This window comes from Rathayibacter tritici (assembly GCF_002932875.1).
GTDB classification, from domain to species: domain Bacteria; phylum Actinomycetota; class Actinomycetes; order Actinomycetales; family Microbacteriaceae; genus Rathayibacter; species Rathayibacter tritici.
In genome coordinates, this window is sequence record NZ_PSWS01000068.1 from 1 (window position 1) to 42,098 (window position 42,098).

Genomic DNA, 42,098 nt, shown 5'->3' on the forward strand with positions numbered 1-42,098 from the left:
CTCACCCCTCCCCGTGACAATCTGCCATATCCGACAGATCAGCTCCGTCAATTGCTCCGCATCCAGGCCTGTAGTAGAGTCGTACCGCATCGGCTTCCCGTTCCGAAAATAGCGAGCTTTGGAACTTCTATTCTCCCGAATGGGAAGCCGATGCCTCGGAACGACACGCCCGAATCAGACCTTATGAATAACGCTCTCAGCGCCGCCTTTGATGAGAGAGTGAACGTGCTTTCGAAGCCATTCGCCCTCGTATCCGCGATCGAGAACCGCGGAAGAGAGGTAGCGCGCCGCTCGCTCGACGTGGAATTGTTCGCCACGTCGGCTGATTTCTGATCTCCAGTTACCGAAGTAGGCCTCCTCCGTGAAGGAGATGAGATGGTCCAGCTGACGGTGACGTTGCGAAGAGTACGCCAACCTTCCCTTGAGGATTTCGTCGATCTGCTGCCGAACCGCCAGCGATGCAAGTCCCGCATCACGGCCCAACCCGCTGAGGGTGCGGCGCGCGAAACGATCGATGGCGCCCTGGGCGACGACCTTCTCGGGCACCCACTTCAAGCAACCGGAGAATTCTCGAAGAGCGAGCAAGGAGCCTCCCTCCCACGAGCGGCGGTACCAGGGCGTCCACGGCTCGGTCAGCTCCAGAATGCGGTGCACGAAAAGGTTCCCGCGTTGCGTGTCACTCACCTGTCGCCCCTCGGTCGCGCCCCCTCCCCGTCGGGGCCAGCTCCGAGGGTACTGCGAGCACCAGCTGACAGGCTCCCGTCGGCGCTCGGCGGGGGGCCGCTGCCGCCCACTCCGCTCACCGCGAAACGCGCGCCGTCGGCAACACGCGGTCCCGTATCCTGGCAGCTACGTCCCCTCCCGAAAGGCACTGCTGGTGGAAATCCGTATTGGAATGGTCAACACCCCGCGCGAACTCAACTTCGAGTCGTCGATGTCCGTGACCGAGGTCGAGAAGACGGTGACCACCGCCCTCGAGGCCGGCACCGCTGTCCTGCGTCTGCGCGATGAGAAGGGGAAGATCTACATCGTCCCGACTGACACCATCGCCTTCGTGGAGGTCGGCTCCGAGGAGTCGCGCCGCGTCGGCTTCGTCGCCTAGCCCCTGCCCGCGAGTACGTCGTGGAGCTCCTCTTCATCACTCTGTTCGGGGTCGTGATCGGTCTCGCCGCGCGGTACGGGCTGCCGCATCGGCACCTGCACGGCTCGGTGCTCGTCCCGGCGCTGGGCGGCCTGGTCGCCGCGGTCATCTGGGTTGCGCTGACCTGGGCGGGCCTGCCGTGGGACGGCGGCCTGATCTGGGTCATCGCCCTCGTCGTGACCGCTGGGGCCGTCGTTCTGGCTGACCTCTCGCTCGGACGCCGCCGCGCCCGCCGCGACGAGGCGTCGCTGCAGGCGATGCTGTCGGGCCGTGTCGCTCCCTGATCGTGCTGAAGGGGCGGGAGTCCTCAGCTCCCGCGCCTTTGTCGTCCACGAGGTGCGACACGGCGTGATGATGATGTGCCAGTCTCCGGTCACAGCTCCCGCGGACGGTGACAAACACCGACAATCGTCGGACAATCATCTTCCCTGGGGGTAGAAATGCTGGCTGAACGTGGAAATGCCGTCACCGCCACCCGGCGCGCGGTGCTCGGCGCTGCCGCTGCAGGGCTGGCCGGAGCCGCGGTCGCTCCGGCCGCCGATGCCGCTGTCCCGACGGCACCGGACCTCGCCGTCACCCGTGTCGTGCCCGTGCGGAGCGCCGCGCTCTCCCTGACCGGAGCGCGACTGCCGCAGTCGACCTCTCTCTTCACGCCGATCCGCTCCGACGCCGACGCCGTCTACGTCGCCGACTCGATCCCCGAGCCGCAGTGGTGGACGATCACCGACCGGCATCCCCGCGCCCGCTCGGGGATCTGGCGCCTCCCGAAGAACGGATCAACGGCCTCCTTCACCGAGACCGCTGCCGCAGTCGAATTCGACGGCGTGAATCCCGGCCATCGCGGCGCGAGCGTGACCGTCACCGACGGGGGCCGTGTTCTCGTGCAGCCTCCGCTGCACAAGCTGGTGTCCCGAGGAGGGGCGGGCTGGCGGAATGCCCCGCTCGCCGTGGCCGCCTCACGGTCGTCGCACGACGTCTCCTCCTTCTTTGCCGTCCCCGCGCCCGCCGGCGCGCGGACCGGCGTCTCGTACTCGCGCTTCTTCCGCGACTCGGCGTCGGCGACCACTTACCTCCTCACCCGTGGCTCCGACTACCAGGCGCTCCTGTGGACCTGGGACGAGACAGCGCGGGTCCTGCGCCCGCTGCACCGCGAGGACACCCGCTACGACCCGGCGCAGCCCGACGGCTACGGTGTGCGGGACGGGCTCAGCGTGCATCCGACCACGGGCCTGCGCACCGGCGCGTACGGGCACGAACTCGCCTTCTCCCGCCCCGCCGGTGCGACCACGAGCACGATCTGGTGCGCGGCCGAGTTCCGGATCAACACGGACGCCGACCAGTCGGGCTTCCCGCGGCGCGACATCGCGCTTGCTCGCAGCGACGACCAGGGCCGCACCTGGCAGCATCCGCGAACCGGGGTCACCGCCGCACAGCTCTTCCGACCCTCGGTGCCGGCGCCCGCGAACGCGAACGTCCTGGTCGTCTTCGACGGGCCCGCCTACTCCGCGAGCGCTTCGGATGACGCCCGCCACGACAGCGTGGGTGCGCGCGTCGGCGTCGCGAGTGGCGGACGAGTGGTCGTCGTGGCGGCCTGGTCGAGGCGGCCCGCCGACTCCTCCGACACCGGCCTCGCCCTAGGCACCCCCGTGTCGACCGACTACCGCTCCCTCTGGGCCGCGGTCTGGGACCCAGCCACCAAGACCCTGGAGCGGACCTGCCTCTACAACCCCGGCTCGCGCCGCTCGGACGGCACCTGGACGTCGAATCATCACGCGGGCATGCCCTCCCTCGTGTACTCCCGCTCCGGCACCGTCGTGGTGGTCGCCTCCAGCCACGACGACCACGAGCACTGGCCGGGACGGGAAAACTGGGGGCTCGTCTCGGACGACGGCCGCCCGACCACTTTCCCTGCCGACGCGCGCCTGCATGTCTACGCGACCAGTGACGGGCGGAGTTGGACCGACTCCGCCGTCGCGGGTCCGTCGGGCCTGACCACCACCGGCACATCCGGCGCCTACCTCGACCCGGAGTGCCTCGACGGCGACGGACTGCTGCGCCTCTACCCCGCCTTCCCCAACGATCCCGCGCGTGCCGAGGTGTGGGAGCTGCCTGCGCCCTCCGTGCCGACGCTCTCGCGCCGCCTCGACCGCCCCGTTCTCACCGCACGCGCTCTCTCGGGAGGCGTCGCCGTCAGCTGGACGCCGCCCGCCTCCGACGCCGGCTCGTCGATCTCGCAGTTCGTCCTGCACGCGGCCGACGGCACCCGGGCCAACAGCGCCTCGCCTGCGGTCGCCGTGCTCGACGGCGCGACCCGCGGTTGGATCGACCGCAGCGCTCCTGCGGGGGCCCCGCGCAGCTACGTCGTCTTCGCCCGAAACGCGGCGGGCACCTCCCTCGCCTCGAACACCGCAACAGCGACGAGCGGTGCCGTCGACGTCGTGCGTCCCCCGGATCCCGCTCCGCAGTACTGGTTCCGCGCGAGCGACCTGCCGCTGCGCGCCGGTGACCGGGTCGCCTCTGTTCCGGCTGCTCCGGGCGCCCTCGTGCGCACGGCCGCCGTGCAGAGCGTCGCCACTCGACAGCCGCGGTTGATTGCGGACGGACCGGGCGGGCTGCCGGCGCTGCGGTTCGAGCGCGCGGCCGCGAGCGGCCTGCTCCTGCCCGCCCCGCTGCGCTTCGGCGGCACCACAACGGTGCTGATGGTCGCGCGCGTCCGCGACGAGGAGTGGTCGCACCTCGCGGCGGCAACCGATGCGGAGGGCATGCTCCTGGTGCGCGCGCCCTTCTCCCGGGTGTCCGCCGGTGCCCACGAGACTCGCTCGGCGGGAGCAGCGGCCGACGGCACGCAGGGTCTCGCGACGACCGACACCCGCCTCGAGGTCGTCCACCGAGTCGAGAGCTCGACGGGGATCGGCGCGTGGAAGGTGTATGTGTCGCAGTGGCGCGTCGATCCGTGGTCGAAGCTGCGTGTCAGCGGCCAGATCAACCGCTGCGGGAGCTCGCAGATCGAGCTCCCGGCGACGGCGGGAGCGATCCTCACCGGGGCGGACGAGCCCACGTCGGCGCAGATGACCATCGGCAGCGCCCGCGCCCGGACCGGGGACGTGCTCGCCAGCGCGGTCGACATCGCCGAAATCCTCCGCTTCGACGGGTCCATGCCACGAGAGCGGATCCAGGACGTAGTCCTGTACCTGCTCGCGCGGCATCGCCTCCCGTCGACGAACGTCGTCGAGTCGGAGCTGCGGCGCCGGTGGGATCGCGGGACGCCTCCCGACTGCCTCGACGTCGTCCGCACCGACGCGGCGATGGCCGGCGGATCCACGGCGGGAGCGCTCCAGCACGACTCCTGCTCGCGGCTACTCCCGACGGGCACCTACGTCCCGGCCTGAGCGCTCGGTCAGGCCGTCAGGCCCAGGGCGTCCATCCGCCGCGTGTGCGACGCGATCAACTCGGTGAAGACGGGCTCGATCCGTGATTCGTCGGAGTCGTGGTTGCCCGACCCCATCAGCGCGGATCGGGCAACCAGGAGGGTGTCGCCGACAAGACGGCGGCCCCAGACGGCGAGCCGAGAGCCCAGGCGCTCGTCGGCGGCGATCTCGCGGCGCAGGATAGCGACCACGTCCTCGGCGCCCGTATCGGCGCCGAGAGTCTGCGCGATGCGCGGCCCCACATCGGTGGGGAGCCCGCCAGTGAGGCGGATGAAGAAATCATCGAGCAGGCCGGCTGTGATGTAGGCCGAGAGCAGCGTCTCGTGCAGGTCGGCACCCCGGGTAAGGCGCTCGAAGGTGTCGATCGCGGGGCGGAAGGGAGCCATCGCCTCGCCGGGCTCGACGTCGCGGCGGCGCAACTCGGCGACGACCGCGTGGTGCTTGGCGAGCGCCGTACCCGCGGCGGAGGAGATCGCCTCCTTGTCGGCGAGGTCCTCGGTCTCGGCGACGGCGCGGGCCAGCACCTCGAACACGGCGAGCTGGAGGTAGGCGACCTGACCGAGGTAGGGCAGCACCTCGGGAGTGAGGTCGGCGAGGTCGACACGGTCGCGCTTCCGGGGCGACTCTCCGCGGGGCGTCAGGCGGGGCAGGTCGACCAGGGGACGTCGACGTCGGAACCAGGCAGCCATTTCTTCAGCATAGGGCGCCCGAGGAGTGCGGTTCCGGGGCCGACGCGGCAGGGAGCAGTAGACTCGCCGAGATGTCACCGGCGCTGGATCGGTGGCCCTGCGCCCGGAGTCGTACAGGGGCGTAGACCGTTCGACACGACAGGCGCTTCACTCCGTGACTTTCTCCGATCTCAACATCGACGACGACATCGTCGCCGCACTCGCGGCCCAGGGCATCCTGGAGCCTTTCCCTATCCAGGAGCAGACGATCCCCCTGGCCCTGCAGAAGCAGGACATTATCGGCCAGGCCAAGACCGGCACCGGCAAGACGTTCGGCTTCGGCCTCCCGCTCATCCAGGCCCTCGGCACTGAGCCGGAGCCGGGCGTCAAAGCTCTCATCGTCGTGCCGACGCGCGAGCTCGCCGTCCAGGTCACCGAAGACATCGAGCTGGCCGCCTCCAATCGGCCGACCAAGATCGTGTCGATTTACGGCGGGAAGGCCTACGAGGGCCAGATCGAGCAGCTGAAAGCCGGTGCGCAGATCGTCGTCGGCACCCCGGGGCGCCTGCTGGACCTGGCCGGGCAGCGCCTGCTCTCGCTCGCGAAGGTGCAGGTGATGGTCCTCGACGAGGCAGACAAGATGCTCGACCTCGGATTCCTCTCGGACATCGAGAAGCTGTTCGCGCAGACTCCGCCCACCCGCCACACCATGCTCTTCTCGGCGACGATGCCGGGGGCGATCGTCGCCCTCGCCCGCCGCTTCATGAACAAGCCCATTCACATCCGCGCGACGGACCCCGACGAGGGCATCACGCAGGCCAACATCAAGCACATCGTCTATCGGGCGCACTCGCTCGACAAGGACGAGGTCATCGCGCGCATCCTGCAGTCCGAGGGCCGCGGCAAGACCGTTATCTTCACCCGCACCAAGCGCGCCGCCGCCCGCATCGTCGAGGAGCTCAACGACCGCGGCTTCAACGCGGCGGCCGTGCACGGCGACCTCAACCAGGAGCAGCGCGAGCGCGCGATGGCGGCGTTCAAGGCCGGCAAGAAGGACATCCTGATCGCCACCGACGTCGCGGCGCGCGGCATCGACGTCAACGACGTCACCCACGTGATCAACCACACCATCCCGGATGACGACCAGACCTATCTGCACCGCGTCGGCCGCACCGGGCGCGCGGGAAAGACCGGTATCGCGGTCACCTTCGTCGACTGGGAAGACCTGCACAAGTGGGCCCTGATCAATCGGGCCCTCGAGTTCGGCCAGCCGGACCCGGTCGAGACCTACTCCTCGTCGCCGCATCTCTACACCGACCTCGACATCCCCGCGGGCACCCGGGGCCGACTCAAGCCGACTCCGATCCCCGCTGAGGCGAAGGCCGATGCCCGCCCCGAGCGCGGCGAGCGCCCCGAACGCGGCGACCGCCCGCCGCGCCGGCGCACCCGCTCCGACTCCGCTGACTCGACCGCCCCGCAGCAGACCGGCCCCGCCCCCTCGAGCGAGAGCAAGGAACACCACGACGGCAACAGCGAGCCGCGCCGCCGCACCCGCTCGCGTCGCCGTTCCCCCCGCCCCGACGGTCAGGCCTGAGCCGTAGCGCACCGAGCCCACCCCCTCGCGATTCGTCGCGTGGGGGTGGGCTTGTCCGCGGGTCAGCGGGCGGAGGAGCGGATCGCGTCGACAGCGGTGCGCGTGGTCGTGTTCTCGCCGAGGCGGTTCGGCTTGCCGGTGCCGTGGTAGTCGCTCGAGCCCGTGGTGACGAGGGAGTAGCGCGCAGCCAGCTCGCGCAGGCGCCGCTTGCCGGCGGCCGTGTTCTCTCGGTGCTCGACCTCGAGGCCGAAGAGGCCGGCGTCGACGAGCTGCGGGAGGATCGACTCCACCGCGATTCCACGCGCGCTCGCCGCGGGGTGGGCGATGACCGGGACGCCGCCCGCCGCTCGGACCAGGCGGACCGCGTCGAGCGGATCGGGGGCGTAGTGCGGCCGGTAGTAGCCGCCCCGCCAGTCGAGGATGCCCGCGAAGGCAGCGGAGCGGTCGGTCGCCAGGCCACGAGCGACGAGCGCGTCGGCGATGTGCGGCCGCCCGATCGTCGTCCCCGGACTGGTCTGGGCAAGCACATCGTCCCAGGTCAGGTCGTAGTCGGCGGCGATGGCGGTGACGATCGCCTCCGCGCGGTTCATGCGGGCCGAGCGAATGCGCGCGGTTTCGGCGACGAGGCCGGCGTCCGTCGGGTCGACGAGGTAGGCAAGTACGTGCACGCTGGCCCAGCCCACCCGCGAAGAGAGCTCCATGCCCGGAAGGAGGTCGATGCCCGCCTCCTCCGCGGCGGCGAGCGCCTCGGTCCACCCGCCGGTGCTGTCGTGGTCGGTGAGCGCCACTCCGGCGAGGCCTGCGGCGGCAGCAGCCCGCACCAGATCAGCGGGCGCCTCGGTGCCGTCCGAGACGACGGAGTGGGTGTGGAGGTCGTACCCGCCTCCGTCGACATGCATACCCCCCATCGTAGCCGCGCCGCCTGCGAGCCCTGCGATGCCCTGCATGCCCTGCACGCCCTGCACGCCCTAGTAACCTGAGCCGCGATGGGGACGAGACTGGTGAAAACCGCTGTGGCGGTGGTCGTGGCGATCGCGCTGCTGGTGCTCGCGGCTCCGAGCTTCTTCGGGATCGCCCGCGAGGCGCCGTTCGCCCAGCTGGTGCCGTTCCGGCTCGCGACCGGTCTGGCCGCCGTCGGGATCGCCGCCGTCTTGGTCGTGATCGCAGCGCTCGTCGCCCCGGTCCGCCGCCTCGCACTGGTCCTGGCCGCGCTGGCGGTCGTCTTCGCGGTTGTCCTCGCCGGCGTGCAGGGAGTGCGCGGCTACGACTCCGCTCCCCCGCGTGCCCACCGGCTGGCCGACCTGCGGCTCGCAAGTTGGAACGTCCTGCACGACGGCGTGCCGGTCGAGGCGATCGTCGCCCTGTCGCAAGAGAAGACGGTCGACGGGCTCGCCCTCCTCGAGGTGTCGCGGACGCGCGCGCAGGACGTCGTCGACGCGCTCGGTGCCGAAGGTGTGCCGATGACCCTGCATTACGCCGGGTCCGGCGGCGACGACGGCACCGCGCTGCTGCTCTCGCCCTCACTCGGCGCTTACAGCGTCGACACGTCCGCCGTCGTCACCGGAGTAACGCCCTCGCTGGTCGCGCGCCCCGACACCCCCGAGCGCCCCGTCCTCGCCGCCGTGCACACGATGGCGCCGGTCCCCTCCCGCCTCGCTGAATGGCGCAACGACCTGCTCTCGGTCGCCGCGCTCTGCTCCGCGGAGGAGGACGTCGTCGTCCTCGGCGACCTCAACTCCACCATCGACCACTGGGCGGGGCTGCCCGGCTCGGCGGCTCTGGGCGGCTGCCGGGACGCCGCAGCGCTGGCGGGCGGCGGCGCACTGGGCACCTGGCCCACGTCCGTCCCGACAGCGCTTGCCGCCCCGATCGATCACGTCCTCTTCTCCGGGCGCCGGGAGGTCTCGGGCTACCACGTGGTCGAGGACCGCGACGACGCCGGCAGCGATCACCGCCCCCTGGTCGTGCAGCTCTCGGTCCGCGGGCTGGTCAAGGATGCATCCTGATGCTCCTCCACAGGCCCTGACACCCGGTCGGCTTCCGCGGCGGCGGCCACGGCCGCCCCGCCGGGTAAGCGGAGGAGGACAATGGAGGGCATGACGAACACGGAGGAGCGGACCGCCGCTCAGACGCCCGACCCCGCCGCCGCTCCCCGCCCCCGCGCCACCGCGAACCGCTCCACGACCCCCGCCTCCGACCGCTTCCGCGACTTCATCGCCTCCGGCTGGGCCGAGCGGGAGGAGCCACTGCCCGCCCCGCGCGAGCAGGCGTCGTTCGCCGCCGCGCGCCGCAAGCGCCTCTCCGCCCTGTATTCCGGCGTCCGGGTGATCGTCCCCGCAGGGCGGCTCAAGCAGCGCGCGAATGACACCGACTACCCCTTCCGCGCGCACTCGGCCTTCACCTGGCTGACCGGCTGGGGCTCCGACTCCGAGCCGGGCGCCGTCCTCGTGCTCGAACCCGTCGAGTCCGGCCACAGCGCGACGCTCTACTTCCGCGAGCGCGCCGGCCGCGACTCCGACGAGTTCTACGCGAACCCCGAAATCGGTGAGTTCTGGATCGGGCCGCGTCCATCGCTGGCGCAGGTCGCGAGCGACCTCGGCTTCGCCGCGCGCGGGATCGACGAGCTCGACTCCGTCCTCGATGCCCAGGACGGCGTCCCGCTGGCCGTGCTGCGCGAGGCCGACCCCGCGGTGTCCGGCCGCCTTGACGCGGTCGATGCCGACGAGCGGGCCGACCGCGACGCCGCGCTGGAGCGCGACATCGCCGAGCTCCGCCTGGTGAAGGATGCCTACGAAATCGCCGAGCTGCGCGCCGCCGTCGATGCGACCGGCCGCGGCTTCGAGGACGTCCTCGCCGACCTGCCCCGCATTGTCGCCCACGAGCGCGGCGAGCGCCTGATCGAGGGCGTGTTCAACGGCCGCGCCCGCGCCGACGGCAATACGGTCGGCTACGACACCATCGCCGCCGCCGGTCCGCACGCCTGCATCCTGCACTGGACCCGAAACGACGGCCCGGTGCGCCCCGGGCAGCTGGTGCTACTGGACGCCGGGGTGGAGCAGGACAGCTACTACACGGCCGACATCACGCGCACCTTCCCGGTCGACGGCCAGTACACACCCGCGCAGCGCCAGGTGCACGAAACCGTACGCGAGGCCGCCGACGCCGCTTTCGCGATCGTCCGCCCCGGCATCCGCTTCCGCGAGGTGCACGCCGCGGCGATGGCGGTCATCGCCCGTCGCACCGCCGAGTGGGGCCTGTTGCCGGTCAGCGCCGAGGAGGCGCTCGAAGCCGACAACCAGCAGCACCGCCGCTACATGGTCCACGGCACCAGCCACCACCTCGGGCTCGACGTGCACGACTGCGCGCGGGCTCGGCGCGAGATGTACCTCGACGGCCTGGTTGAGGAGGGCATGGTCTTCACGATCGAGCCGGGCCTCTACTTCCAGCCCGACGACCTCACCGTTCCGGAGGAGCTGCGCGGCATCGGCGTCCGGATCGAGGACGACGTGCTCGTCACGGCCGACGGCGCCGAGAACCTCTCGGCCGGCATCCCGCGCTCGGCCGACGAGATCGAGGCGTGGATGGCGCGACTGGCCCGCTGAGCCGCCCGAGCGGGCGAGCCGCCGGCACGGGAAGCGACGTCTGCACAGAATCGGCTCTTTTTGCCGAGCAGACCTGCAGAGGAGAGAGGCGAAGACCTTGCCGCGCAACTGATCTTCACCGGCCAGTCTTCACGCTCGTCGGCGCCTCGGGTGTCCGCGCCCTCAGGCGGCGAGGCGCAACGCGAACTCCCCACGAGCGGCGGCCAGCGCCAGCCGGTCGAGCAGTGTCGCGAGCTGACCCGCGGGAGCGTCCGGATCCTCCGGATGCCACTGCACCCCGAGGAGGGGCGCGCGGCCGTGCTCGACAGCCTCGACCACCCCGTCCTCTGCGCGTGCCACGACCCGCAGGCCGGGAGCCAGCACGTCCACGGCCTGGTGGTGCGCGCTCTGCACCGCGAGCGCCTCAGCTCCGAAAAGCCCACCCAGTACGGACCCCGCCACGAGCCCGACCTCGTGCCGGTGCATGCGCTGGTGCGCGGGAGCGGCCGCGTTGACGTGCTTCGCCTCCGGACCCAGGTCCTGGATCAGCGTGCCGCCCAGGGCGACGTTCATGATCTGGAGTCCGCGGCAGATGCCGAGCAGGGGCGTGTGCCGTGCCAGCGCCCGGTGCACCACGGCGATCTGCGCGGCGTCGGCATACTCCGCATGGGGGCCCTCGGCCGGGTATCCGCGCTCGGCCCCGTACTGCTCAGGAGCGATGTCCTCGCCGCCCGCGAGCACCAGCGCGTCCGCCCCCGCCGTGCGGGCCAGCAACTCCGCCGTGCCCAGCTCCTCGGCCGCGAAGCGCTCGGCGCGCCAACCCCGCTCGCGGGCGAGGGTCAGGATGCGGCCGTTCAGGATCTGCACGTAGGCGTGGTACTCCTCGCGGCCCGGCCGCGCGCGGGCGACCTCGACGATGGCGAGCGAGCGAGTCATGACTCCATCTTGGGGAGGGTGCCGCCGCCGGTCGAACCCCGGCGTCACGCGGTGTCACACTCCGGCCGTACGATCACGGAGTGACCCCGCCGAGCCCGTCCCTTCCGGAGCGTCTCCAGCACGCACGCGCCGAGGTCTCCGTCCTCGCGGGCACGACTCCGGAGCGCCGCGTCCGGCCGCTGCGCGAGGCGACCGAACTCGTGGCTCGGGGCGACACCGCCGATCCCGCCGCCCTGCTCGATGCCGTCGACTCGCTGATCGGACTGGTGACCCGCGCCGAGGTGCAGCTCAGTACGGTCGAGCGCTCGGTGCGCGACGACCTGGACCGGGCCGCGACACTCTCCGACCTGCGCACCTCCGCGCAGCTCGCCTCCGCCGCCGACGTCGCGACCGCCTGCGCAACGGCGCAGTCCCTCCTCCTCGATGCCGACGAGGCCCGGTCGGCCGGCGCCCGCCACGATCCTGCCGCGCTGCTGGTCCTGCTGCTCGACGCCGACTCCGCCCTCGACGCCGTCGTGGCCGGCTACCGGAAGCCGCGCGCCCAGGCCGAGCGTCAGCTCCTCCTGCTCGATGCGGCGCGTACCGCGGCCCGGCTAGGCGCGGAGTCGGTGCTGCTCCTGGCCCGGGTCCACGGTGGTCGCGTGAGCGCGGCGCCGCGGATTCTGGCGGAGGAGACGCTCGCCCAGCTCGACGCCGTCGCTCGGCGCGCCGCAGCGGATCCGAGCGGGGCTCTGCTCGACGCCCGATCCGCGGCGGACCGCGCCTGCTCCGCGCTCGATGAGACGCTGATCGACCTGGACGGCGCGCCCCCGTCGCCGCGCCCCTCGGCCGTGCCAGGAGGCCTACCTGCCGCGTGAACGCGGGGGCGCCCGGCCCCGGCGCTCATGCCATAGTGAGATGCATGGCCTCCTTCCTCGTCGTCCCCCAGTGGCAGGGCTCGGCATCGACGCGCGCGATGCGCCTCGTCGACGGAGCTGAGGCGATCAGGGGCGATCTACCCTCCTCCGCCACCACCGCCCTCGAGGTGCCCACCGAGGCGGGCGACGCGCAGGACACCGGCGTCCGCCGCTACGCCTCGATCGCGACCGTCGCCGAGCGGGTGCGGGAGGCTCTCGCCGGTCGCACCGAGCCCGTGATCACGATCGGCGGCGACTGCGGCGTCGAGTTCGCGGCGATCGGGCACGCCGTCCGCACTGCTGCGGGCCCGGTCGCGCTGGTGTGGCTCGACGCGCATCCGGATGCACACACGCCCGACTCTTCCAGCAGCGGTGCGTTCTGCGGCATGGTCCTCGCGGCGGCGCTGGGCCGTGGCGTGGGCGTGCTGAGCGCCGGCGCCGACGAGCGGGTGGCAGACGAGAACGTCGTCCTCGCCGGAGTACGCTCCGCTGACGAGGGAGAGCTCGAGCCCCTGGTCGAGCGCGGCGCCGCGGTGATCGCCGCCGACGCCCTCGGCCCCGAGTCGTTGGTCGCTGCCGTCGAGGCCACGGGTGCCGCCTCCGTGTACGTGCACGTCGATCTGGATGTGCTCGACCCCGCTGATCTCGCCGGCCTGTTCGACCCGGTGCCCTTCGGAGTCCCCGCCTCCCGGCTCGTGGCGAGCCTGGACGCTCTGCGGGCCCGCTTCCCGCTCGCGGGCGCCGGAGTCACCTCCTTCGCTCCGTCCTCACCGGCCGCGGCCGAGGACGACCTACCCACGATCCTCCGCCTGCTCGGCGCTCTGTCCCGCGGGGCCTGAGAGACGGCTGCCCATCGACGCGCAAGCCCCGGCGCGTGTCGGTGGCACCCGGCAAGATGGTCGGACGCGACCGAGCGGAGGAACGATGAGCGACGAGAGACCGCGCGTGCGCACGGAACACCGCGGGGCCGTGCTCGCGATCGTGCTCGACCGGCCGGAGAAGCGCAACGCCGCCGACCTGAGGCTGCTCGCCGAGCTGGCCGCCGCTTACGGCGAACTCGACCGCGATCCGCAGCTGCGGGCAGGCGTGCTCCTCGCCGAGGGCGAGCACTTCACGGCCGGGCTCGATCTCGCCGACATCGGACCACGCCTGGGCACCGGAGGGCTCGACTTCGTGCCAGAGGGTGGTCTCGACCCGTGGGGGCTGCGCACCCGCCCGGTGAGCAAGCCGGTCGTCGTCGGGCTCCAGGGCACCTGCCTCACTCTCGGCATCGAGCTCGCCCTCGCGAGCGATGTCGTCCTCGCCGAGCGGTCCACCCGATTCGGACAGATCGAGGTCACCCGCGGCATCCTGCCCTTCGGCGGAGCGACGCTGCGGTTCCCGCGTGCGGTCGGCTGGGGCGACGCGATGCGCTGGATCCTCACCGGCGACCTCTTCGACGCCGAGGAGGCCCACCGCATCGGCCTCGTGCAGGAGGTGGTCCCCGACGGCACCGTCGCTGACGCCGCCTCCGCCCTCGCGGCACGGATCGCCGCACAGGCGCCGCTCGCTGTGCAGGCGGCGCTTGCGAACGCACGGCTCGCGGTCTCCGCCTCCGACGCCGAGGCCGCTGCTGCACTCCCCGGTGCGCTCGCCCGTCTCGCCGCGTCCGAGGACGCCCGCATCGGCGCCGAGGCGTTCCTCCGCCGCACGAGTGCGGACTTCACCGGCCGATGAGCGAGGAAAGCACCGCCGTCACTGCGCCCGGCAGTTCCTCGCTGGACGCACAGCGGGCGCGGGCGGCGCAGCAGCTCGAGATCCGGCTCCGCTACGGCGACCAGGTGTGGGAGCTGCGCGAAGTCGACCACTTCGCCGTGTTCTCGCGCCGCAGTACCGCGCGCCGCGCCGGACGCGTTCTCGTGGCCTACGGCTATCAGATCGCTCTCTCACGGCTGCGCCTGCGTCAGGTCCTCGTCGCCAGCCACTACGCCGCGGTAGACGAGGAGTCGACCACCGCGTTCCTCCGCCAGGTGATCGACGCGGTCGAGAGCCACGGCGGGCGCTACGACGGTTGGCGCGCCGAGATCGTGCCGGCGCATTGAGCGCCGCGCATTCACCCATCGCGGGGCTGGAGGCCTCCGAGACCCTCAGGGAGACAGCATGAGTAGCACGACGACCGACGAGTTCGACGTCATCGTGATCGGAGCGGGCCCGGTCGGCGAGAACCTCGCGGACCGGGCGGTGCAGGGCGGGCTCACCGCCGCTGTCGTCGAGAGCGAGTTGGTGGGCGGCGAATGCTCCTACTGGGCGTGCATGCCCTCGAAGGCGCTGCTACGCCCGCCGATGGCCCTGCGTGCCGCACGCGATCTGCCCGGCGCCGCGGAGGCCGTCAGCGGAGGCGTCGACGTCGCCGCGCTCCTGGCTCGCCGCGACTCCTTCACCAGCCATTTCGACGACCACGGCCAGGTGCAGTGGCTCGAGGGGGCGGGCATCGAACTCGTCCGCGGGCACGGCCGCTTGAGTGGCGAGCGCGAGGTGACCGTCACCGGACCCGACGGCGAGGTGCGCGTGCTCCGCGCTCGCTCCGCCGTCGCTGTCGCGACCGGCACCACCGCCGTCGTCCCCGACATCCCGGGCCTGCGCGCCGCTTCCCCGTGGACGAGCCGCGAGGCCACCTCGGCCGAGGAGGTGCCGCCGCGACTCGTCGTGATCGGAGGCGGAGTCGTCGCCACGGAGATGGCGACGGCTTACGCGGGCATGGGCTCCTCCGTCACCCTGGTCGCGCGCAGCGGGCTCCTCGCGCCATTCGAGCCGTTCGCCGGCGAGCTCGTGGGCGATGCGCTCCGGGGACTCGGCGTCGACCTCCGCCTCGGCGACTCGCCTTCCTCGGTCGAACGCCGCTCCGACGGCACCGTCGCAGTGACCCTCGAAGGCGGTGACGTGATCGAGGCCGACCAGGTCCTCGCCGCGACCGGGCGCGCCCCGCACACCCGCGACATCGGCCTCGAGACGGTCGGGCTCGAGCCCGGCTCGTCGTTGACCGTCGACGACACGATGCTCGTGCTCGCCGCCGACGGCACTCCCCTCAGCGGCGACCGTCCGTGGCTCTACGGAGTCGGCGACGTCAACCGCCGCGCTCTACTCACCCACCAGGGCAAGTACCAGGCCCGCGCGGCCGGCGACGTGATCGTCGCCCGCAGCACGGGCGCGGAGGTGCAGGATGCACCCTGGGGTGCGCATGTCGCGACCGCCGACCACGAGGCCGTGCCGCAGGTCGTCTTCACCGACCCGGAGGTCGCCTCCATCGGCCTCACCGCCGAAGCGGCGGAGAAGGCCGGCTACCGTACCCGCGTCGTCGACTACGAGATCGGCTCCGTCGCCGGTGCCGCACTCGCCGCGGACGGCTACACGGGCACGGCGCGGATGGTCGTCGACGAGGACCGGAAGGTCGTGCTCGGTGTCACCTTCGTCGGCAAGGAGGTCGGCGAGCTGATCCACTCCGCGACCATCGCCGTGGTCGGTGAGGTGCCGCTCTCGCGCCTCTGGCACGCGGTGCCGTCCTACCCCACGATCAGCGAGGTCTGGCTTCGGCTGCTTGAAACCTACGGACGCGACAGCGCGTGAGCGCCCTCCGTCGGACCGTCGCGAACATCGCCCTGGACCCGGCGATCACTCGGCCGGGCTACCTCTTCGCCTGCGCGGTCGGGCTCGTCTGGGGCGCCCTGTGGAGCACGGGACCGATCCGGCGCAGCCACGGCCTCGTCGTCTTCACCGGGCTGCCCTCGTGGGCATTCGGCCGCGGCGGGTCCTGCGTCGGCACCAGTTACCTCACGGGGACGAATGTCTCCGAGCAGGTCCTCGAGCACGAGGCCGTGCACAAGGAGCAGTGGCAGCTGTATGGGATGTGGTTCCCGTTCGTGTACACCGTGGCGGGCCGTGATCCGCTGCGCAATCGATTCGAGATCGAGGCAGGCCTCGAGAAGGGCGGGTATCTCCGTGGTCACTGACATGACGGGGCGCGTCGTCGTCCTCACCGGTGCAAGCTCCGGCATCGGCCGGGTCGCGGCAGGGGCTCTGGCCTCAGCCGGCGCCCGGGTGGCGGTGGTCGGTCGCAATCCCGAGCGCACCCGCGCGGTCGCCACCGAGGTGGGCGGTGATCCCTTCCTCGCCGACTTCGACCGGCTCGACGACGTCCGCGCGCTGGCCGACGGGATACTCGACCGGTACGAGCGGATCGATGTGCTCGCGAACAATGCCGGCGGACTCGTCTCGCGCCGCGCCGAGACGGTCGATGGCCACGAGCGCACGGTCCAGAGCAACCATCTGGCGCCCTTCCTGCTCACTCGCTTGCTGCTCCCGCGAATGATCGAGACCTCGCGGGAGCGTGCGGGCGTGCGGATCGTGTCGACAGCGAGCCTGGCGAACCGCTTCGGCCGGCTGAAGCTCGACGACCTCGACAACCGTCGCGGCCCGTGGTTCGGCGGCTGGCGCGCCTACGGCACGTCGAAGCTGGTGACGATCCTGTTCATCCGGGAGCTGGCGGAGCGCCTGCTGACGACGTCGGTCGACGCGTACTCGTTTCACCCGGGCGTCGTCTCGACGGGGTTCGGCGCTGACAGCACGATGATGAAGCTGATGACCAGTCTCTCCGTCGGCTCCTTCGGCATCTCCGCCGAGGCGGGTGCGGTGCCCCTGATCACTCTCGCCTCCGAGCCCGACGTCGGCGCCGCCAGCGGCACCTACTTCGACCAGCTCACCCCTCACGGCTCCCTGAACCCTCAGGCCCGCGATCGCGCCCTCGCTCACGACCTGTGGACCCTCTCCAGCCGCCTGGTCGGTGTCTCCCCCACCCTTTAACTTCCCCGCGCCACCGCGCACCCGTGTCCAAGGACCTGGCCCTCCGCACGGCCTACTCGACCGCATGATCCCCCCGACCCGGTCGCGCCCCTGGCGCGCCGCCCCTCCCTCCGAGACCCCGGAGCGCCGCAGGGCGCCGTTCTGCAAGGCGGAGAAGGAAGCGATACCGGCGGCGCCCGCCGACAACCCCTCCCTCCGAGACCCCGGAGCGCCGCAGGGCGCCGTTCTGCAAGGCGGAGAAGGAAGCGATACCGGCGGTATCGCGCCCGCCGACAACGCCGCAGAACGGCGCCCTGCGGCGCTCCGGCTGTTTAGGATTCGGGGCGGCCGAGGCGCCAATAACCCATAAACGCCACCCGCTTCCGGTCGACTCCGAGTTCGGTGACCAGGCAGCGACGGATGAGCTTGACCGCGCCCGCTTCGCCGGCGATCCAGGCGTACAGACCCGGGTCGCTGCTCTCTTCGGGGACTTCCCAGAGGATCTCGTGGTCGACGTCGATGTCGCTGACGTCGACTCCGCGGTGGTGGGCGGTGAGGAAGCGGGTCGCCCAGGTGCGGACGGCGTCGCCGAGCGCTGCGCCGGGGGCCTCTGCCTCCGGGCGGATGATCCACGTCACGCGCATGCCGGCGGGGTGGTGGAGCGGGAGTCGGTCGAGTGCTGTGGGAACTTCGAGGAAAGCGGCTCCGGTGGCGTCGTCGTCGAGGCTCTCGAGGATCGCGGCGATGGCGGGGACGGCTGTCTCGTCTCCGGCCAGTAGGAGGGAGGTGGCGGCACCGGGGTGGAATTCGACTCCTCCGCCGGGCAGGTCGGAGCGGCTGTCGGGCGCGATAATAACGATCTGGTCGCCGGCGCGGGCGGATTCCACCCAGGCCGAGGCGGGTCCGGTGTCGCCGTGCGCGGCGAAGTCAACGTCGACCTCGGCGAGGTCGGGGCGGACGGCACGGATCGTGTAGGTGCGGAGTGGGTTCCTGAGCTCGTCGGGGAGGGAACGCCAGCGGCCGTACCAGTCGGGGTCGAGCCTGTCGGGTCCGTCCGGGTCCGAGACGGAGGCGAGGAAGGCGGGGGCGTCGGATGCGGCGGTGGGGACGACAAGCTTGATCCGCTGGTCGGGGCCGGTGCAGCCGACCCGGTCGAGGTCGGCTCCGGTGAGGGTCACTCTGATGAAGTGCGGGGCGATCCGGGTCGCCGCGGCGACGGTCGCGAGGTACGGCCGGTAGGCCGGGCGGGTGGGGGCTGCGGTCGTCGGAGGCACCGCCTCAGTCTCGCACAGAAGGTAAGCCTTGCCTCACCCAGGAACGGACCCGGCGATTGATGATCACTGTCTGGCGTGCTCGGAGGAGGACTGCAGGCGCGCCTCAACGTCGGTCGCGAGCTGGGTGAGGACCGGGCCGTTCCCGCCGATCCAGGCGCAGAAGTCGTGCCGGTCGTCGGCCCAGGGGTAGTCGCCGTCGATGACCGACATCTCGCCGACCCACGCCCGCACCGCGCGGTCGAGTGCGACTCCGCGGCGACAGCGCTCACCCGTGCCGGGGGCGCCCGAGCGCTCGGAGCGGCCGAGCCAGGTCACGCAGACCCGACCGGGGGCCGAGAGCGGTGGCAGCCCGCGTGCATCATCGACCTCCACGAAGACCTGGCCGCGGGCGGTGGCAGGGAGCGTATCGAGAATTCTCTGAATCCACGGCACGACGGTCTCGTCACCCGCGATCAGGAACTGCTTCACGTCGACCGGCGCGGAGCCGTCGCGGTCCTCGAACATGCACATCGCCGTCAAGTATAGGCAAGGCTTACCTCAGCGACCAGAGCTGGATCCTGACCATCCGTCGGGAGCGGGAACTGCCGCGTCACCACTGCGGCGGGTGCCGCCGCTGCCAGCGCGCCTGCCGCTCAAGCTGCGCGCCGATCGCGAGCAGCGTCGACTCGCCGCCCGGCCGCCCGATCAGCTGGATTCCCAGTGGCAGCCCCTCCTCCGTCGCGCTCAGCGGCAGCGTGATCGCAGGGAGACCGCTCACATTCACGAACGACGTGTACGGCGTGTAGAGGCACTGCTGCTCGAAGTTGCGCTTGGGGTCCTCGAGGTCGTACCAGCCGACGGGGCGCGGGGTCATCGCCATCGACGGAGTCAGGACGGCATCGAACCCCGAGAACGCGGCGATCACCGCGCGCTCGTAGCCCGAGAGCCAGGAGGCGGCCTCGACGATGTCACGGGCGGAGCGGCGCCGCCCCTCCTCCACCAGCCAGCGGGTCAACGGCTCCAGGAGATCGAGGTCAGCACCCTCGACAGGCAGGGTCGCGGCTCCGCTCTGCCACAGCATCCGGAAGGCGGCCGGGTACTCGGCGCTCGGAGGCAGCGACGCCTCCTCGAGCCCGTGGCCGAGGGCGGCCAGCGCGGCGATCCCCTCGTCCAGAGCCGCGCGCGCCTCCGGGGCCAGGCGGATCTCGTAGGCGTCGTCCCACGGCGAATCGGTCAGCACGCCGATTTGGAAGCGGCCCTCCCCGCGCACCGCGGCGCCGAGGAAGGAGCCCTCGCCGTCCCCGGGAGCGCTGAGCGACCAGCGCTGCGGGAGGCGGCCGTTCTGCCGCTCCAGCATCCCCTCCAGCAGGAGGCCCGCGTCGGCGACGGAGCGAGTGATCGGCCCGGCGACGCTCAGACCGCCGACCCCGCCGATCCCCGAGAGCGCGGCGACGCGGCCCCGGGAGGGCTTCAGGCCCACGAGGCCGCACGCCGCGGCGGGAATGCGGATCGACCCGCCGCCGTCCGAGGCCGGAGCGAACGGGAGCAGCCCCGCCGCGACGGCGACCGCCGCGCCTCCGCTGGATCCGCCGGCACCCAGCCGCGTGTCCCACGGCGTGACGGCGGGCGGCCCGATCCGCGTCTCGGTGTAGGCAGGCATCCCGAACTCGGGCGCCGCGGTCTTACCGAGGCTGACCGCTCCCGCCGCGTCGAGCACCTCGACGATCTCGTCGGAGACGGTGGGGACGTGGTGCTCACGCAGGCGGGATCCGAAGGCCGTCCGCACTCCCGCGCGCCGCCAGAGGTCCTTATCGCCACTCGGGAGTCCCCAGAGCGGAGCCGTGCCGGGCGATGAGCCGAGCGCCGCGGCTCGCTCCCGGGCCCGGTCGGCGGTCACCGTGGCGAAAGCGCCGAGCTCGCCGTTCCAGCGCTCGATGCGGCCGAGATAGTGTTCGGCAAGCTCGACGGGAGTGATCTCGCCGCGCTGAAGCCAGTCCCACTGCTCCTGGGCGCTGAGGTGGTGGAGTTCGACCATGGAACGACCCTATTCCGCCGCTCCGGGGAGCCAGCGGAAGAGGGTCGTGGGGTCAGGCCGCGCGGCTGCCGCTCTCGCGCGCCTCCTCGAGGCCCTTGCGGGCGCCGTCGGGCACCACGGTGTCGCGATCCACGCGGGCGCCGGTCGCGATCACGGCCGAGCGTCCGATCCGGGAGTAGCTCCCGATCCGCGCCCCGGGTCCGATGATCGCCTCGGGTCCGACGTGCACGTTCGCACCGATGAAGGCGCTGTGCCCGATCATTGCGTCGCGGTCGACCCAGCTGCCTGCACCGATCCAGGCGCGCTCGCCCACGGTCGCACCGGGTTCCACGTAGGCGCCGGTCTCCACGTACGCGGTCGCCGAGACGCGCGAGCCGGGAGCGACCATGCCGCGTCCGTTCGCGTGGCGGCGGTAGACAATCTCCTCGTCGCTGCCGCGCCCCCCTCGACCCTTGTTCATCCCTGTTCCTGCCATCTGCCTTCGGCCCCTCCGAGCTGTTCGGTGGACGGGGCGCCGAGCCCCGTCCCGTCTTCGGGAGATAACAGCTGCGGGCATCGCCGCATTCCCCGTTCGGGGGGGGCGCTGGCATGCGGAGGAGCGCGGCCGGCGGCCGCAGCACGCTGCTGGCAACGAGACGGGCCGGCCCGAGCGTGCGCGAGGTGTCACTCCACCGCGTCGGCGACCGCCGTGACGACCGCGCGGAACCGCTCCGGCGCCTCCCGGATGCGCCGCCGCAGAAGCACTCCGGTGAGCGCCGACGAGGCCGCCCCCGCGGCCAGCTCGCACTCGACCCGCGACCCCTCCTCGTCGGCGAGCACCCGCCACTGCTCAACCCCGAGCACGGGGAGGCGGCGCTCGAGCCCGCTCCCCCGGCGCTCGTACGCGCCATCGACGGCGAGGACGTCGGCGAGCGCGGCGAGCACCGGCGCTGGCTCGGCATGGAGGACGGAGGCGAGGGCGAGGAGGCTGCGCACGGCGGCAGTCTCGCACGCCCGGGCATCACGACCGGGCGTCGAGGACCCGCCGCAGCCAGTCGAACGACGCCTTCGGGACCCGGTCACGGCTGCGCGCGTCGACGGCGACGAGCCCGTGCGGCCGGCTGTACCCGTGCTGCCACTCGAACGCGTCGACCAGGGTCCACAGCTGCACGGCCTCCACCGGCAGTCCGTCGTGGACCGCCTCGGCCAGCGCCGCGAGGTGCGCACCCAGCCACCGGATCCGCTCCGTGTCGATGATCGCGCCCTCGCGGTCGGGCTCGTCCGGATAGCTCGCTCCCAGCGCGGTGACGACCAGCGGAGGGAGCGCCTCGCCGTGACGCTCGACGAGCGACCGCAGCACCGAGACCACTGCCCACGGCGCGACCGGCGAGCCGTCGCCCGTGCGGTCCAGCTCGGGCCAGGGCGCCGTGTGGAACGGCAGGGCGGGCGCTGCGCCGACTCCGGTCGGCAGTGCCGGATCGCGGCCCGCCACGATCCGCTGCGGCGGCAACGGCGCGACCGCGTAGAAATCGAGGGGAGCCGAGATACGGGCGAGGTCGAGCGGGTCGGCCTGGGCGAGGGCGCCGAGGAACGGCGGCAGCTCCTCCGGCCCGATGGGATAGGCGCCGGTCAGGACGGCGCCGCCGACCAGGCGATTCCGCAGAACGTCCGCGAGAGCCGCGAACGCGCGGTCTCGGTCGTCGTCGGAGGCGGCCTCCACCCGCGCGAGCGCGTCGACGAGGCCGATCCGCCCCGTCACCTCCGCAGCCCGCAGCGCCTCGAGGGCCACGCCGTGCCCGAGCAGCTGGTGGTGCAGCGCAGGGAGGGCGCTGAACAGCCGGCCGGCACCCGGAGCCTGGCGCGTGAGCGCGTAGCCCTCGAGCATCACGGTCGAGGGCTGATCGAGGGTGATCCAGTCGGCGACCCGATCGCCGAACCGTCCGCCCAGCTCGAAGGCCAGGTCGCCGAAGCGGAACGCGGTGTCGCGGTTCATCCAGCCGCCGCTGAGCGCCGAGGGAGTATCGCGGTGGTGCAGGGTGAGTGCGACCCGGATTCCCGCCCCGGCGAGCGCGTCGAGCAGGCGGTCGTAGAAGCCGAGCCCGCCGCGGTCGATGGGACCGCGTCCGTCGGGCTGCAGCCGCGGCCAGGAGACCGAGAGCCGCAGCTCGTCGACGCCGAGATCGACCAGCAGCGCGACATCCTCGCGCCAGCGCAGGAGGAAGTCGGTCGCGATCTCGGGAGTCGCCTCCTCGGCGATCGTCCCGCGCCGCAGGGCGAAGTCATCCCAGACCGAGCGGCCCCGACCACCGGTCTCGAGCGAGCCCTCCGTCTGGAAAGCGCTCTGCGCCACTCCGATCCGCAGACCCGGAGGCAGGAGCCGACCGAGTTCGCGCGGGTCGTCGAAGCGCACCGCCTCGGCGCGGACCTGCCGCCGATCGCGCCCGCGGGCCTCGTCTTCGCGCATTCCACTGTCCTCCGGATCTGGTCGCCGGGTATATTCTCGCGGAAGCGCTCTCCCCCGATTGCCCACACTCCCTCGTCCGGAGGAGAGGCCTCCTCCGAATGATGTACATCAGGGAACAGTGGTGCGGCGAGCTTGACAGCGCCGTCCCGCCCCCGTGCAATGGACGCATCGTGAAATCGGGCGTCGACAGGGCAGTACCGGGGGATTCACCGGTTGTGCCGGTACCCCGAGTCCGCCGATCCCCGTTGCGCACGGCCGCCCTCCTGCTGATCCTGCTCGCCTCCGTCTCCGGCCTCGCCGCTCCCACCGCGCAGGCGGCCGCTCTCGCGATCACGGCGCCCGCCTCGGGCGCAGTGCTGACCACGGGCAGCACCACCGTCACCGGTACGGCGACCGCGGGCAATCAGGTGCAGATCGGCCTCCGGGGCGGCGGCGACCCGCTGTGCATCACCACCGCAGGCTCCGACGGCACATGGAGCTGCACCGTGACCCTGAAGGACGGGCCGGCGACCCTCGTCGCGGTCGAGCTCCTGGCCGGTGGTGGAACCACCTCGGCCTCCGTCCCGATCGCTGTCCTCAGCGCCCCGGTTATCGAGTCGGTCGACGGCTCGGCAACCTCTGCGGGCTCTGTCCGTGGCACGGCGTACCCCGGCGCGAAAGTCGCGGCCGTCTCGAACGGCGGCGCCGCATGCCTGGCCACCGCCGACTCCAGCGGCGCATGGTTCTGCCAGCTCGCCCCCACCCCCGCGCCGGGCAGTTACCGCGTCACCGCGACGCAGACCGCCTCCTTCGCTGGCAGCGCCGCCTCTCCGGCAAGCGCGCCGGTGACCCTCGTCGTCGACACCGCGGCTCCTGTCGCTCCCACTCTGACCTCGCCGTCCAATGGCACCGTCCTGCCGCTCAGCGGTGCCTCCTACTCCGGGACCGGCGTCGACGGTACCCGCGCGTACGTGTACGTCGACCGGGTGAACACCTGCGACGCAGCGGTCAGCGCAGGCGCGTGGAGATGCACCGGAGGCACTATTACCGCCGGCGCGCACCGCGTCTCGGTCATCGCGGGTGACAAAGCCGGCAACTACAGCCCGCCGAGCCCCTGGATCGACGTGACCTTCGCGGCCACGACGACGACCCCGACGCCGACGCCGACCGCGACGCCACCGGCCACGCCCGGGGCCTCGCCCGCAGCTCCCCCCGCGACCGCCGCTCCCGCGCCTGCTCCCGCGCCCGCGCCCGACAACGCCTCGCCGAACACTGCCCCCACTCCGACACGCCCCGGCGAAGCCGCACCCGCGCCGCAGAGCGAGCCCAGCAACCAGCCCACTCCCGCGCCGGCGCCCGCCCCCGACCAGGGCGACGGGACACCGCCCCGGGCGCCTGCGCCCGAGGTGGAGTCGGCTCCGGGTGGCTGGAGCTCCGCGACCGGAATGACCACCGCGCTGACCGCAGGCTCACCCGTCGTCACGATGGCCGACTGGATGCGCTCGCTTGCCCTCGCGCTGCTCTCGCTCGCGCTGGTCGTCGTGCCGGCCCGGCTCGCCGCCGCCGGACGCGCACCCCGCGCGAGACTCGGCTGGCAGCTCACCGGCCGCAACCGCGCTGCCGTCGAGTACGACGACAAGCCGGACGCCGCTCCGCTCTCGCCGCGTCTGATGGTCGTCGGGATGATCGGCTGCGCGGCCGGGCTCGTCCTGCTCTCGGGCCGGGTCGACGGCCAGCCCGCCTATCTGCGGCTGCTGATCGCCGTCATCGTCGCGGTCGCCGTCGTCAACGCGGTCGCCGGCGCGGTCCCGGCCCTGGTTGGCCGGCGACTCGGGCTGAACGAGGTTGGCGTCGTCGCCGCTCCGCGCTCCCTGCTGCTGGTCGCGGCGGCCGCCCTCGTCTCACGCTTCGCCGGGCTCGACCCCGCGTTCCTCTTCGGAGTGGTGATCGGCCTCGTCCTCCCCGAGGGCGTGTCCGCTGTCGACCGGGCGAAGCTCTCCACTGTCCGCATCGTCTCGCTCCTGGGGCTCGCCGGGATCGCGTGGGGCGCCTCGGCCGTCGTCCCGCCCGATGGGTCCTTCGGCTCCGTGTTGGCAGCTGAGATCCTGAGCGCGACCACGCTGCTCTCGGTCGGCTCGGGCGTCGTGCTGCTGTTCCCGGTTGGGCGACCGGCCGGACGCAGCATCCTGCAGTGGTCGCCGCTGCTCTGGCTCGGTCTGACCCTTCTGGCGACGACCGTGCTGTTCGTGCTCCTCACCCCGACGATCGCGTCCTGGTCGACCGACGGCGGTGCTGGCCCGGTGCTCTTCGCCGTGGTCGCGTTCACCGCGGTGTGCACATCGATCTGGGCCTGGCGGCGCTTCATCGAACCGGAGTAGCCGAGCGGCGCTTCGAGGCGGGCGGCGCGATCAACCGATCGCGACCGGCTGATCCAGATCGTCGTCGGGCAGCACGTCGGCCACGGCACTGACGGTGATGTCGCGGAGAGTAGCGATGCCGCCGTACACGCCGAGGAACGCGGTATCGGCCGCGTCGCGCCCCGTCGCGATCCGGACCAGACTCGACCGCGGCGCGAGCGTCGTCGCATCCACCGCGCGCCACTGCCCGTCGACCCAGGCCTCGGCGACCGCATGGAAGTCCATCGGCTGCAACCCCGGCGCATACACGGCCGCGAGCCGGGCGGGCACGTCGAGCGCCCGCAGGAGCGCGACGACCAGGTGAGCGAAGTCGCGGCAGACTCCGCGGCGCGCGAGCAGCGTCCGCTCAGCACCGTCGGTCGGGAGGCTGGACCCCGGCACGTAGGCCAGCCGGGTGCCGACCCAGGAGCTCACCGCGTGCAGCAGGCCGGGTCCGGCGAGACCGGCGAACTCCGCTCGCGCCGTCGCCCACAGCACGTCCGACTCCGCGTATCGGCTCGGCCGCAGATAGCGCAGCCGATCCACCTCGTCACCCTCCAGTGGAGGGAGACGACCGCTGATCCGCGCGGAGTAGTCGACGATGAGATGCCCGACGGGAGCCTCGAGCACGTGCAACCGCGTTCCGTGCTGGTCGACGACCTCGCGCGCAGCGAGCGGCCGGCCGTCGACGCTCAGCGCCAGCGACTCCTGGGCGCCGTAGGCCTCGGCTACCGCGATCGAGAGGACGAGAGCGGCGGGCGCCGCGACGTCGAGGGTGAGGTGGGCCGAGACGTCGCGCTGCATGGGGGCTCTTCTCCGAGGGCGGGCGGATGGGGTGTCAGGCGCCCTGAGGCGGCGGGGTGGGCGCGGCGTCCGGCTCCTGCATGAGCTGCAGCCCGCCGGAGGAGTTCGCCGAAACGGTCAGCAGGTCGATCCAGGTGCGGTTGATCGAGGGGACGCGGCCGCCGAAGTACGTGAAGTAGAGGGGCACGGAGGGGTCGAGCCAAATGCTCGAACGGCCCTCACCGACCGCGGGGTCGTCGCGCCAGGAGAAGAAGAAGCTTTCGCGGCGGCGCAGTTTGTTGGCGATGACGATCTGGACGTGCGTGAGCGTACGGTCGTCGAACTCGATCTCGACTCCCGAGGCTCCGTAGAGCAGCTTCCCCATAGAGGCCTCCCGTCCGCCCGTCGCCGGGCGGCGCATAACGGTGCCCGCGGGCACGAGAAGCGGGGCTTTTCCTGGCGCCCGCCGTGGACCGGGCGAATCGTGGTCCGGACCCGCGTCCGAACGTGCAACTGCCTGGCGATGACTCTATGCGACGGGGGCGCGGGCGAACGACACTCGGTTTCCGACGGCGTCTTCGGACGACAGCCGTTCTTCGCCGAGGTCGAGGACTCCAGACGGCCCGCCCACGGCCCGCCGGCCGAACTCGACCTCGGTGACGGACACCTCGGGCCGGCGGACGCGCCGGAACGATCCCGGCGCTGTCGGAGGTCGGACGTACGGTACCCGCATGATCGAATGTCTATTCTGCGGAGCCGACGCCACCGTTCTCGACCGTTCCGGCGGCCACGACACCGAGGAGGCGCTCGTTGTGCTCTGCGCCGACTGCACCCCGGATGAGATCACCGCGTCCCTCGAGGCCGCCCTGCTCGAGCCCGCCCGCCGCAGCACTCACGCCCGCGCCGCATGAAGGGGTCACGCACCCGGAGGCGTCACACAGAGTGCCCCCACTGGGACTCGAACCCAGACTGAGACGATTTTAAGTCGTCTGCCTCTGCCGATTGGGCTATGGGGGCGACCACCGGGAGGAGCGATCCTCCCGGCGGCGGTGTCAGGACTTTGCGGGCTCTCCGCCGACCGGCACCGGAGCGCCGACCTGGCCGGGGATCTGCGCCGGAGCCTGCGCGGCCGACACCTCGGCGGCGGGGGCCGCCGGGCGCGGACGCGACGCGTAGGTCTCGAAGGAGCCGCGAGGGTACTCCCGGGCCTCGATCGAGGCGATGTCGCGGCCCAGCCAGAGGTTGTTCCACCAGCCCCAGACCACGCGGAACTTGCGCTCCCAGGAGGGCATCGCGAGGCCGTGGTAGCCGCGGTGCATGACCCAGGCGGGGAAGCCCTTGATCGCGATCTTGCCGGACTGGAAGACGCCGATCCCGATGCCCAGGCCCGCGACGGCTCCCGCGTTCTTGTGGATGTAGTCGACCGGCTCCTCGCCGCGGAGCACCGCGGTGATGTTCTTCGCCATGAGCTTGCCCTGGCGGACGGCGTGCTGCGCGTTGGGCACGCAGAAGCCGCCGACGCCGCCGCCGGTGAGGTCGGGGACGGCTGTCGCGTCGCCGGCTCCCCAGGCACCCTCGACGAGCACGTCGTCGTGACCGACGCGGAGGTCGGCGCGCACGCGGAGGCGGCCGCGCTCCTCGATCGGCAGGTCGGAGTTCTTGATCGACGGGTTCGCCATCACGCCCGCGGTCCAGATGATCAGGTCCGACTCGAAGCTCTCGCCGGTCGAGAGCTGGATGACGCCGTTCTCGGCCGACTTCAGCTGCGTGTCCAGGTGCACCGTAGCACCGCGCTCGTCGAGGTTCTTCAGCACCCAGTGGCTGGTCTCGAGGGCGACCTCGGGCATGATCCGTCCCATCGCCTCGATGAGGTGGAACTGGGTCTCCTCGAAGTCGATCTCGGGGTAGCGCTTGAGCAGCGCACTCGCGAAGGAGCGCAGCTCGGCGAAGACCTCGATGCCCGCGAAACCTCCGCCGACGACCGTGACGGTCAGCAGGCGCGAGCGCTCCGGGCCGGCCGGCAGCGACGCGGCCTTATCGAAGTTGGTGAGCATACGATCGCGGATCGCTGTCGCCTCCTCGATCGTCTTCAGTCCGATCGCGGTGTCGGCGACGCCCGGAATCGGGAAGGTGCGCGAGACGGAGCCGGCGGTGACGACGATCTGGTCGTACTCGAACTCGTAGGGCTCGCCGACCGTCGGAGTGATGGTCGCGGTGCGGTTCGCGTGGTCGATCTTCGTCACCTTGGCGGCGAGGATCGCGGTCTTCTTGAGGTGACGGCGCAGAGAGACGATCGCGTGTCGGGGCTCGATGGACCCCGCGGCGACCTCGGGGAGGAAGGGCAGGTACGCCATGTACGGCAGCGGGTCGACGATCGTGACCTCTGCCTCGTGCGGGCGGAGCTGCTTCTCGAGCTTCCACGCGGTGTAGAAGCCGGCGTAGCCGCCTCCGACGATCAGGATTTTGGGCACGGTTGACTCTCCAAGAGGGATGGACAATGCGAACACCCTCACGCAACGCGAAGTGCCCGCTCTCGATGCGGTGGGCAGCACTGACCCCGACGGGGGATCAGCTTAGCGAAGAGCGCGCCGGTGGTGCGCCTCCGCGGCTCCGACAGGAGCGGCTACCTGTCGAGCGGTCTGCAGGAGCAGCGCTCGGGAGACCAGTCAGCGCGGGCCAGGGCCAGGTCGCCGATCGGATTGACGCCGGGCCCGGCCGCGAGGGCGTGCGCCGTGAGGGCATGGAGGCACTTCACCCGCGAGGGCATGCCGCCGGAGGAGATGCCCGCGATCTCGGGTACGGAACCCACGCTCTCGCGGTCGGCCAGGAACGCCCGGTGCGCGGCGGCGTAGGCCTCGCGCAGCTCCTCGTCCTCGGCCAGCATCGCGGTGTATTCGACCATCACCTGCGTCGCCTCGAGCTGCGAGATCGCGGCCGTCGCGGCCGGGTGCGTCAGGTAGTAGAAGGTGGGGAACGGGGTGCCGTCGGACAGGCGCGGGCTCGTGGAGACCACCGTCGGGTCGCCGCAGACGCACCGGGCGCTGATCCCGACCACGTCGCGAGCCGGGCGGCCCAGCTGGGCGGAGACGACCGCGATATCGCGCTCGGACGGAGGATCGAAGGGGGGCGTGGTCACGGGGGCTCCAGAGGACGGACGGCCGGGAGGACGCTCCAGTGTACGCGGGGGCGGGCGGCGGCATCGGGGCTGCAAGCCCCGCGCTACGGAGCCGGGGCCAGCTCGTCGGCGGTCGGCTCGCCCAGGCCCGAGACCGCGATCGAGGAGAGCAGGGAGCCCGCCCAGTCGCTCGGCGTCTCCTGCACAGTGTCGCTCGCGGGCTGCTGCGCCTGCTGGGCGAGCGTCACGTCATCCAGCACGAGGTAGCTGACCTCGCCGGGCATAACGAAGTAGAGCCGCTCGCTGGCCTGGGCGCGGATGAAGGCCGGGTCGGACCAGCGGGTGCGCTGCTCGTCGAGGTTCTGCGCCTGCGTCTTGGCTGCGTCGACCGAGCGCTGCAGCTCGGCGATCTCGGCGCGCTGCTCGACGAAGTTCTTGATGCTCGGAGCGAGCACCACCACCGCGAGGATCATGATCCCCATCACCAGCAGGGTGAAGCCGGAGCCGCGGACGCCGGCGATCCACGCCGACGAGGGCGGAGCGGGCGGCTGCTTCGGGCGCGGAGCCCGCGAAGGCCGCGGAGCCCGCGGAGCGGAGGCGGTGCGCGGCTTCCCCGCCGCCGTCGTCCTGCCTGCCGGGCGCGCCGCTGCGGCGGGATCCGTCCGGGCGGCGGGCGCAGGAGCCGGCCGCCGCGGCGCGCTGCCGGGGGCCGAGGGGCGGCGGGGCTGACGGGCCATGTGCAGGTGCCTCCTCGGTCGGGGGGGAAGTGGAGCGGCCCCGGCGTCCGCACCGAGGTGGGAGGCTCCGGGGCCGCTCCGGCGTGCCGAGACTACGCGGAGAAGCGCGGGAACGCGGAGCGACCCGCGTAGGTCGCCGCGCCTCCCAGGATCTCCTCGATGCGCAGCAGCTGGTTGTACTTCGCGACGCGGTCCGAGCGGGCCGGGGCGCCGGTCTTGATCTGGCCGCCGTCCACCGCGACTGCGAGGTCGGCGATGGTGGTGTCCTCGGTCTCACCGGAGCGGTGCGAGAGGATCGCGGTCATGCCGTTGCGCTGCGCGAGGGCCACGGCGTCGAGCGTCTCGGTGAGCGTGCCGATCTGGTTCACCTTGACCAGGATCGAGTTACCCGCCTTCTCGGCGATGCCGCGGGCCAGACGCACCGGGTTAGTGACGTAGAGGTCATCGCCGACGAGCTGCACCTTGTCGCCGATGGACGCGGTGAGGTGGGTCCAGCCGGCCCAGTCGTCCTCGTCCAGCGGGTCCTCGATCGAGACCAGCGGGTAATTGGCGACGAGGTCGGCGTAGTAGGCGGAGAGCTCCTCGGCCGAGAGCTTCTTGCCCTCGAACGTGTAGGCGCCGTCCTCGTAGAACTCCGAGGAGGCGACGTCGAGCGCGAGTCCGATGTCCTTCCCGGGGGTGAACCCGGCGGCCTCGACGGCCTTGAGGATGAAGTCGAGCGCCTCGCGGTTGGTGGGCAGGTCGGGGGCGAAGCCGCCCTCGTCGCCGAGGCCGGTGGCGAAGCCGGCCTTCTTCAGCTGCGCCTTGAGAGCGTGATAGATCTCGACGCCCCAGCGCAGGCCCTCCGAGAAGGACTCGGCGCCCAGCGGGACGGCCATGAACTCCTGGATATCGACGCCGGTGTCGGCGTGTGCGCCTCCGTTGATGATGTTCATCAGCGGCACGGGCAGGGTGTGCGCATTCGGGCCGCCGACGTAGCGGAACAGGTCGAGATCCGATGACTGCGCGGCGGCCTTGGCCACGGCGAGGCTGACGCCGAGGATCGCGTTCGCACCCAGGCGGGACTTGTTCTCGGTGCCGTCGAGCTCGATCAGCTCGGCGTCGACGAGGCGCTGATCCGTGGCGTCGAAGCCCTCGATGGCCGGGCCGATCTCGTCGATCACGGCGTCGACGGCCTTCTGCACGCCCTTGCCGAGGTAGCGGTCGGAGTCGCCGTCGCGCAGCTCGTACGCCTCGAACGCACCGGTGGAGGCGCCGGACGGGACGGCCGCTCGCGAGGACGCGCCGTCCTCGAGCAGGACCTCGACCTCGACCGTGGGATTGCCACGGGAGTCCAGAATTTCTCGGGCGACGACTGCCTCGATAAGGGCCACAACTATCTCCTCTTGACGGGTGGGCTCCCGGAGACGGGAGCGGTCGGAAAGGAGTCTACTGACCGCCTTCGAACCGCAGGAGACCGGTGCCGGTCATAGACTCCCAGGGCCCGATCGCCGGACGGCCCGGGCGCACCCGCCGACCCGGAGGTTCCCTGTGACCACGACCGCCGCCGACCACGTCGACCGTCTCACCGCCGTCGTCCCGGACTTCCCCAGCCCGGGCATCCTGTTCCGCGACCTGACCCCGGTCTTCGGCGACGGAGAGGCTCTGCGGTCCGTGGCCGATGCGCTGATCGCGCCCTACCGGGGCCGGATCGACGCGATCGCCGGAGTGGAGGCGCGCGGCTTCCTCCTCGCCGCGGCGGCCGCCTACTCCGCGGGGCTCGGCGTCGTGACCATCCGCAAGCCCGGCAAGCTGCCGCGTGCGGTGCTGCGGGAGCAGGCGACGCTCGAGTACGGCGAGACGGTGCTCGAAGTGCACGAGGACGCGGCGCCCCGGGGCTCGCGCCTGCTGCTCGTCGATGACGTGCTGGCCACCGGAGGCACGCTCGACGCGAGCCGCCGCCTGATCGAGCGTGCCGGCTGGAGCCTCGAGGGGATCGCGGTGGTGATGGAGCTCGACGGGCTCGGCGGCCGCGAGGTGCTGGCCGGCCACCGCATCGACGCGATCGTCACCGTCTGACCCGACCCCGTCCCTCCGCTCCCCCTCCCCCTCAGTTCAGGGCGAGGGACATCCGGGAGAGGACGAAGCTCTCGAGCACCTGCACGATCATGTAGAGCACGAGCGAGACGCCGGTCACGAGCACGACCGCCGACCAGACGTCCGCGAAGCGGGCCTGCGCCGACCAGGCGTTGATCGCCCCGCCGATGCCCGAGCCGGTCGAGAGCCACTCGGCCAGGAGCGCCCCGGTGATCGCGCCGGGCACCGAGATGCGGATCGCGGCGAAGAGTGAGGGCAGCGAGCCGGGGATCGCGACCTTGCGGATCGCGGTGAGGGTGCTGCCGCCGTAGACCGCGACCACGTCGAGCATCTGCGGTGAGGCGTTGTTCAGGCCGAAGGCGATGGTCACCAGCGCGGGGAACAGCACGACGATGCCACCGATGACGGCCACGGAGGCGAGGGAGCCGGTCCCGAAGACCAGGATGATCAAGGGCGCCATCGCGATCAGCGGCACCGAGCGCAGCAGCATCGCGAACGGCATCAGTGCGTGCTCGATGCCCTTGGACAGGCGGAACAGGATCGCGCCGAGGATCGCCACGACCAGGCCCGCGGTGAAGCCGATCAGCGCGTCTCCCATCGTGACAGCGAAGAGGCCGCCGAGCTCGGCGCGGTGCTCGGCCGCCTTCGCGTCGGTGACCACGTGCTTCCAGACGTCCCACGGGCCCTTCACCACATAGGGCGAGACCCCACTGAAGAGGACAACGGCGATCCAGATCGCGAGCACGATCACAAGCGTCGACAGGGCCACCAGCAGGCTTCTGCGCAGGCGCTTCAGCGTCGCGCCGAGGGCGGCCGCGCGCAGCTGCCGCCGCAACTCGTCGACCGCGAGGATCGACGCCGCCGTGGGCTGCTCGGTGCGGTCGGGGACGGTGGTGGTCATGGTCATGCCCGCTTTCCGGAGGACCAGGGCGCGACGAGGCGCCCGATCCCGCCGACGATGCCGTAGCCCAGGAGCGCGACGCCCGCGCAGAGGAGGAAGAGCGCCCAGACGCGCGGCGAGTTCAGCGAGACCTGCGCCGCGACCAGGATCGGACCCACGCCCGTCTCGATCTTGCCGAAGTACTCGCCGAGGATCGCACCGAGGAAGGCCGCAGGCACCGCGATCTGCAGCGCCGACAGAATGGCGGGCAGGGCCGCGATCAGGCGGACCTTGCGCAGCTGGGTGAAGCGCGAGCCTCCGTAGACCGTGACGACGTCCAGCGCCGCCCTGTCGGCCGCCTTGAGACCGAGCAAGCTGCCGACGACCGTGGTGAAGAACACGGAGAGACCGGCCAGGAAGATCGCGGTCGGGCTGGCCTTGCCGGGAGCGTCCGCCCCGCCGAGGATCAGCAGCACGATCGCGCCGATGGCCACGATCGGCACGCAGTAGGTGATGACCGCGAGCTGCGAGACGACCCCCTCCAGCCAGGGCAGGACCAGGACGAGCGCCGAGAGCACGAGCGCGATCAGGTTGCCCCAGACGTAGCCGACGGCGGCCTCGCCGATCGTGACAGAGAAGTTGCGCCAGTAGAAGCCGGCGCCGTCCTCGATCGCGGTCTGCACGACCTGCACAGGAGTGGGCACGGGCGCGTAGGTCGCGGTGCCGGTGGGCGCGGTGACGAGCGCCACGATCCACCAGACGGCGACGATTACAGCCACGCCGATCAGCCCGGTGAGCCACGGAGGGAGGGACAGAGTGCGCCGCGAGGCGGCGGGGAGCATGGTGGCCACGGTGGTCCTACTGGTCGTCCGCGGCCGCGCCGCCGTCGCCGAACAGCAGCTCCGACGCCTGGTCCACGTAGGCGTGGAACTCGGGGGTGCGCTGCATCTCTGGCGTGCGCGGGCGGGGCAGGTCGATGTCGATGATCTCCTTCACCCGGCCGGGGCGAGGGCTCATCACGGCGACGCGGTCGGAGAGGAAGATCGCCTCCGAGATGCCGTGCGTGACGAGGAGCGTCGTCGCCGGCTTCTCGGTCCAGATCCGCAGCAGCTCGAGGTTGAGCTTTTGCCGCGTCATGTCGTCGAGCGCGCCGAACGGCTCGTCGAGCAGCAGGACCTCGGGCTTGAGGATGAGGCAGCGCGCGATCGACACGCGCTGGCGCATGCCTCCCGAGAGCTGAGCAGGCTTGGCCTTCTCGAAGCCGCGCAGACCCACGAGGTCAATGAGTTCGTCGATGTACGCCTGATCGACCGGCTTACCCGCGATCTCGAACGGCAGCCGGATGTTCGCCGTCACGCTGCGCCACGGCAGGAGCGCGTGGTCCTGGAAGGCGATACCCAGCTTGTTGGCGCGGCGCAACTCCTGCGGGGTGCGGCCATCGACCCGGATGGAACCGGACGTCGGCTCCTCCAAACCCGCCAGGATGCGCAGGATCGTCGACTTGCCACAGCCCGAGGGGCCCAGGAGGGCGAGGAAGCTGCCCTGGTCGGTGTGCAGATCCGTGTCCTGCAGCGCCGCGACGCTGCGCGAGCCCATCCGGAACGTCTTCGACAGGCCGCGGATCTGGATGCCGGTGCCGCCGATACCCTGATCGCGCAGGGTGCCGGTGTCGGTCGTGTCGGTCACGAGTGGTGCCCTTCGGGGATCAGGGTCACGCTGCATACTTCAGCAGGTCGGGGTTCGCCTCGTAGACCTCGGCGAGGAGGGTCAGGTCGAAGAGAGCCTCGGCCGTGACGTCGATCCCGGCACCCGCCAGGGACGCGATGGTCTCGGACTGGAGCGTCTCGGAGATGGTGAACAGGCCGTTCGAGGCCGTCTCGTCCGAGACGACCAGCTGCTGTGCCTGAATGGTGGCGCCCTTCTTGGAGGACTCCGCCGTGAGGCCGAGGTCCTTGCCGTAGGTGTCGACGGCGAGCATCGCGCCCGCCTCCGGGTCGTTCACCGCGTCGGTCCACCCTTTGATCTCGGCGACAAGAAACGCCTTGAGAGCATTGCGCTTCTCGGCAATCGCCTGCTCCGACACCGAGAAGGTCTCGGCGACGAAGGGGAGGCCGTTGTCGGCGAAGGGCAGGTTGACGACCTCGTAGCCCTCGGCCGCGACGGTGATCGCTTCGTTGGTCAGGTAGGCGATGAAGCCGTCGACCGTGCCGTTGATGAGGACCGAGGGGTCGTACTCGACGGGGACGACCGTGAGGTCGGACTCGGCGAGGCCGTTCGCGGCGAGCAACGCCTGGAACAGCGAGGTGTTCGAGGCCTGCACGCCGATCTTCTTCCCGGCCAGATCGGCCGGAGTGGCGATGTTGCCGGCAGTCGTGATCGAGAGGACCGTGAAGGGATTCTTCTGATACGTCGCGCCGATGATCTTCAGCGGTGCCTCCTGCTGCGCGATCGCGGTGCCGATCGAGACCGCGTCGCTCAGCGCGACGTCGGCTCGGCCCGAGAGCAGTTCGGCGACGCCGGTCGAGGGACCGGGCGTGAGCGTCACTCCCGAGAGGCCGGCCTCGGTGAAGTAGCCCTTCGAGTCGGCGAAGAATTCGCCCGCGAACTCCTCGTTCTTGATCCAGGACAGCTGGACCTTGAGGGTGCCGAGATCGCCTCCGGTGGCGGCCGAAGCACCGGAAGCGTCGGAAGCGCAGGACGCGAGGACGGACGCACCGCTGATCGCGAGGCCGGCGACGCCCGCCATCCGGAGGACGCTGCGACGGTCGACAGGGCGGTGGGAGCGGAGGGGCGACAGGGTCAAGGGGACTCCTCGGGTGGGGATCGTCAGGGCTGCTGCGGTGCGGTGCGCGGGATCGCTGCGGGGTGCCGGTGCAGGCGCGCCAAGCCGCGCCGATCGGGTGCCTCGACGCTATCCTCGGGAGATTTCTCAGGTGTATCCGCAGATTTCGCGGGTATTAAGGCTCTCACGAATCGGACAACGATCCGACCATTCCGGGCGCACGCGCCAGCAGATCCTCCGAGGCGCGTCCTCGCTCAGCCGAGGTGCTTGAAGGAGAGGTCGGCGGCGGATGCGGCGTCCCGCGGGACGACGGCGAAGCGGGTGAAGCCCGCGGCAGCGGCCCGGTCGAGCAGCGGAGTCAGATTCTTGGCTCGGCGTTCGAGGCGCACACGTGAGCCCTGGGCGATCAGCTCCTGCTTGAGCGCGAGCAGCAGCTCAGGCGCGGCGTCGCGCTCGTGCACCAAGACGACGGCGTCAACGCGCTCGGACTCGGTCCCGCCGATCAGCTCGACGATCCGCTCGAAACCGATCGAGAAGCCGCACGCCGGCACCTCCTGCCCGAGGAAACGGCCGATCATCCCGTCGTATCGCCCGCCGCCGCCCACGGAGGAACCCGAGGACGGGTGCGCGATCTCGAAGATCGTGCCCGTGTAGTAGCCCATCCCGCGCACGAGGGTCGGATCGAAGCGGAGCGAGACGCCGGAGGGCAGCGAACGCAGTGACCGAGCCAGCGTCTCGAGCGCGAGCACCGCCTCCGGATCGATGCCCTCGGGCAGAACGTCGAGGATCGCGGACTGCTCGAGCGCCACTCCCCCGGAGGCGACCGCCTCCTCGATCCGCGCGAGGTAGCCGCCGAGCACTGCGGCGGCGTCGGGGCCGTCGGCCTCGAGCTCGGCGACGACTCCCGAGGCGCCGATCTTGTCGAGCTTGTCGATCGAGATCAACGCCGGACCGAAGCGCTCGGGAGCGAAACCACAGTGCTCCAGGATGCCGGTGAGGATGCGGCGGTCGTTGATCCGGATGGTGCACTCGCGCAGGCCCAGGGCGTCCAGCGCCGCCGCGGTCGCGGTGATCAGTTCGACTTCGGCCAGCTGCCCGGGCTCGCCGATGATGTCGATATCGCACTGGACGAACTGGCGGTAGCGGCCCTTCTGCGGACGCTCGGCCCGCCAGACCGGGGCGATCTGGACCGAGCGGAAGACGGTCGGCAGCTCGGCGCGGTGCGAGGCGTAGAAGCGGGCGAGCGGCACGGTGAGGTCGAAGCGCAGGCCGAGGTCGGCGAGGGCAGAAGCGTCGTCGGCGGCCGCGAGGTCGTCGCGGGTGAGCCCCCGGCGCAGCACGCTGAAGGCGAGCTTCTCGTTGTCGCCGCCGAGTCCGGAGTGCAGGCGGTCGAAGTCCTCGACCACGGGCGTCTCGATCTCATCGAACCCGTGGGCGGCGTACACGCGGCGGATGATGCCGAGCGCGTGCTCGCGCTTCGCTTTGTCTGCCGGGAGGAAGTCGCGCATGCCGCGGGGCGGGGTGATCGGGGAGGCCATGACGGCGATTCTCCCAGATCGGCCGGGGTGGGCCGGGGTGGGCCGACGACACAACGTCAGCTGAGAGTAGGTCTCATCCACCATCGTGGATGAGGTGCCCTCTCAGCTGACGTTGCGTCGCGTCACTCCCCGCGACGCTCCTGCTCGACCGCGCGGATCTCGTCCTGCAGGTCGCGAGTGGCCGTGCGGAGCGCGCGTTCCGCGTCGAGTCCCCGCGCTCGGGCGGAGGCGACAATGGCGAGCAAGAGCGGGCCGAGGTCGTCCTCCGATTCGATGGGCAGCGGGCCCTGGCCGGCGTCCACGACACCGAGGCTGGTCGCCTTGCCGATCACCTTGTCGGCGAGCGCGAGGGCGGGCATCCCCTGCGGGATCCCGTCGAGCACGCTGGTGCGGTGCGGCTTCTCTGTGCGCTTGAGGTCGTCCCAGACGGCGATCACGTCGTCGGCGGTCTCGGCCGTGGCGTCACCGAAGACGTGCGGGTGGCGACCGATCATCTTGGCATTCATCTGCGCCGCGACGTCCTCGATGGTGAAGGGCTCGGCGCTCTCGGCGGCGAGATCGGCGTGAAAGAGCACCTGGTAGAGCACGTCGCCGAGCTCCTCGATCAGATCGGCCCGGTCCCCCGCCTCGATGGCATCGACGAGTTCGTGCGACTCCTCGATCAGGTAGCGCACGAGGGACTCATGGGTCTGCTCGGCGTCCCACGGGCAACCGCCCGGGGCGCGGAGAACATGGACGGTGCGGATGAGCTCATCGAGCCGGGGGTGCGCGGTCACCCGGCCATCCTCGCATCCACTCCGGCCGCTCGGCCTCCGTGGCCGTCTCGTCGGGGGAGCAGTCCGGACGCGAGGCCCCTCAGGCGCGCGCCAGGCACCGCCGCGCGACGAGGAGGCAGCCTGCGGCGACGAGCGGCACCGCGCCAAGGAGTGCGGGCGACGCCGCGACGGCCGCCGCGGTTGAGGCGCTGACCAGCGCGCCGGGCAGGTTCCAGAGCACCACCACGGCTCCTGCACCGTCGCCGATCGGGAGCGGCACTGGGCCGAGCAGCGTCGGCGGCAAGCGTGGTCTTCCCGGTGCCGTTGCGGCCGGTGACAGCGACGCGCTCCCCCGCTTCCGCCGTGAGCGAGCAGGGAGCGAAGAGTTCGACACCTGACGCGCGCACCGCGACTGCCCGGACGGCGACCAGCGGGCCGGCGAGCGGCTTCGGCTCTCGGGGGCGGCGGGCAGCGGCATGCCCTCCATCCTGCCAGCGGCCGTTCCCGCCGCGGAGCCGCTCATGACGGCGGAACCGCGAGCGGCGCACATCGGCGGAACGCCGCCGGGGCCCGCTCAGACGGAGACCGGCTCCGGGAACAGCGCGTCCAGGAGCGACGCCACCCACTGGATCAGCGCCCGGTCGCCCAGCGGGACGCCGTCGAGCACGGGCATCGGCACCACGACGGCATCGGCCTGCTGCAGGTACTTCGCACTCGGGTACATCCGGCGCAGGCGCACCTGGATCGAGTCGGGCAGGTGCGCGGGAGCGACGCGCACGTTCGAGCCCATCGCGACCACGTCGCTGAGCCCCGCCCTCTGCGCGCGCATCCGGAGCCGGGATACCAGGATGAGGTTCTCCACTGCCTCCGGCAGCTCGCCGTAGCGGTCGGTCAGCTCCTCGACGACCAGGTCGATGCTGCCCTCCTTCGCGGTCAGCGAGGAGGCGGCCGAGAGCTTCTGGTATGCCTCCAGCCGCAGCCGCTCGCTGTCGACGTACTCCTCCGGGATCCGCGCGTCGACGGGAAGTTCGAGCCGCAGCTCCGTCTGACCCTCGGCGACCTCGCCACGGAAGGTGTCGACGGCCTCGCCGATCATCCGCAGGTACAGGTCGAACCCCACACCCTGGATGTGCCCGGACTGCTCCCCGCCGAGCAGGTTGCCCGCGCCGCGGATCTCGAGATCCTTCAGCGCGATCTGCATGCCGCCGCCGAGGTCGGAGTTGGCAGCGAGCGTCTGCAGTCGGTCGTGCGCCGTCTCGCTCAGCGGCTTCATCTCGTCGTAGAGGAGGTAGGCGTAGGCGCGCTCGCGGCCACGGCCCACCCGTCCGCGCAACTGGTGCAGCTGAGAGAGTCCGTATTTGTCGGCGCGGTCGACGATCAGCGTGTTCGCGTTCGGGATGTCGAGGCCGGTCTCGACAATGGTCGTCGAGACGAGCACGTCGAACTTGCGCTCCCAGAAGTCGACGATGATCCGCTCGAGCTGGGCTTCGCTGAGCTTGCCGTGGGCGACGGCGATGCGCGCCTCCGGCACCAGTTCGGCGATCTGGGAGGCAGCACGGTTGATCGTCGAGACCCGGTTGTGCACGAAGAACACCTGGCCCTCGCGCAGCAGTTCACGGCGGATGGCGGCCGAGATCTGCTTCTCGGAGTAAGGGCCGACGAAAGTCAGAATGGGATGGCGCTCCTCCGGCGGAGTAGCGAGAGTGGACATTTCGCGAATACCGGTCACCGCCATCTCGAGCGTGCGCGGGATGGGCGTGGCGCTCATCGAGAGGATGTCGACGTTCTTCTTCAGCGCCTTCAGCTTGTCCTTGTGCTCCACGCCGAAGCGCTGTTCCTCGTCGATCACGAGCAGGCCCAAGTCCTTGAAGGCGATGCTGTCGCTGAGGAGCCGGTGGGTCGCGATGACCATGTCGACGGTGCCATCCGCGAGGCCGTCGATCGTCTCCTTCGACTCCTTCGCGCTCTGGAACCGGCTGAGCGCCCGCAGGTGCACGGGGAAGCCGGCGAAGCGCTCCTGGAACGTCTCGAGGTGCTGGCGCACGAGCAGCGTGGTCGGCACGAGCATCGCGACCTGCTTGCCGTCCTGGATGGCCTTGAACGCGGCGCGTACAGCGACCTCGGTCTTGCCGAAGCCGACGTCGCCCGAAAGCAGACGGTCCATCGGGATCGGCCGCTCCATGTCGGCCTTGACCTCGTCGATCACCGTGAGTTGATCGGGGGTCTCGGCGAACGGGAACGCCTCCTCCAGCTCGCGCTGCCACGGGGTGTCCGGCGGGAAGGCGTGCCCGCGGGAGGCCATCCGGGCGGAGTAGAGCTTCACCAGCTCGACCGCGATGTCGCGGACCGCTCGCCGTGCCTTGCTCTTGGCCTGCGCCCAGTCGCTCCCGCCCATCTTGCTCAGCGCCGGAGCCTCGCCGCCGACGTAACGGGAGAGCAGGTCGAGCTGGTCAGTGGGGACGAGCAGCTTGTCGCCCGGGAAGCCGCGCTTGCTGGGCGCGTACTCGAGCACCAGGTACTCGCGGCGAGTCTTCACCGCGTTGCGGCCTCCGCTGGAGACCTCGCGCTGCGAGAGCTCGACGAAGCGGCCGATGCCGTGTGTGGCGTGCACCACATGGTCGCCGGGGCTGAGCTGAAGCGGATCGACAACGTTCTTGCGGCGCGACGCGAGCTTCTTGACCGCGCGGGAGTCGTAGCCGACGGAGCGACCGTAGAACTCGGTGTCGGTGAGCAGGGCGAGCTTCGCCTCCGCCACCTCGAAGCCGTGATCGACGGAGGCCTGCACCACGTAGGCGAGGCCGGTCTCGAGCCCGGCGGGCAGGTCGGCGACGATGCGGGCGGCGACCTCGTGCTCGGCGAGGACCTGGTCGGTGCGCTCGACCGTGCCGGTGCCGGGGGCGGTCAGGACGACGGTCCAGCCGTCGGCGAGGCGCGCGCGGACATGCGCGAGGGCACCCTCGACACTCGCACCGAAACCGGGGACCGGCTCGCCCTCGACGCGGACGGCGAGGATCTCGTCAATGCCGAGTTCCTCCGGCAGCACCTCGGCCTCACCCGCGGCGGGGCCCTGGCGGAACGTGCTCATCGTCCACCACGGGTGATCGGGAGCATCGGCGCCCGGAGTGCTCAGTGCGACGGAGTCGCGCAGCGCGCCGAGCGAGATGAATTCGCCGGAGGCGAGGTCGATCGGAGCCTCGGCGCCGGCGGTCGCCGCACTCCACGCCGCCTGCAGGAACTCGCGGTTCGTCTCGGCGAGGCTGATCGCCCGCGTCGCGACGCGCTCGGGGGCGAGAACGGCGACGGCCGCGCCGTCGGGGAGGTAGTGCGAGATCGGGACCAGTCGCTCCAGCAGCGCGGGGGCCAACGACTCCATGCCCTCGACCGGGATGCCCTCGGCGATCTTCGCGAGCATCGCGGACAGGCTGGGGAACTCGTGCAGCATCTCGCGGGCCCGCTGCCGCACCGCCGGCACGAGCAGCAGCTCGCGGCTCGGCGGCAAAAGAACGGAGTCGATCTCGCCCGGGAGCGAGCGCTGATCGGCCACGGAGAAGGCGCGGATGGAGTCGACCTCGTCGCCGAAGAAGTCCACCCGGCTCGGGTGCTCCGCCACCGCCGGGAAGACGTCGAGGATGCCGCCGCGCACCGCGAACTCGCCGCGGCGGGTGACCATGTCGACGCGCGCGTAGGCCAGATCGACCAGCTCGGCCGAGATGCGGCCCAGGTCGTAGCCGCGCGTCCCCTTCACGAGCCGGATGGGCTCGATGTCGGCGAGGTTGTCCGCGACCGGCTGCAGCGCCGCACGCACCGAGGCGACGACCACGAGCGGCCGCTCCCCCGACCACTGCTTCATCCGCCGCAGCGCGTCGAGCCGCCGCCCGACGATCTCGGCGCTCGGGCTCAGACGTTCGTGCGGCAGCGTCTCCCACGCGGGGAACTCGACGACGTCCGCGTCCGGCAGCACGCAGCCGAGCGAGGCGCGCACGTTCTCGGAGTCGCGCCCCGTGGCCGTGACCACCAGCGCAGCCTGCGGACGCCCCGCCTCCGCCCGCCGCTGGATCAACCCCGCGAGCAGAGGGACCCGAAGGCCGTCCGGCACCGAGAAATCAGCGTCCCGCACCGCGTACGCCAGAGCATCGTCGAACGTGGAGGCGCGCGACAGCGCCGAGATGATCTCGTTGAGGGCCACGATCCCAGTTTACGGCCGCCCCGCCGGCCCGCCCGCCCGCCCGCCGAGGGAACCCCGGACCGTCGAGGGAACCCGGAGTTC

41 protein-coding genes and 1 tRNA gene are annotated in these 42,098 nt (G+C 71.6%); 17 read left to right on the plus strand and 25 right to left on the minus strand.

All coding sequences use genetic code 11. The features are described 5' to 3' along the window. Positions 1-174 precede the first annotated feature (174 nt). Positions 175-684 (minus strand): hypothetical protein, encoded by a 510-nt coding sequence (locus C5D07_RS13575; protein WP_104259564.1) that lies wholly within the window; start codon positions 682-684, stop codon positions 175-177. A 193-nt stretch (positions 685-877) separates the two neighbouring features. Between C5D07_RS13575 and C5D07_RS13580 the strand changes: the two genes are divergently transcribed. From C5D07_RS13580 to C5D07_RS13590, 3 genes are all read left to right on the plus strand, one after another. Next, positions 878-1,102, plus strand: a complete 225-nt coding sequence (locus C5D07_RS13580; protein WP_068212463.1) for a DUF3107 domain-containing protein — start codon at positions 878-880, stop codon at positions 1,100-1,102. Between the two features lie 20 nt (positions 1,103-1,122). Further along, a complete protein-coding gene (locus tag C5D07_RS13585; protein WP_068252030.1) occupies positions 1,123-1,425 on the plus strand; it encodes a hypothetical protein in 303 nt (100 codons plus the stop codon). Between the two features lie 156 nt (positions 1,426-1,581). After that, positions 1,582-4,530 (plus strand): hypothetical protein, encoded by a 2,949-nt coding sequence (locus C5D07_RS13590; protein WP_146076747.1) that lies wholly within the window; start codon positions 1,582-1,584, stop codon positions 4,528-4,530. Positions 4,531-4,538: 8 nt separating this feature from the next. On the opposite strand, the gene C5D07_RS13595 is transcribed toward C5D07_RS13590, so the two are convergent. Next, the gene (locus C5D07_RS13595; RefSeq protein ID WP_068252021.1) at positions 4,539-5,258 is read right to left on the minus strand and encodes a ferritin-like fold-containing protein; all 720 of its coding nucleotides are present in this window, start codon (positions 5,256-5,258) and stop codon (positions 4,539-4,541) included. A 154-nt stretch (positions 5,259-5,412) separates the two neighbouring features. On the opposite strand from C5D07_RS13595, the gene C5D07_RS13600 reads away from it, so the two are divergent. Continuing rightward, positions 5,413-6,831: a DEAD/DEAH box helicase gene (locus C5D07_RS13600; protein WP_068252020.1), complete on the plus strand. Its 1,419-nt coding sequence runs from the start codon at positions 5,413-5,415 to the stop codon at positions 6,829-6,831. 62 nt (positions 6,832-6,893) lie between these two features. Here the strand turns inward: C5D07_RS13600 and C5D07_RS13605 are convergent, their stop codons facing one another. Continuing rightward, a complete protein-coding gene (locus C5D07_RS13605) occupies positions 6,894-7,730 on the minus strand; it encodes a PHP domain-containing protein (RefSeq protein WP_084415818.1) in 837 nt (278 codons plus the stop codon). A gap of 87 nt (positions 7,731-7,817) precedes the next feature. Here C5D07_RS13605 and C5D07_RS13610 point away from each other — a divergent pair, with 87 nt between their 5' ends. After that, complete coding sequence (locus C5D07_RS13610) at positions 7,818-8,837, plus strand: endonuclease/exonuclease/phosphatase family protein (protein ID WP_146076746.1); 1,020 nt, start codon at positions 7,818-7,820, stop codon at positions 8,835-8,837. A 90-nt stretch (positions 8,838-8,927) separates the two neighbouring features. Then, the gene (locus C5D07_RS13615) at positions 8,928-10,433 is read left to right on the plus strand and encodes an aminopeptidase P family protein (protein ID WP_068257017.1); all 1,506 of its coding nucleotides are present in this window, start codon (positions 8,928-8,930) and stop codon (positions 10,431-10,433) included. Positions 10,434-10,595: 162 nt separating this feature from the next. Here C5D07_RS13615 and C5D07_RS13620 read toward each other — a convergent pair whose 3' ends face one another. Next, entirely contained in the window at positions 10,596-11,348 is a 753-nt protein-coding gene (locus C5D07_RS13620; RefSeq protein ID WP_068252017.1) for a gamma-glutamyl-gamma-aminobutyrate hydrolase family protein, read from the minus strand. A gap of 80 nt (positions 11,349-11,428) precedes the next feature. On the opposite strand from C5D07_RS13620, the gene C5D07_RS13625 reads away from it, so the two are divergent. The 7 genes from C5D07_RS13625 to C5D07_RS13655 all read left to right on the plus strand — a co-directional run bounded on the left by C5D07_RS13625 (position 11,429) and on the right by C5D07_RS13655 (position 17,080). Beyond that, the gene (locus tag C5D07_RS13625) at positions 11,429-12,205 is read left to right on the plus strand and encodes a hypothetical protein (protein ID WP_068252014.1); all 777 of its coding nucleotides are present in this window, start codon (positions 11,429-11,431) and stop codon (positions 12,203-12,205) included. Between the two features lie 44 nt (positions 12,206-12,249). Next, positions 12,250-13,083 carry an arginase family protein gene (locus C5D07_RS13630; protein ID WP_104259567.1) on the plus strand — a complete coding sequence of 278 codons (834 nt, stop codon included), beginning with the start codon at positions 12,250-12,252 and terminating at the stop codon, positions 13,081-13,083. Between the two features lie 85 nt (positions 13,084-13,168). After that, positions 13,169-13,960, plus strand: coding sequence for a crotonase/enoyl-CoA hydratase family protein (locus tag C5D07_RS13635; protein WP_068252008.1), 792 nt, complete (start codon positions 13,169-13,171; stop codon positions 13,958-13,960). Further along, positions 13,957-14,325, plus strand: coding sequence for a ribonuclease E inhibitor RraB (locus C5D07_RS13640; RefSeq protein ID WP_068252005.1), 369 nt, complete (start codon positions 13,957-13,959; stop codon positions 14,323-14,325). The genes C5D07_RS13635 and C5D07_RS13640 overlap by 4 nt, the downstream gene beginning before the upstream one ends. Positions 14,326-14,383: 58 nt before the next feature. Next, positions 14,384-15,847 (plus strand): dihydrolipoyl dehydrogenase family protein, encoded by a 1,464-nt coding sequence (locus tag C5D07_RS13645; protein WP_104259568.1) that lies wholly within the window; start codon positions 14,384-14,386, stop codon positions 15,845-15,847. Continuing rightward, positions 15,844-16,230, plus strand: a complete 387-nt coding sequence (locus tag C5D07_RS13650) for a Fe-S oxidoreductase (protein WP_068252001.1) — start codon at positions 15,844-15,846, stop codon at positions 16,228-16,230. The genes C5D07_RS13645 and C5D07_RS13650 overlap by 4 nt, the downstream gene beginning before the upstream one ends. Continuing rightward, positions 16,220-17,080, plus strand: a complete 861-nt coding sequence (locus C5D07_RS13655) for an SDR family NAD(P)-dependent oxidoreductase (protein WP_237358232.1) — start codon at positions 16,220-16,222, stop codon at positions 17,078-17,080. The genes C5D07_RS13650 and C5D07_RS13655 overlap by 11 nt, the downstream gene beginning before the upstream one ends. Before the next feature lie 311 nt (positions 17,081-17,391). Here C5D07_RS13655 and C5D07_RS13660 read toward each other — a convergent pair whose 3' ends face one another. The 6 genes from C5D07_RS13660 to C5D07_RS13685 form a co-directional block, all read right to left on the minus strand. Then, positions 17,392-18,333, minus strand: a complete 942-nt coding sequence (locus C5D07_RS13660) for a siderophore-interacting protein (protein ID WP_104259569.1) — start codon at positions 18,331-18,333, stop codon at positions 17,392-17,394. Positions 18,334-18,396: 63 nt separating this feature from the next. Next, positions 18,397-18,837, minus strand: a complete 441-nt coding sequence (locus C5D07_RS13665; protein WP_068251989.1) for an SIP domain-containing protein — start codon at positions 18,835-18,837, stop codon at positions 18,397-18,399. An 85-nt stretch (positions 18,838-18,922) separates the two neighbouring features. Further along, complete coding sequence (locus tag C5D07_RS13670) at positions 18,923-20,347, minus strand: amidase (protein WP_068251986.1); 1,425 nt, start codon at positions 20,345-20,347, stop codon at positions 18,923-18,925. A 52-nt stretch (positions 20,348-20,399) separates the two neighbouring features. After that, on the minus strand, positions 20,400-20,807 hold the full coding sequence (locus C5D07_RS13675; RefSeq protein ID WP_068251984.1) for a hypothetical protein: 408 nt from the start codon (positions 20,805-20,807) through the stop codon (positions 20,400-20,402). 203 nt (positions 20,808-21,010) lie between these two features. Continuing rightward, positions 21,011-21,322, minus strand: a complete 312-nt coding sequence (locus C5D07_RS13680; protein WP_068251979.1) for a hypothetical protein — start codon at positions 21,320-21,322, stop codon at positions 21,011-21,013. Between the two features lie 25 nt (positions 21,323-21,347). Beyond that, positions 21,348-22,790, minus strand: coding sequence for a glycoside hydrolase family 1 protein (locus C5D07_RS13685; RefSeq protein ID WP_084415815.1), 1,443 nt, complete (start codon positions 22,788-22,790; stop codon positions 21,348-21,350). Positions 22,791-23,005: 215 nt separating this feature from the next. Between C5D07_RS13685 and C5D07_RS13690 the strand changes: the two genes are divergently transcribed. Next, positions 23,006-25,147 (plus strand): hypothetical protein, encoded by a 2,142-nt coding sequence (locus C5D07_RS13690; RefSeq protein WP_146076745.1) that lies wholly within the window; start codon positions 23,006-23,008, stop codon positions 25,145-25,147. A 30-nt stretch (positions 25,148-25,177) separates the two neighbouring features. Here the strand turns inward: C5D07_RS13690 and C5D07_RS13695 are convergent, their stop codons facing one another. Further along, positions 25,178-25,969, minus strand: a complete 792-nt coding sequence (locus tag C5D07_RS13695; RefSeq protein WP_104259571.1) for a transglutaminase-like domain-containing protein — start codon at positions 25,967-25,969, stop codon at positions 25,178-25,180. Between the two features lie 34 nt (positions 25,970-26,003). Continuing rightward, a complete protein-coding gene (locus C5D07_RS13700) occupies positions 26,004-26,333 on the minus strand; it encodes a DUF7882 family protein (RefSeq protein WP_068251976.1) in 330 nt (109 codons plus the stop codon). A gap of 346 nt (positions 26,334-26,679) precedes the next feature. Between C5D07_RS13700 and C5D07_RS13705 the strand changes: the two genes are divergently transcribed. Beyond that, complete coding sequence (locus C5D07_RS13705) at positions 26,680-26,859, plus strand: hypothetical protein (protein WP_146076744.1); 180 nt, start codon at positions 26,680-26,682, stop codon at positions 26,857-26,859. A gap of 32 nt (positions 26,860-26,891) precedes the next feature. Here the strand turns inward: C5D07_RS13705 and C5D07_RS13710 are convergent. The 4 genes from C5D07_RS13710 to C5D07_RS15825 form a co-directional block, all read right to left on the minus strand. Continuing rightward, positions 26,892-26,965, minus strand: a tRNA-Leu gene (locus C5D07_RS13710). Positions 26,966-27,000: 35 nt separating this feature from the next. After that, positions 27,001-28,419, minus strand: a complete 1,419-nt coding sequence (locus C5D07_RS13715) for an NAD(P)/FAD-dependent oxidoreductase (protein WP_068251969.1) — start codon at positions 28,417-28,419, stop codon at positions 27,001-27,003. Between the two features lie 152 nt (positions 28,420-28,571). After that, positions 28,572-29,084: a DUF501 domain-containing protein gene (locus C5D07_RS13720; protein WP_068251966.1), complete on the minus strand. Its 513-nt coding sequence runs from the start codon at positions 29,082-29,084 to the stop codon at positions 28,572-28,574. 83 nt (positions 29,085-29,167) lie between these two features. Then, on the minus strand, positions 29,168-29,545 hold the full coding sequence (locus C5D07_RS15825) for an FtsB family cell division protein (protein WP_068257011.1): 378 nt from the start codon (positions 29,543-29,545) through the stop codon (positions 29,168-29,170). Here C5D07_RS15825 and C5D07_RS15830 point away from each other — a divergent pair. Continuing rightward, positions 29,535-29,792, plus strand: coding sequence for a hypothetical protein (locus tag C5D07_RS15830; protein ID WP_167542343.1), 258 nt, complete (start codon positions 29,535-29,537; stop codon positions 29,790-29,792). The genes C5D07_RS15825 and C5D07_RS15830 overlap by 11 nt on opposite strands. 100 nt (positions 29,793-29,892) lie before the next feature. Here C5D07_RS15830 and eno read toward each other — a convergent pair whose 3' ends face one another. Beyond that, positions 29,893-31,173 (minus strand): phosphopyruvate hydratase, encoded by a 1,281-nt coding sequence (gene eno / locus C5D07_RS13730; protein WP_068251959.1) that lies wholly within the window; start codon positions 31,171-31,173, stop codon positions 29,893-29,895. A 157-nt stretch (positions 31,174-31,330) separates the two neighbouring features. Here eno and C5D07_RS13735 point away from each other — a divergent pair, with 157 nt between their 5' ends. Next, positions 31,331-31,858, plus strand: coding sequence for an adenine phosphoribosyltransferase (locus tag C5D07_RS13735; RefSeq protein ID WP_068251956.1), 528 nt, complete (start codon positions 31,331-31,333; stop codon positions 31,856-31,858). 31 nt (positions 31,859-31,889) lie between these two features. Here C5D07_RS13735 and C5D07_RS13740 read toward each other — a convergent pair whose 3' ends face one another. From C5D07_RS13740 to mfd, 8 genes are all read right to left on the minus strand, one after another. After that, positions 31,890-32,777: an ABC transporter permease gene (locus C5D07_RS13740; protein WP_211286383.1), complete on the minus strand. Its 888-nt coding sequence runs from the start codon at positions 32,775-32,777 to the stop codon at positions 31,890-31,892. 2 nt (positions 32,778-32,779) lie between these two features. After that, positions 32,780-33,598, minus strand: coding sequence for an ABC transporter permease (locus C5D07_RS13745; protein WP_068257008.1), 819 nt, complete (start codon positions 33,596-33,598; stop codon positions 32,780-32,782). A 16-nt stretch (positions 33,599-33,614) separates the two neighbouring features. Further along, positions 33,615-34,352, minus strand: coding sequence for an ABC transporter ATP-binding protein (locus C5D07_RS13750; protein ID WP_104271505.1), 738 nt, complete (start codon positions 34,350-34,352; stop codon positions 33,615-33,617). Positions 34,353-34,467: 115 nt separating this feature from the next. Continuing rightward, the gene (locus tag C5D07_RS13755; protein ID WP_208855047.1) at positions 34,468-35,559 is read right to left on the minus strand and encodes an ABC transporter substrate-binding protein; all 1,092 of its coding nucleotides are present in this window, start codon (positions 35,557-35,559) and stop codon (positions 34,468-34,470) included. Between the two features lie 233 nt (positions 35,560-35,792). After that, positions 35,793-37,076 (minus strand): histidine--tRNA ligase, encoded by a 1,284-nt coding sequence (gene hisS, locus C5D07_RS13760; protein ID WP_068251950.1) that lies wholly within the window; start codon positions 37,074-37,076, stop codon positions 35,793-35,795. 122 nt (positions 37,077-37,198) lie between these two features. Then, entirely contained in the window at positions 37,199-37,852 is a 654-nt protein-coding gene (locus tag C5D07_RS13765) for a nucleoside triphosphate pyrophosphohydrolase (protein ID WP_068251948.1), read from the minus strand. Positions 37,853-37,931: 79 nt separating this feature from the next. After that, the gene (locus tag C5D07_RS13770) at positions 37,932-38,135 is read right to left on the minus strand and encodes a hypothetical protein (RefSeq protein ID WP_146076725.1); all 204 of its coding nucleotides are present in this window, start codon (positions 38,133-38,135) and stop codon (positions 37,932-37,934) included. Positions 38,136-38,405: 270 nt separating this feature from the next. Then, a complete protein-coding gene (gene mfd / locus C5D07_RS13775; protein WP_068251944.1) occupies positions 38,406-42,017 on the minus strand; it encodes a transcription-repair coupling factor in 3,612 nt (1,203 codons plus the stop codon). Positions 42,018-42,098: the final 81 nt, after the last annotated feature.

Excerpts from the sequence above, each read along its gene's own strand:
- C5D07_RS13590 (WP_146076747.1), top strand. The coding sequence starts at position 1,582 with ATGCTGGCTGAACGTGGAAATGCCGTCACCGCCACCCGGCGCGCGGTG.
- C5D07_RS13595 (WP_068252021.1), bottom strand. The coding sequence starts at position 5,258 with ATGGCTGCCTGGTTCCGACGTCGACGTCCCCTGGTCGACCTGCCCCGC.
- C5D07_RS13605 (WP_084415818.1), bottom strand. The coding sequence starts at position 7,730 with ATGCATGTCGACGGAGGCGGGTACGACCTCCACACCCACTCCGTCGTC.
- C5D07_RS13610 (WP_146076746.1), top strand. The coding sequence starts at position 7,818 with ATGGGGACGAGACTGGTGAAAACCGCTGTGGCGGTGGTCGTGGCGATC.
- C5D07_RS13615 (WP_068257017.1), top strand. The coding sequence starts at position 8,928 with ATGACGAACACGGAGGAGCGGACCGCCGCTCAGACGCCCGACCCCGCC.
- C5D07_RS13620 (WP_068252017.1), bottom strand. The coding sequence starts at position 11,348 with ATGACTCGCTCGCTCGCCATCGTCGAGGTCGCCCGCGCGCGGCCGGGC.
- C5D07_RS13630 (WP_104259567.1), top strand. The coding sequence starts at position 12,250 with ATGGCCTCCTTCCTCGTCGTCCCCCAGTGGCAGGGCTCGGCATCGACG.
- C5D07_RS13635 (WP_068252008.1), top strand. The coding sequence starts at position 13,169 with ATGAGCGACGAGAGACCGCGCGTGCGCACGGAACACCGCGGGGCCGTG.
- C5D07_RS13640 (WP_068252005.1), top strand. The coding sequence starts at position 13,957 with ATGAGCGAGGAAAGCACCGCCGTCACTGCGCCCGGCAGTTCCTCGCTG.
- C5D07_RS13645 (WP_104259568.1), top strand. The coding sequence starts at position 14,384 with ATGAGTAGCACGACGACCGACGAGTTCGACGTCATCGTGATCGGAGCG.
- C5D07_RS13665 (WP_068251989.1), bottom strand. The coding sequence starts at position 18,837 with ATGTTCGAGGACCGCGACGGCTCCGCGCCGGTCGACGTGAAGCAGTTC.
- C5D07_RS13670 (WP_068251986.1), bottom strand. The coding sequence starts at position 20,347 with ATGGTCGAACTCCACCACCTCAGCGCCCAGGAGCAGTGGGACTGGCTT.
- C5D07_RS13675 (WP_068251984.1), bottom strand. The coding sequence starts at position 20,807 with ATGAACAAGGGTCGAGGGGGGCGCGGCAGCGACGAGGAGATTGTCTAC.
- C5D07_RS13685 (WP_084415815.1), bottom strand. The coding sequence starts at position 22,790 with ATGCGCGAAGACGAGGCCCGCGGGCGCGATCGGCGGCAGGTCCGCGCC.
- C5D07_RS13695 (WP_104259571.1), bottom strand. The coding sequence starts at position 25,969 with ATGCAGCGCGACGTCTCGGCCCACCTCACCCTCGACGTCGCGGCGCCC.
- C5D07_RS13700 (WP_068251976.1), bottom strand. The coding sequence starts at position 26,333 with ATGGGGAAGCTGCTCTACGGAGCCTCGGGAGTCGAGATCGAGTTCGAC.
- C5D07_RS13705 (WP_146076744.1), top strand. The coding sequence starts at position 26,680 with ATGATCGAATGTCTATTCTGCGGAGCCGACGCCACCGTTCTCGACCGT.
- C5D07_RS15830 (WP_167542343.1), top strand. The coding sequence starts at position 29,535 with ATGATCCCCATCACCAGCAGGGTGAAGCCGGAGCCGCGGACGCCGGCG.
- C5D07_RS15825 (WP_068257011.1), bottom strand. The coding sequence starts at position 29,545 with ATGGGGATCATGATCCTCGCGGTGGTGGTGCTCGCTCCGAGCATCAAG.
- C5D07_RS13740 (WP_211286383.1), bottom strand. The coding sequence starts at position 32,777 with ATGACCACCACCGTCCCCGACCGCACCGAGCAGCCCACGGCGGCGTCG.
- C5D07_RS13745 (WP_068257008.1), bottom strand. The coding sequence starts at position 33,598 with ATGCTCCCCGCCGCCTCGCGGCGCACTCTGTCCCTCCCTCCGTGGCTC.
- C5D07_RS13750 (WP_104271505.1), bottom strand. The coding sequence starts at position 34,352 with ATGGGCTCGCGCAGCGTCGCGGCGCTGCAGGACACGGATCTGCACACC.
- hisS (WP_068251950.1), bottom strand. The coding sequence starts at position 37,076 with ATGGCCTCCCCGATCACCCCGCCCCGCGGCATGCGCGACTTCCTCCCG.